Below are 57671 nucleotides of genomic sequence, written 5' to 3' on the forward strand. Positions count from 1 at the left end.
CCCCTCGCGGGTCCATGGCGACGCTGCGCGTCGCGGCTCGGGGGCGTCTCAGGACTTCTTGGTGGAGACCCCTTCGGCGAGCTCGCGTGCGGTGGCGGAGTCGGGGCCGGGCTGGGGCACGAAGACCGCCGCGCGGTAGTAACGCAGCTCGCGGATGCTCTCGACGATGTCGGCCAGCGCGCGGTGGCCCCCCTGCTTCTCCGGTGAGGCGAAGTAGACCCGGGGGTACCAGCGCCGGGCCAGCTCCTTGACCGAGGAGACGTCGATCATCCGGTAGTGCAGGAAGGCGTCCACGGCGGGCATGTCGCGCGCGATGAACGACCGGTCCGTGGCGATGGAGTTTCCGCACAGCGGCGCCTTCTTCGGCTCCGGCACGTGGCTCTTGATGTACTCCAGCACGAGGGACTCGGCCTCGGCCAGCGTGACGCCGCCACCCAGGACGGTCAGCAGGCCCGAGGCGGTGTGCATCTCCCGCACAACCTCCGACATCTGCTCCAACGCCTCGGGCGGGGGCTTGATGACCACGTCCACCCCCTCGTCCAGCTGGTTGAGCTCGCCGTCGGTGACCACGCAGGCCACCTCGACGAGGGCGTCACGGCCGAGGTCGAGCCCGGTCATCTCACAGTCGATCCAGACCAGCAGGTCGCTCATAGCCTTCAGGGTAGTGCCCCCGCTCACGAGATCTTGAGAGACTTCAGCACGCGGTTGGTCACCGAGAAGTCGAGGTTGTCCGGGACGGACATGTACAGCAGCGCCGGGCGCTTGCCCGCTCCCCGGTCCACGAGCACGAAGGTGACCCGCTCCTTCTTCCACTTCCAGCCGTAGGCCTCCGACGACCGGGTGAAGTCCAGGTCGAGCGTGAGCTGCCGGGCGGGCTTGCCGTCGATCGTGATGGCCTTGTCCTCGACGACCTTCCGGAGGTGCTGCGGCTCGTAGAAGACCGGCTCGATCGCGTGGAGCAGGGTCGCCAGCGTCCCCTTCATGCTCTCGGGGCCGGAGTAGTCGAAACTGGCCGGCAACTCCGCGGTGTAGATGTTGCCGAGCCAGTTGTTGCCCTTGCCGTCGTAGTTCTCGTGGGACATCGTCACGACGCCGCTGGTCCAGGCGATCCCCAGCGGGTTGGGGGCGTTGATCTGCGGAACCTGCCACCTGTCGTCGGGGGAGTCGTAGGACAGGCCGGTCACCGGGTCGGTGACGCGCTTGCCGTCCGGCTGGGGGAGCTTGCCGGGAAGCGGTGCTTGGGACGGCGTGGGGGTGGGCGTAGGGGTGGGGGTGGGCTGCGTCACGGACGGCGAGGGAGTGGGATTGCCCGCCGCCGGGGTCTTCTCCGGGTTGAGCAGGAAGAAGGCCGCAGCCACGATCGCGGCGATCAGGACGACGGCCCCGGTGCCGCCCAGGATCCACGGCAGCCGGCTCCTGCCGCCTCCCGCCGGTCCGGCGGGAGAGCCGGCCGGCCCGCCGTACCCCGGAACCGGCAACTGCGCGGTGCCGCCGGGCGCACCGCTCCACTGGGGCTGCTGGATCTGGGCCGTCGTGCCGCCCGGAGGCGGCACGGACGGGTTCGGCGGCGCCACGTTCCGGGGGGCCGTCCCCTGCGGCTCCGTTCCGGCCGGACCCTGCGCTCCCGTGCCGGCGGGGGAGGGGAACGGGCCGGTCGGCGCCGTCGGCGCCGCGGGCTGCCCGCCCGGCGTGTCCGTCGAGTGGGTGGCGTCGGTCCACTGGTTGCCGTCCCACCACCGCAACTGCGGAGAACCGTAGGGATCGGGGTACCAACCTGCGGGGGTTTGCGTGGTCATGGCCGCCAGAGTAGTAAGAACCGGAATGTGCTGCATTCCGGACTTGCCATGACAATCATGAACATCTATAGGTGAAGCTTGCCTTGTCCTCCAGTTTCGCGCCTTCGGGCACCGGGGACAGCAGCCGCAGGGTGGCCGTTCCCTTGAAGCTGCCCTCGCCCTTGACGGTCCATTCGAGGCTCACCTCGTGTGAGGTCTCCCCGGCGGCCACCGTGTCGGTCTGCTCGATCGGCGCCTTGCGGTCGCTCCGCTTCCACTGGTAGCGGATCTCGCCGGCCTCCCCGTTGGTCGTGAGCACTCCGCGGATCTTGACGGTCGTGTCGCAGCCCTGCGTCTTCTTCGGCGTGATCACGTCGATCTTCGCCACGGTCAGCGGCGACGCGGGCCCCCGCAGCAACCAGACGATCAGGGCCACCAGGATCAGCAGCGCCAGGATCACGGTGGAGAGCACCGTACGGCGCCGACCGGCCCTCGCCCGGGGCGCCCGGAAGTCCCGAGGCCGCCCGGGCCGGTCACCGGGGAGCTCCGTCTCCTGCTGGTCCCGGCCGGCGCGCCAGATCTGCTCCGCGGTCGTCTCCGCCGGAACCCCCGGGCCGAACCGCATGACGACGTCGTCGGTACGGCCCGCCCCGGTCGTGGGAGCGTGCAGCAGGGTGACGATGTCCCCCTCGTCCTTCCTCCCGGCCGAGGCGGCCGAGGCGGGAGCCGGGCGCGCGGCCCGGGTGGGCACGTCGTGGGCGGCCCACCAGTGCAGCGTCTCCACCAGCCTGTCACGGGTGGGGAACCCCTGCGGCAGCAGGTCGCGTCCGGCGAGCAGGGTGTCCCTGGCCGGGGCGAGACCGTGGGTGGAGGCTGTCGCCGCAGCCCGTTCGAACAGCTCGGCGGGGCGGGGAGCGCCCGCAGACCAGGTCGCGGCCAGCCCTCGGGCGAGCGCCGCCCAGGCCGCCACATCCCGCTCCGGTGCCGCCGGCCGCCCGTGCAGGGCGTCGGCCAGGCCGCGTTCGGCGAGCAGCGCCGTACCGTCGGCGGCGATCACCACGGTGCCGGGGTGGAGGGCTCCGTGGGCGAGCCCCGCGGCGTGCACGGTCAGCAGGGTCTGCGCGGTCTCCACCAGGATGGTGGCCGCGCTGCCCGCGTCGGGCCGCGGCGCGCCGGGCGCCTCGGCCAGCAGGTCGGTCACGGTCGGGCTGACCGGGTCCGCGGTGAGCAGCCAGAGTTCGTCGTGCGCCGAGACCAGGTCGGCGACCGGGACCAGCCCGGTCAGCCCGCCCTGGGCCAGTCTGCGGTCGGCGACCACGGCCGCGACCAGCCGGTCGCGCGCCGCCGGATCGGCGACCAGGCGCGGGTCGAACCTGAGCACGCCCGCGGGCCTGCCGTCGGCCGAGAGCGCCGAGGACCATGTGCCGAGCTCGCCGATCCACGTCCGTCCGGTCAGCCGGAACCCGCTGACCTCCCCCCGATGAGTGTTCACGATCGCGCTCGTCCCACCATCTACCGCCGCCTCCGATGCCGTCCCGCCATGCCGCGCTTCACCGCCAGTGTGAACGGAACCGCGCCGCTCGTCACCAGCCCGAGGGCCAGGAGCGCCGAGGGGGCGGCCGTGGCGGGCGGGGACGTCTCCCGCCTCGGCTCACCGGACCCCGGCGACTCCCCGTCGTTCGGGGTCCCCCCGTCCCCCGTGGACGTGGGCGTGGGCGAGTCGGTGCTCCGGGACGGCGTGGGATCGATCGTGCTCTGGGCCGGTGTCGGCGTGGGGACGGGCGTCGGGGTGGACGTCCTCGTCGGCCGCGTGTCCGGGATGCCGATATCGGCACCGTCCTCCTCGGAGGGGGCGGGCGTCGGTGTCCCGGCCGGTGTCCCGGCCGGTGTCCTGGTCGGTTTCCTCGTCGGCTTCCTGGTGGGCGTCGTCGACGGCGTGGGCGACGGGCTGGCCCCGGCGGTGGGTGCCGCCGGCGGGGGGCTGGAGGTCTGGGTCGGGGACGTCGCCGGGGTCGGCTCGGCGGTGTCCTCCACCGGCGGCTCCACCGGATCCTCGGTCTCCTCGGCCGGGACGGCCGGTTCCGAGGGCCCGGAGGACGCCGCGGTCGGGGTGGTGACCGCGCTCTGCGGCCGGATCGCGGTGTCACCTCCGGAGCTGACCAGTACGGCGATCACGCCGCCGATCACCGCGACGGCCCCGGCACCGATCAGGATCTTGGTACTCAGCCTGCCGAGCAGCGACGCGCGGTCGCCGTCGCCGAGGTCGGTCTCCGCGAGGGAGGTGTCGGCTTCCGGCGACTTGCCGTCCAGGGGGAACAGCGCCGCCAGCAGCCCGGCGAGGCCTGCAAGGCGGCGGCGGCCGCGCTCCTGCCAGTCCGGTCCGTAGGCGTCGACGGCGACCGCCTCCAGCTCGGTGAGGAAGGCGGCGGCGGTCGGCGGTCGGTCGGCCGGATGCTTGGCCAGCCCGCGTTCCACCAGTCCCTGCAGCGCGGGCGGGACCTCCTCGACGGGCGGAGGCATGGCCTGGTGCTGCCGGGCCAGCGCGGGGACGCTCGGCGCGCGGAAGGGCCGGGCGCCCGTCAGGCACTCGAAGAACACGACGGTGGCGGCGTAGACGTCGGTGGCCGGACCGGCGGGGGCGCCCGTCCACTGCTCGGGGGCCATGTACGGCGGTGTGCCCGCGGGGTTGTCCCCGTCGCCGGAGCGGATCGCGATGCCGAAGTCGACGAGCCTGCTCGTCCCGTCCGCCTCGACCATCACGTTCTCCGGCTTGAAGTCGCGGTGCACGACTCCCGCCCGGTGCGCGGCGGCCAGCCCCAGGAGCGAGCCCTTGAGCACGAGGAGCGCGGCCTCGGGGCCGGTCGGACCCTCCGAGCGGAGGATGGCGCGCAGGGCGACGCCGTCGACCAGCTCCATGACGATGGCCGCGCCCTCGCCGGTCTCGACGTAGTCGTACAGCCGTACGGTGTGCCGGTCGTTCAGGCTGTGCAGCACCCGGGCCTCGTGCCGGAAGCGGGCCACGAAGCTGACGTCCGAGCGGAGCTCGTCGGAGAGATACTTGATCGCTACCAGGACGTCCTCGGCGTCGTGCCGTGCCATCACCACGCGCCCGGCGGCACCGGCGCCCAGTTCGCGGATCTCCGTATAGCCGGGGACCCGCCAGGCCGATGGCATGCCGTACATAACGGTCTCCTCAGTTGCCTGGGCCCCCACCCGTAACAGACGGACCGTAGTTTAGCCATAAGATCACGGATTCCGCTGATAAATAGCGAATCGGCACCGCAAGGGTGGTGAGCGGTGATTATCCGTTCTGACTGGATCCTGGGATCTTCCCCGGGAGCTTGGTGACCTTCGGCGTCGGCTTGACGGTGACCTTCGGCGTGGCCTTGACCGTGACCTTCGGTGTCGGTCTGGCGGTGGACTCGCCGGGCGGCGGCGGAGGAGGCGTACGGGTGGCCGTGGGCTTGGGATCGCTCGTCTGCGTGGGTTCGGGACACGCGACGGTCGGGCCCGTCACCCGGTCGGAGCGGCCCGAGGGCAGGCCGGTCGCCACCACGCTCCAGCGGGAACCGCAGGGCGCCTTCGGGAACGTGAACCTGACCGTCTCGGTGTAGCTCGTCGTCCCGGCCATCGGCACGATGGTCTGCCGGCTCACCCGGCCCACCTGGAAGACGACCCGCAGGCGCACCGGCCGGGCGTTCGCGGCCTTCACGGTGACCGTCGCGGTGGCCAGGCCTCGGGGGCCGAGACCGGCACGCAGCACGTCCACCCCCCGCACCCGCGGCTTCGGGACCGGAGTGGCGCTCGGCGTGGGTGTGGCCGTGGCGGTCGGCGTGGCGGTCGGCGTGGCGATCGGCGTGGGGGTGGGGGTGGGGGACGGTTTCGGGGACGTCGGAGGAGACGCAGGCGGGGACGGGCTCCCGGCGGGGGTGGCCGTGGCGGCGGGCGCGCCCGAGGGGGAGCCGGACGGCCCTGTGACGGACGGCTCGGGGAGGCCGGCCCCTCCGGCCGGGTCCGTGGCCGGCCCCGGCGGCTGCGCCGAGGGCGGTCCCGAGCCGCCCGGCGGGGACGGGGAGAGGGCCTCCGGGCTCGGGACCCCCGGGATCGGGGACGAGGCCGGCGGCGCGGCGGCGGCGACGTCGATGCGCTGCGGCTGCGCGGGCCGGCCCGCGGCCAGCACGTAGACGCTGACACCGCCGGCGACCAGAACCAGGCCGGCCCCGGTCGCGACCCCCGCCGCCTTCCTGCGCAGCCCGCCCAGGACGGTGCGGAAGAGGGTGGTCCCGGCTCCGGCGCGCGGCGGGCCGAGCCGGAACAGCAGCGGGAGCAGCAGCGCCAGCGCGGCCAGCCGCCGGCGCCCGCGTTCCTCCCAGTCCTCGCCGTACCCCGCCACGGCCGCGGCCTCCAGCTCGGCCACGAAGCGGGCGGCGGTGGCCGGCCGGTCCGCCGGGTCCTTCGCCAGTCCCCGGGCGACCAGGTCCCGGACGGGTTCGGGTACGTCGTCCACGGGGATCGGGGCGCTGCGGTGCTGGTGCATCAGCACGGCCCGCTCGGTCGAGCGGTACGGCCGCTGCCCGGTCAGGCACTCGTAGAAGACCGTCGTGGCGGCGTACACGTCCGTGGCGGGAGAGGCCGGGCCGCCCGTCCACTGCTCGGGAGCCATGTAGGGCGGCGTGCCGGCGGGCCGGTCCGCCTGGCCGGTCCGCACGGCGATGCCGAAGTCCACCAGCTTGCTGGCGCCGTCCGCCTGGACGAGCACGTTCTCCGGCTTGTAGTCGCGGTGCACCACGCCGAGCCCGTGCGCCGCGCCCAGACCGGTGAGCGAGCCCTTGAGCACGACGAGAGCGGCCTCCGGGCCGGTCGAGCCGTGCTCGCGGAGCAGCTCGCGCAGGGAGACGGCGTCGACGGCCTCCATCACGATCGCGGCGTTCCCCGAGTCCTCGATGTACTCGTAGAGCCGTGCCACGTTGGGGTCGGCGAGCTCCACCAGGAGCCGGGCCTCCTCGCGGAAGCGCGGCAGGAACTCCGGATCGCCCCTGAGGTCGTCGGCGAGGTATTTGACCGCGACCCGGACGCCCGAGGCGTCGTGCCGGGCGAGCACCACCCGGCCGCCACCGCCCGCGCCGAGTTCGCGCAGCTCGGTGTATCCGGGCGGGCTCCATCCGCTGGCCGTCATCACGCCCCCCTCTGGGTGCGGGTCCTCCTGTGAGACGCGCGGTCCGGCCGTCTGGTTGGCCGGTGGGCCTTACCCGATGGTTATGGTTCGGGACGCGATGTGCCGGGGAACCTCCAGCTCCGCGGTCATCGCGGGATCGGGCTCGGGAACGCCCCAGGTCGTGCGGAGCGGCAGGACCCCCGCCCAGATCGGCAGCGCGTAGTCCTCCTCGTCGTCCACCGGCGGGCCCTGCCGCACCTTCACCGAGGCCTCGGCGAGGGAGAGGGCGAGCACGGCCGTGGCGGCGAGCTCCTTGCGGGTCGGCGGGCGGACGGCGTCCCACTGGCCGGGGGCGAGCTGCTCGGTGATCGCGCGGAGCCCGGCCAGATGCTCCTCGGGGTCCTCGACCAGGCGGGGCAGGCCGTAGATCATGGCGGAACGGTAGTTGACCGAGTGGTGGAAGGCGGAGCGGGCCAGCACGATGCCGTCCAGGTGGGTGACGGTGACGCAGACCTCGCCGGAGCCGCCGGCGCGCAGCGAGGCGGCTCCGGTGGAGCCGTGCAGGTACAGGGTGTCGCCGATGCGGCCGTAGCCGGTGGGGACGACCATCGGGACGCCGCCGGCCACGACGCCCAGATGACAGATCAGCCCGGCGTCCAGCACCGCGTAGAGGTCGTCGCGGTCCGTGCGGGCCCGCTGCTTGCCGCGGCCGAGGGTGGTGCGGGGAGTCGTGGAGAGCATGCCCCTAACCTAGGAAAAAGTGGACATCAGGAACACGTCCACTCCTCGCCGCTTCCAGGAGACCACTTTGCCCCGCCCGCCCACCGACCCCCCTGCCCCTGCAGCCCGTGTTCCTGGGGCCCGCGCCTCTGGGGCCCGCGCTTCTGGGACCCGCGGCGTGCCCCGTTCCGCCCGGCTCGTCGATCTGCCCGTCTCGGTGGACCGCGACCTCCCGGTTCCCCTCTCGGTCCAGCTCGCCGGCCGCCTCCGCCTCGCGATGCGTGACGGCACCCTCAAATCCGGCGAGCGCCTGTCCTCCACCCGCGACCTGTCCCGCCAGCTCGGCGTCAGCCGTACCGTCGTCACCGAGGCCTACCAGCAGCTCTACGCCGAGGGCTGGCTCGAAGGCCGCCACGGTTCCGGCACCTACGTGGCGGACCTGGAGGTCCCCCCGCCGCACGGCCCCGCCGCCTCCGGCCCCGGGCATCTCACCGCTCCCGCCGGCGGCCGGCACCGCGGACACCGGGAGACGGCGCCGCACGGCGGGGAGGTGATCGACCTGCGGCCGGGACGGCCGTGGGTGAAGGACTACGACGAGGCCGCCTGGCGCAGGGCCTGGCGGCGGGCGGCCGAGCTGCCGCCGGGGGACGACCCGGACCCGTACGGGCTGCCCCGGCTGCGGGAGGCGCTGGCGGTGCACCTGCGCAGAACCAGGGGGATCGCGGTCGGCCCGGAGAACATCATGGTCACGCGGGGCACGGGGAACGGGCTCGACCTGGTCGCGGCCACCTTCCTGCGTCCCGGCGACCGGGCGGGCGTCGAGGATCCCGGCTACCGCAAGGCCCGCAACATCTTCGCGGCCCGGGGCGCCGAGGTCGTCCCCTGCCCGGTGGACGACGACGGAGTCGTGGTGGACGACATCCCCGGCGGTCTCCGCGTCCTCTACACCACCCCCGCCCACCAGTACCCTCTCGGCGGGCGCCTGCCCATCCCGCGCCGCGAACGCCTGCTGGCCTGGGCCCGGCGCGGTGGCGCGCTCGTGGTGGAGGACGACTACGACGCCGAGTTCCGCTACGACGTGGCCCCGCTGCCCGCCCTGTACGGTCTCGACCCGGGCCGGGTGATCCTGCTGGGCACCCTCTCCAAGAGCCTCTCGCCGGACATCGGCGTCGGCTGGCTGGTCGCCGTCCCCGAGCTGCTCGACGCGGTCGCCCGGACCCGCGAGGCCCTGGCCGACCGGACCGGGGGCCCGGCCCAGCAGGCGGTGGCCGTCCTCCTCGAAAGGGGGGACCTCGACCGGCACCTGCGCCGCATGCGGCTGGAGTACGCCCGGCGGCGGGCCGCGATCGTGGCGGGGCTCGGCTCCCGGGTCAGGGGCGGCACCGCCGGGCTGCACGTCATGGTCGAGATCCCCGGGCACGCGCTCCCGGCCCTGGTGGAGGCCGCGGGGGAGCGCGGCGTGCTGCTCGACAGCACGCTCCGCCACCACCACGGCCCGTCGCACAGGCATGGCCTCGTGCTCGGGTACGGCTCCGCCTCGCTGTCCCAGGTCAAGCGGGGGGTCGCGGTGCTCGCGGAGCTGATGGGGCCGCCGCCCGCCGGATGACGCACCCCGGCGGGCGGCGGCCCTACGGGGCGACGGGCGGGGCCGGGCCGAGGGTGCGGACGACGGGCAGCGCGCGCAGGGCGTACAGCGGGTCGACCGGGAGCACGTGCCGCCCCCACCAGCGTGCGACCTCGGGCGCCGGTGAGGCCTCGATGAACTCCGGCAGGTAGTCGTCGTAGGGCGGGTCGTAGAGATAACCGGTCGCGACGCCGTGCCGTTCCAGCTCGGCGATCGCCGCGTCCCGGTCGGAGACCAGCAGCGGCACCCGGAAGAGCGGCTGGTCCAGGTGGTCGCGTACGGCCGCCGCCGCCGTCGGGAGCCCGGCCAGCAGACGCACCCCGGCGATCCGCCGCTCCCGCTGCCCGGGCAGGGCGCGCAGCCGCCGGGACTGGTACCACCGCGACAACCGGCCCCGCCGGGTGCGGTAGTCGTGCAGGTCGGCCCGGACCCACGAGTCGAACGCCGCGAGGTCGGGCGCGTGCTTGGCCGCCAGCCGCACGTCGCCGGGGCGCGGGTCGATCCGGTAACCCTCCCGGGGCTCCTCCATCCGCAGGGCCCGCGCCAGCTTCAGCGCGGGTCTGACCAGGCCGAGGCGGAGGGCCGCGTTCCGGGCCGCCGAGGTCAGCACGGAGTAGACCTCGTTCGCGAACACCTCCGGCAGCAGCAGGCGGTCCCGCTCGCGTTCCAGCTCCCGCAGGTCGGACCGGCTCTCGGCCACGATCGCTCCGCCGGACCCGGCCCCCGGGTGCTTGGAGAAGCTGTAGACCCCGGCGACTCCGAACGTGCCGAGCGGCCGGCCGCCGACGGTGGTCTCGATGCCGTGGGCGACGTCCTCGATCAGGACCTTGCCCGCGAACGCCGACACCCGGTCGGGCAGGCCGTACAGGTTGGTGGTCAGGACCGCGTCCACCGTGGCGAGGTCGGCCGCGGCCGGGTCGATGTTGCCGTCGGCCGGCGACACCGGCGCGATCACCGGGTGCAGGCCCGCGGCCAGCACCAGGAAGAGGATCTCGTCGGCGGAGATCGGCGACATCAGCACCCGCTGGCCGGGCGAGCACCAGTGCCGCAGCGCGAGGTACAGGCCCAGCCGGTTGGAGGGCAGGGCGAGGCAGTGGCGGCCGGTCCTGCCGGCCACCAGGTCTTCGGGGCTCATCCGAGCGAGCCTGGGACGTCCACGGGGCCGCCTACGACTGCACGGAGGTGCGGATGCGGCCGAAGGCCTTCAGCGCCCGGTCGGCGGTGCTCCGCAGCGCCGGGTTGGCCAGGACCGTGCCGCGCGCCTTGCGGACCGGCACCCGGAGCATCCAGTGCACTCCGGCGCCGGCGGACGGCCGGGCGATCCTGCCCTCGGCCACCTCGTACTCGCCGTTCTTGAGCTTCTCCTTGTACTCCTTCTCGCCGCGGCCCATGTCGATCACCTGGATCCCGCGCTCGGCGGCCTTCTCGGCCATGGCCAGGTGCTGGATCAGGCCGGGGGAGTACTTGGCGAAAGACGTGTCGTAGGCGGGGAACCAGCCGGCGAGGGTCGTCGCGGTGCGCAGCCCGAAGTGGCCGGCGACCGGGCGGCCGTCGACGTAGAGCATGTCCAGAACCCCGGCGAAGTGCTCGGTGTCGGTGGCGAGCAGGCGCTCGACCAGTTCCACGATCCACGGCCGGGAGAACCGGTCGGTGCGGCCGGTCCGCCGGTACTGCTCGGTTTTCCAGCCGAGCAGCGTGCGCAGCGCGGCCGGGTCGGTGGTGGCGTGGTCGTAGCGGCTCTCACCGACGTCCCGCTGCAGCTTGCGGTGCTTGTAAGCCGTCGTGCGGTAGGTCTTGCCGGAGGTCAGCTTGATCGTCTCGATGTAGGCGGCGTGGCCGCTCCGCATGTCGATGATCGGTGACGGGTGGAGGGTGTGCCGGGCGGCGAGCAGCGGCTGGGCCGGGACCAGGTGGTCGAACTCGAACACGGCCAGGCCGCAGTCCTTGATCAGGCGCTGCGGGTCGAACTCCACATCCTTGGCGTAGACCATCCCCTGCGCGTCGGTCAGCCCGGCGGCCACCGGCTTGCCGATGCCCAGCGGATGGCGTTCGAAGGGGAAGAATCCCACGGTGTCGGGTCCGTCGTGCATGATCGCGACCCGGACGTCGTCACGCAGGGCGCCGACCGTGGTCGTGAACTCAGGAGAGAGGAACGGGCTGTCGAAGGCCGGGGTGGCGGTCTGAAGCTCCCTCCAGTGGTCGATTTCTGCCGGACCTAGATCGCGAGGGTGAACGATAGAGACGCGCATGAGCTCCTACTGGGACTGGGGTGTGCGGTTTCCCCTACGCCCTCCAGCATGGACTTCCGGACGAACGTTTGCAGTGGAAGCGTGTCATGTCGGGCGTAATCTAACAGTAAAAGATCGCGATGCCTGACGGCTCGCCTGGTATGCAGCATTTTGGGCTCAACTTCGGGCGGTCGCGCGGACGGTCCCGGTCGGCCGGACTGGCGCCACCTACCAGAATAGGGTTCTAATTGGGGGTTATGAACGTCCCTGGCATCGACTGGACCCGCCTGACCGGATGGATGTCCGTCAACGTCCCGGAGGCGGGGGAGCCCGTCGCAGCCTCCCTGATCTCGGGCGGCAGGTCCAACCTGACCTACGTTGTCGAGACCCGGGAGCGCCGCCTGGTGCTGCGCCGCCCTCCGCTCGGCCACGTCCTGCCCACCGCCCACGACATGCGGCGCGAGTGGCGGGTGATCTCGGCCCTCGCGCCGACCCGGGTCCCGGTCCCCGGACCGGTCGCCTTCTGCGCCGACGAGGACGTCATCGGGGCGCCGTTCTACCTCATGGCCCACGTGGACGGCGCGGCCGTACGGAGCCGTGAGGACGCGGGGGCGCTCACTCCCGGGCAGACCCGCCGGCTCTCCGAACGGCTGGCCGAGGTGCTCGCAGAGGTCCACGCGGTCGACTACCGGCGGGTGGGACTGGGCGACTTCGGCCGTCCCGACGGGTACATGGCCCGCCAGCTGGAGCGCTGGGGCCAGCAGTGGGAGCGGTCGAAGACGGTGGACCTGCCCGGGCACGACCGGCTGGCGGCCCGGCTGCGCGAACGCCTGCCCGCCCACTCGGCCTCGGCCCTGGTCCACGGCGACTACCGGCTCGACAACACACTCGTACGGCTCTCGCCCGAGCCGGACATCCTCGCCGTCGTCGACTGGGAGATGTCCACCCTCGGCGACCCGCTCGCCGACCTCGGTCTCGCCCTGACCTACTGGCAGGATCCCGGCGACGACGAGCGCGCCTCCATCCCGGTGGCCGCCGGGGTGACCGTCGCCCCCGGGTTCCTCACCGCCCGCGAGTTCGCCGCGCACTACGCCAAGGTCTCCGGCGCCGACCTGTCCGACCTCGACTTCTACGTGGCGTTCGGCAACTACAAGCTCGCCGTCATCGTCGAGGGCATCCACGCCCGCTTCAAGCAGGGCAAGACGGTGGGGGAGGGCTTCGAGCACATCGGCGCGGCCGTCCCCACCCTCATCGAGCGCGCCCACCGGGTCCTGGACGGCTGAACACGGCGAGCCGGTACAAGATTCAAGTGCCCTGCAAGGGGCCCGGATACGGTAGTAATGCAGCTATAACACTTTTCTGTGAGCTGTGCTTGCGCACGGTCACCATGGTGACGGCTGTGGAACGCTGTAAACCGGCAAACGAGGATCGAGGGCGAACCGGTGATACCGAGCAGGGGAAGGCACCAGAGGAGGCGCCCGAGCTGGCCGGTCGCGCTGGGAGCGGGGGTCGTCACGCTGACGCTCATCACCGCGATCATCGTGTTCTCCTCGCGTGAGGACGTGCCGCGCGGGCAGCTCATGACCATCCCCCCCACACAGCCGGCGCCGACGCTGGCCGGGCCCCCGGCGACCGAGGAGTGGCCGCGCTGGGGCGTCACCCACACCGAGTACAGCGCCGACAACGACGGCTCACCCGACACCGCGGCCGCCGCCCACCTGCTCAGCCGGGTTCCGATGGTCCAGAACCAGCACATCATGGGCTGGGGCGCGGGCAACCCCGAGCCGGCCCCGGGCAAGTACGACTTCCGCGACCTCGACCGCCGCATCAAGCTCATGGCCGACTCCCAGGGCGTGCCGGTGATCACGCTCTGCTGCGCGCCCGACTGGATGAAGGGCGGCAGCGAGGGCCGGACCGACTGGAGCCGCTCCTCCCTGGAGACCGCGCCCCAGCGCAAGCACTTCGACGACTTCGCCAAGCTGGTCACGACCGTGGCCAAGCGCTACCCCACGGTCAAGCACTACATGGTCTGGAACGAGTTCAAGGGCTTCTGGAACAACGCCCAGAACCGCTGGGACGCCGAGTCCTACACCGAGATGTACAACAAGGTCTACGACGCGCTGAAGGCCGTGGACAAGGACATCAAGGTCGGCGGGCCGTACGTGCCGATCCTGAGCAACAAGAGCGGTGCCGGCTCGGAGCTGCAGGGGCCGTGGGGCATCGCCGACCAGCGCGACCTGGACGCCGTCAAGTACTGGATCGAGAACAAGAAGGGCGCCGACTTCATCGTGATCGACGCCGCCTCGGTGACCAAGGACGCCGGGATCCACCCCGACGAGTTCACCGCGCTCGGCAAGTTCGGCGCCATCACCACCTGGCTCCGGGAGAAGGGCGGCGACCTGCCCGTCTGGTGGGCCGAGTGGTACGTCGCGCCCGACGACGTCGACTGGACCGAGGAACGCCGCACCGCCGTGCACGTCGCGGCCATGATGGAGTTCGCCACCAGCGGCGCGACCACCGCGCTCTACTGGAATCCCCAGCGCAAGAGCGGCCAGGAGTGCCCCGCCTGCCTGTGGCGCCCGGGCAAAGGTGACGAGCTGCCGATGGCGGGCATCCTGAGCGGCTTCACCAAGTGGTTCCCGGCCGGGGTGCCGCTGGAGCCGGTCACCTCCTCCGACCCCAAGGTGCGGGTCATCGCCCAGCAGCGCATGATCGTGATGGTGAACACCACGAACGCGCGTGTCAGCACCACCGTGGACGGCAGACAGGTCGAGCTGAAGCCGTACGAGATCAGGTGGACCGAGCGCGGCGGTGCGTAGTGCCCGGAGGTCCCTCCGGCTCCGCCGGGCTCCTTCAGGGCCTGCGCAGGACGGTGAACCAGCGCAGCAGCCACTCCACCGGCCCGTAGCGGTGACGGTCCAGCCACGCGCGGCTGTACCCGGCCTGGACGAGGAAGATCGCGACGGCGATCGACACGACGGTGAGCGGGCTGAGCCGGTCCACCAGGCCGAGCCCGTAGCCGGTGAACACCAGCGAGCAGATCAGCGACTGGCCGAGGTAGTTCGTCAGCGCCATCCTCCCCGGCGGCACCAGCGCCCCGGTCAGCCGCGGAAGGCGGGGCAGCAGGCGCAGCAGGGTGGCCGCGTAGGCGGCGGCCAGCAGCGGCGCGGTGAGCAGGTCCACCGCCTGGCCGGCCATGTGATAGGCGCTGCCGCCGTCCGACCACGTCGAGTGGGCGTAGACCAGCGCTCCGGCGAGCCCGGCGGGAAAGCCCACCTGCTGCAGTCTCCGCAGCACGGAGGTGTGCCCGGAGACGTCGGCGAGCGCCCGATGCCTGCCGACGGCCAGGCCGGCCAGGCAGGCGGCGAGCACCGCGGGCCCCTGGAAGAGCACCCGGAACATGATGATCCTTCTCAGTTCGTGCAGGTGCTCACCGATGATCATCGCTGCCGAGCCGTTCAGGGCCTGGTCGGTCCGCGCGGCCTCGGCCGCGCTTCCCTCAACCGCCCCTGAGGGGTCGGTGCCGAGCAGGGCCAGCACGGCCATCAGGGTGAACCCCAGGGCCAGCAGCACGGTGAGCGCGACGGCGGCGGTCATCGCGGCACGCGCGGTGATCCTCCGGGCCGCCAGCAGGACCAGCCCGACGGCGGCGTAGGTGACCAGGATGTCACCGGGGAACAGCAGCACCGCATGGGCGACGCCGAGGAGGAACAGCCCGGCCAGCCGCCGCAGGAACCGGGGGACGAACGCCGCCCCCCGTCTCGCGGCCGAGTCGAGCTGGAGGGTGAAGCTGTAGCCGAACAGGAACGAGAAGAGCAGATAGAACTTGTTCTCGAAGAGCACCGTGACGGTCCAGCGCACATCCCAGTCCAGCGGTGCGGAGAACCCGGGCTCCGCCAGCCCGGCCATCCGGTAGCCGGAGGCCAGATAGGCGATGTTGACCAGCACGATGCCCAGCAGCGCGAACCCCCGCAGCGCGTCGACGGCGGCGATCCGCTGCTCGGCTCCGGTGCTCGCGGCCCCGGCTGGTCCGTGCCGTTCCTCTGCACGCACCGGCACTCCTCCCTTTCACCCGCGGAATCAATGGCTTTAATCCCGCGGGGGCCGGGCTTGTGAGGCTCGTCTCCTATGGTCCTGTACTGAGGCCGATCACGATGAAGCGCTCGGCGACCACGGCCACCGACAGCAGGAAGGCCGGGACGGCGGTCCACACCAGCAGGCGCCTGGCCCTGGAAGCCCGGCCGGGTTCGCGCAGGCGGATGAGCTGGTAGCCGAAGAGCGCCGCCCAGGCCACCACCAGGGCGCCGAGGCCGACCGGGGTCCACGGCGAGCTGCGGTCACCGGGACCGCGCAGGTTCACCGGCTCGGGGATCTCGGCGTTCTTGGGGTGGGACCGCAGCGCGTAGACCGCGGCGTCCTTGTTCCCGTAGACCTGCTTGAGTGCCGGTGCGGAGTCCAGGACCGTCCGGAAACGCTCCTGCCAGTCGACCGGATAGCCGTGGTTGAGCTGCAGGTAGGCGGCCTGCCCCTGGCTGACCACGAGATAGGTGTTGGGCGGCGAGAGCCTGAGCTTGTCGATCACGGAGGAGATCACCGTGGGATTTTTGTCCACGAGCACCTGCTCGTAGCGGATCTTGTCGAAGTCCTCCTCACCCCAGGGGATGGTGGGCGTGACCTCAGGACCGATCAGCGGGACCATGTAGAGCACGCGGGCGCTGGGCTCGTCGTGCTCGTAGACGTAGTGCATCGCTGCGACCTCGCCGCTGGAGACCCGCTCGAACTGCTCGTTGCCGTAGCGGGCGACCAGGAACGCCATGGAGAGCGCCAGCGCGCACGCGGCGGCCAGCAGCAGGGAGATGCGGCGGGTCAGCCGCGGGTTGAAGCGGATGTTGCGCCTGCGGATCGGCACCGTCTCGTCGGGGTTGTCGGCCGTGCCCGCGGGGAGGTTCGGGAAGAACGCGTAGGCGGCCAGGATGCAGGCGCCGGGCAGCGCGAACATGTAGATCCGCAGGCCGATCTCGCCGCCGTAGCTCTGCAGTCCCAGGGCGAGCACCGGGACGCACAACAGCAGCAGGGCGGCCCGGTCGCCGACGCCACGGCGCAGCCGGCGCAGCAGGCCGGCGGCGGCCAGCAGCAGGATGACGGCGCAGATGCCGAGCCGGGCCATCAGCACGAGCGCGTGCTCGGGGTCGCTGCCCTCGATCCGGTCGCCGGTGTTCCTCTGCAGATTCTCCAGGATCCGGCCCAGCCCGCCGAAGAGCTGTTCGAGGTGGCCGCTCCAGAAGGTGGTCGTCTGGTAGCTGATCCAGGCCAGCACGATCAGGCCGAAGAAGAACGGCGTGGCCCAGCTGAGCGAGGAGCGCCGCAGCAGGATCAGGCCGGCCAGCACGCCGAGCATCATGAAGGGGGTGATCTGGTGCGCGGCCGTGGCGGCCACGAACAGGCCGATCAGCAGGACGAGCATGATCGACCGGTCGTAGGCGCCGGTGCTGTGGCTGAGCTCGCCCGGAGTCAGCCCGTCCAGCCGGGTCAGCAGCCGTCGGAGCCGGCCGCCGATCTTCGGCGGCGTCTCGCGCGGCTCGACCCTGCCGAACCAGCGCAGCAGGATCGCCACGAAGGCCAGGTAGATCGCGTAGGTGAAGCCCTGGGCGGAGAAGTAGTCCTGGCCGATCCACTGCACGAGGACGAAGAGCAGGGCGGCGAACCAGCGCGCCCGGGTGGTGGCGACCACCTGGCGCAGGATCAGCACGAACGGCAGCAGGTAGAGCAGGTTGGACAGCAGCGGAGTCCACTGCATGATCGTCGTGAGGTCGGTGATCCCCGCGGCCCTGGTGATGAACGCGACCAGCGCGAAGAATCCCGGCCAGGCGAAGCGGGCGTCCAGGATCGGGGAGGACTCCCCGGTGCGGGCGATGAACTCCACGAAGCCCGCGTGGACGTAGGCGGTGTGGAACCGGGGCTCGTCGTGGATCAGCGCGGAGGCGCCGTGCAGGGCGAAGGTGATCGCCGAGATCTGGAAGAGCAGCAGGAACTTGCGGTCGGTGTTCTGCGCGATGGTGACGAAGAACGCCGTGATCATCAGCAGGATGGCGGCGAACGCGGCACCGGGCAGGGCCGAGATCAGCCCGAGCCCGTCGATGTCCTCCACCTCGACGCCGCGCAGCGGCCCGGGTGACACGCGCAGGGCCAGCACGTACATGACCAGGCCCTCGACGGTGAGCAGCGGAGGCAGCCACCTGGCGGCCGTCCGGAGCAGCGCGCCCCCCCGCGAGGCCTCCGCCGCAGGCACAGGCTCGGTGGAGTCGGATTTCTCGACCTCGGCAGTCTCCGCCGCCCCCGTTGTCACGTCATTACCTGCCGATTGACTCACGTCTAACATCATGAGGGCTGTGAAGGCCTCGATGCGACGACCGATTGCGAAGTTTTGCCATATTTGAGCATTTTGCGAAGCCCATTGAAGATCAGTGCGGCGACCGCGAGCTCACTCAGCAGCAGGGCGTAGCCCACCGCGTTCACTCCCAGATGGGGGAAGAGCAGCAACGTGCTGACCAGCACGAGAGCTGCCAGCCCCATCTGGACGAGCGCCAGCCTGCGTGCCTGGCCACGGGACCGCAGGCCGCTGAGGTAGATCTCGATGAGGACCCGGGGCAGCACCGCGAGAGCCATCAACTGAAGCAGCAACGTACCCCGGTCGGCGAAGCCTGACCCGAAGACACGCAGGATGAGCGGGCCGGTGAGGATCGTCACGGCCACGATGGGAACGATGATCATGAATGCCCGGCGGAGGGCCCGGCGCGCGTTGGCGGCCAGGGCGTCCCGGTCGAAGGCGCCCTCGACGGTGAGAGAGGTCGCCATGTTCATCGCCAGCAGCTCGATCAGGCAGCCCAGCGTGTGGGCCATCGAGAAGTAGCCGAACGTCACCTCGTCCACCTGGGCGGCGATCAGCACCGGGATCAGGTAGACGATCGCCAGGATCGAGAGCGTGCCCGGGTAGTCGCCGGCCAGGAAGCGGCCGATCTCCGGGAGCCGGGGCGGCGGCACCGTGGAGGCGGTCTCCCTGACGTGCCGGGGGACGACCTTCCCGAAGATGAAGATGTTGATCGGGATCAGCGCCATCGCGGCCGGGATGATCCAGGAGACGAAGATGCCGTCGTCGGGCAGCGCGTATGCCAGCCCGACCAGCATGGCCATCTTGACCAGTCCGTAGCCCAGGCTGTTGACCGGCACCCAGGTGGCCTTGCGGAGCCCGGCCAGCGTCACGTCCTGGAGGGTGAAGACCGACCAGACCAGCACCGCGGACAGGAAGAACAACCCCGGCCCGAACCCGCCCAGGACGGCGTAGGTCGGCCCCCACCACGGCAGCGTGACCAGGAACCCGAGCGCCGCCGTCACGCCGGTGGCCCCGGCGATCGCGTAGGCCCGGACGATGAGCTCCGGGGTACGGCTCCCCGCGACCGGGATGAACCTGGCCAGTGCCCCGACGAAGCCGAGCGCGGTCAGCGAGGCGAACAGCCGCATCGCGGTGATCACGGCCTGCCCCCGGCCGAAGTCGGCCGGGTCGTACATCTGCGCGGCGAGCCACCAGTAGCCCATGCCGAGCACGGCGGTGATGGCGGTGTTGGCCATGAGCGCGTAGCCGTTGCGGAACAGCGGGTTGCGCAGGTCGCGCAGGAGCTTGCCCCGCAGTCCCGTCGCCGCCCCCTCCCGGGCCGGTCCGGGAAGGACCTCCTCGGCGGGGCCGGGGTCCCCGGCATCCCCGCGAAGGACGCCGGGCCCGGTGTTTCCGGTGCTCCCGCCGAAGATCTCGGGGCCCGCGTCCGCGAACGCGCCGTCCCGGATCGTCCGTTCGTCGAGCTCGCTCATGTCCCTGTCTCCCCCCACGCCCGCAGACGTGTCACTCACGCCAGCCCACGGACCCTGCGCAAGCCGTATCGCGCACGCCTGACGACGGCGTAACCCTTCGTCAGCACGCGCTCCTTGATGTAGATCAGCGGGACCCGGTCGCCCTCGACCGCGCGGCGGAACATCGGCATCGTCGTGCTGTCGGTGACGGTCAGCCGCGGCATCGCGAGCACGTCGTGCCGGTCGGCGGCGATGGCGTTGTTCACCGCGCAGGCGGCCCAGTAGCCCGCCCGCCGCACCTCGCGGCGGACGCGCGCGCTGGAGTAGCCGTACGGGTAGGCCATGGTGGTGACCGGAGCACCGATCTTGTCTTCCAGCAGGGCCTTGTTGCGGCGCAGCTCCTGGCGGAGCTGGTCGTCGGGAAGCTGGTCGAGCTGCGGATGGCTGTGGCTGTGCCCGGCGATCTCGATGCCGCAGGAGGCGGCCTCGCGGGCCTGGTTCCAGGACAGCGTCTTGTCGAGCGGTCGGCCCGCCGCGTCCTTGCCCGCGTCGCTGACCCACCCGCTGGTCAGGAAGACCGTGGCCGGGAAGGAGTGCCGTTCGAGCACGGGCAGGGCCTCGGAGTGGAAGTCCTCGTAGCCGTCGTCGAAGGTCACCACGATCGGGCGCTCCGGAAGGGAGCGCCCGTTGTTGCGGTGGAGCGAGGCGACGAGGTCGGACACGGTCAGCGGCGTGAAGCCGCTCTCCTTGAGATAGGAGAGCTGATCGGCGAAGGCAGAGGGCCGTACGGCCAGCGGTTTCGTCTCTGCGGTGGGCCGGTCGGAGACCGAGTGGTACATCAGGATCGGCACGCGGATCATGACTGCCCCAGTTTCAGGCGGAGAGAGCCGACAACATAACCCCAGGTCGTCCAGGCGAGGCCGACCACGATCGCGGCGGCCCGGCCGAGGCCGGACACGTCACCGCGGAGCGCCTCCCCGACCCCCCGCAGCGCGCCGAGCGGCAGCGCCTTCAGTGCGTGCGCCCGCTCGCTCGCCAGGCCGTCGCCGGCGCCGACGCTCTGGGTGACCAGTGCCTTGGACAGGCCCTCGGCGTAGCACCGGGACCGGAAGTAGGAGAACCGGGCGCGCGCGGCCGAGACCTTGTGGCCGATCACCGCCTCCGGTTCGAACATCATCACCGCTCCCGGCATGCGCTGGGAGAGCCGGATGCAGAACTCGGTCTCCTCGCAGCCCAGGGGGCGCGGCTTGCGGCCCTGGACGCTCCGGCCGATACCGGTGTGGAAACCTCCGGTATCGGCCACGACCTCCCTGCGGAAGGCCGCGTTGCCGCCCATGACGTTGCGGATCGGCGCCCGGACCGTGGGCATTCCCTCATAGGTGCAGCCCACGGTCCAGTCGAACTCCCGCGGGAACCAGCGGGGGCGACGGCCCGTCGCCCACAGCGGTCTGGTCAGCCCGCCCACCCCCACGACGGCCGGGTCCTGGAAGCCCTCCTCCAAAGCCTCCAGCCAGCCGGGCTCCGCAACCGCGTCGTCATCGAGGTACGCCACGATGTCACCCGAGGCGGTCGCCGCACCGGTGTTCTTGCCGCCGGACAGCCCTTTCTCGTGCGTGTTCTCCACCACGATCGCGTTGGGGTACTCCCGCTTGAGCATCAGGTGCAGGTCGGGGTTGTAGTCGACGACCAGGATGAGCTCGTGCGGCTTGCGCCGCTGGCGCTCGACCGAGGCGACGGCCTCCCGGATGTCCTCCCAGCGCTCCTCGGTGTAGACGCAGATGACGACGCTGGTCTTCATGGCTAGGCGGCACCCTGGTCGGCTGCGGGCGTGGCGGTCTGCGGCTCGGGCAGCAGGGTGGTGGGCTTGGCACGCCATTCGCGGATGATGGTCTTCAGCACGCGGATGCCGTCGCGGACCGCGTGGAGGTTGCTCTCCCCGTGGATCCGGCAGCGCTCGTGGCTGGGCACCTCCTGGATCTTCAGGCCGGCCTTGGCGGCCCTGATGTTCATCAAGGTCTCGACCTCGAAGCCCGTGCAGTCGATGTTCAGGGCGTCGAGATGGCGGGCCCAGAAAGCGTTGTAGCCATAGCAGAGATCGCTGTACTGGGTGCCGTAGATCATGTTCACCAGGCCGGTCAGCACCTTGTTGCCGAACGTACGGGTGAAGGTCAGGTCGTCGCTGCCGCCGCCGGCCGCGTAGCGCGAGCCCTTGACGAAGTCGGCGCCGGTGACCAGCGCGCCCACGAACTGGATGATCTCCCGGCCGTCGGTGGACCCGTCGGCGTCGATCATCACGATGATGTCGCTGGTGCAGGCGGCGAACCCGGCGGCCAGCGCGTCACCCTTGCCCTTGCCGGTCTGGGTGACCACGCGGACGTTGGGCCGCAGCCGCTTGGCGACCGCGACCGTGTCGTCCACCGAGTTGCCGTCCACCAGGACGATCTCGTCGATCCACTGCGGCAGGGTGGCGAACACGTGCGGCAGGTTCTCCGCCTCGTTCATCGCCGGGACCACAACGCTGACGGTGGGTGAGATGGCCACGTGCGGGGTGAGCGGGGTGAAGCGCTCGATGGGGGGCATCGACCTGAGCGGAGGCTTGGCGGGCTGCTTGGTGATGTCGGGACTCATGGTGACGGATGTCCTTCCGTTCGGTCGGTCGTCGGAGACGACTGCCAGACGGACCCGGAGCCAGACGCGATCGGGACGATCGAGGGCAATGGCCAATGCGGTGAGGGATGCATGAAAGGGTCCTGGCGGCGGATGAGGTGTGATGCGGGACTACTTCGGGGGGCCTAACCGGCTCCCCATGGTTCCTTGACGACGGTGCTCGATTGGTTCTGCACGGAGGTGCGCATCCGGCCGAAACCTTTCAGCACACGATCGGCTAGTCGATACAGTTCAGGGCGGTCGGTCACGATCGTGCGTGCTTTGTTGACGGGTGTCCGACCCATCCAGTGAACGGCGGCCGCCGGCGACGGGCGAGAGACGCGCCCCTCGGCGACGAAAAGATCGCCGCTCTTTAGCCAGCCCTTGTATTCGCGTCCGCCCTTGCCCATGTCGACCTGACGCAGGCCGGCGCCGGCCGCGTGCTCCGCCATGAGGAGGTGGTGCACGATGCCGGGTGAGTAGCGGGCGAACTCGATGTCATATGCGGGAAACCAGCCGACCAGAGTGTCGGCCGTGCGAAGTCCGAAATGCCCCGCGACCGGCGTGTCACCGGCGTAGACCATGGTCAGCACGCCGGCGAAGCCGGCAGACCTCTCGGCGTGCATCTCGTCGAGCAACTGGACGATCCACGGCTGGGCGAAGCGGTCCACCCGGCCGGTGCGGCGGTACTGGTCGGACTTCCAGCGCATGAGCTGGCGCAGGGCCCCGGTGTCGGAGGAGTCCCACTCGAAGCGGAGTCCGCCCTGCTCCCGGCCGAACTTACGCTCCTTGTATCTGACCGTCTTGTAGTTTTTGGGGGAGTTGGTGCGGACCTGCTCGACATAGGCCTCGAAACCGGCGCTGAGGTCCATGACGGGCGCGGGCCGCACATCGGTCTGGTGGGCGGCGAAGGTCGGCTGGCCCGCCACCATGTGGTCGAAGTCGAAGACCGAGAGCCTGCACGCGCGGAGCAGCGCCCGGGCGTCCAGCTTCAGGTCGGGGACCGAGATCAGCCCGTGGCAGGTGGTGAGGAATCCGCCCAGCGGCTTGCCGATCCCGAAGCTGTGCCGCTCGTAGGGAAAGAACCCTATGATCTTGTCGGCATCCTCGATGACGGCCACCCGGACGTAGTCCCGCAGCCGCCCCATGGCGAGGGCGAACTCCACGGACAAGAAGGGGTTGTCAAGGGCGGGATCCGCCCCCTGCAACTCCCGCCAACGAGAGATCTCGGTCTCGCCGAGGTCCCCCGGGCGAACAACACTGATGTTCACCGTGACCTGGCCCCCTGTTCGGTCTGCAAGCTTCCGCTCCCCCGGTACAAAACACGCAGCACGTAGATGAAGCCGCCCAGCACTGCGACCGTCGCCACCCCGGCCCGCGGCGACCATGCGTCAAAAGAGAGCATGGCAGTGGCAAGGAGGACGTTTACAACGAGACTTGCCGCCGCCCCGACCGATAGTGCCGCAAGCGGGTCACGATCACGCAACAGTCCCATGACTGCGGCGCCGGGAACCACCAAAAGGAACATAGGGGTCAGAATCAGGCGTAACGGGGTCTCGATCTCCGCAAGTGCCAGCACGGCTCCGGAAAGGCATGCCAGAGCGAGTATCCACCTCAACGCTCTGCGGTTGGTTGACATCTCTGGCTCCCGGGATGGACGAAAGGACGGCTGATCGCCACCTCATGTGACCAACCGTCCCGACGGACGTCAATGCCGACGTCTGGCATCTGTCCATGGTTTACCCGATTGCAAAGAGAAGTGAGCACACCTTCCAAGGTGTGGTCAAAAGGTCAAGATATCTCCGGAGCTGGGCTGGAGGTCGCGGAGGGGCTCTCCGAGGGCGGCTCGGAAGGATCAGGCGCGGGCTCCGAGGCCGTTGGCGCAGGGACTTCCCACGAGATCGCGCAGGTTGGGCCCCCTCCGTTGGACCGGAACGAGACCCGGCCCGCGCCACTCTCGGCGAGTCCGGGAAAAGTGACCCAAATCACTCCATTCGCTCCTGCCCTCAGCCGCCCTCGGGCGGGCTGGACGGTCAATCCGCCCGACGTGGTCGCCGACCATTCGATGACGGCGTTGCGCGCCGTGAGCCGGATCTGCCCGGCGCCCTGGCTGATGTCGGAGGGGCACGAGACGGCCAGCCGGGCGGGGGAGGGGCGCGAGGCGGGCGGACGGGTGGTGCGGGGGCGCGGCGAGGAGGAGCGCCGGCTGCCGGGGGCGGGTGCCGCGACCGGTGTTCCCGGGCGTGTCTCCTGCGCGGTGGGCTCCGGCGGAGGGCTCGTGTCCGGTGGCGCCGTCTCCTCCGCGGGTGCGGCATCCGACGGAGCCGGCTCGGAGGGCGGCTCGAACGTGATCGTCGCGGGGTCCGAGCCGGGCGCGGCCTCGGCCACCCCCGCGGGACCCCGGCTGAGGTCCAGCCCGGTGACCGCGATCATGCCTCCGGTGGCCGCCAGCACGCACACGGCCGCGACGATCACCGGAATGCTCCGCTTCGGTCTCCGCCGTCGCGCCGGGCGCCGGGCTCCGGAGGCTCCCGCGGGACGCCGCCCGGCCGCGGCGGGGAAGCCGGTGCGGTCGAAGGGACCACCCGCCTCGACGATGGAGGCGCGGACCTCGTCCAGCTCGGGGTTGACGCAGGTCTCGACGACCCGCCGCCGCAGGGAGAGCGGCGGGAAGACCGCCGGCACCATGTCGAGCAGCCGCACGGCCGAGACGTGCCGGTCCCGGCGCTCGGTGCAGACCTCGCACCGGGCGATGTGGCCGGAGAGCCGCCTGCGCAGCATCGGGGTGAGCGGCCCCTCCCACGAGTCGACCATCGCCGACAGGTCGGGGCAGTGCGCCCGGCCGACCCGGGCGAGCACGACCGCGGCGGCGGCGTTCTCCAGGTGGTCGCGGGCACGGCCGAGCCGGGCGGCGACCTGCCGCGAGGTGAGCCCGAGCACGGCTCCGGCCTCGCCGGTGCCCAGGTCGTGCCGGAGCGAGAGTTCCAGCACCTCCCGCTCCTCGCTGCCCAGCTCGCCCAGAACCTCGTGGACCAGCGCGGCGAGCTCACGCTCCCGGGGGTCGTCGTGTCCGTCCACGACGGGCATCGGCGCCGTGCTGTGCCCGCCCCGGGACCGGGCCGCACACCGGGAGCGGACCAGCGCGTACAGCCAGGAACGCAGGCGCCCGGCCTCGTGGAGCAGGTCGGCGCGCCCGTGGGCGGTGACCAGGGCGTCGTGTACGGCCTCCGCCGCGCCGTCGCGGTCGGCCAGCAGGGAGCAGGCGTAGTCGTTGAGGCGTTCGGCGTAGGCGTCGAAGAGGCTCGCGGGCGCCTGGGTGTCGGCACGCCGGAGCGCCTCCACGAGTCGTTGTTCGTCGGCTCGGCCGACGGTCGGCCATCCGGGCACGGATTTTTCCTCCCGCGGTACGGGTTCGTTCACGGGCCACGCCCGAGACCCCACACGCGTAGGACGTCACCCGTTCGTGGGGGGTTGTCCTGGTATGCCGACCTGGCATGAGCTGGGGAAACTGAAACGGCTGGTGCCTCTGGGGCACCAGCCGTACAGCGGGAAGGAAGATCAGCAGTTGGGCGAGCAGAGGCGGCGCGCCATGCCGTCCAGGAAGAACTTGCGGATCTGCAGGACCTCCCTGGCGATGTAGGCGTCGCCGTTCGTCGCCTTGGCCAGGGCGTCCATCTGGCGCTTGCCCTTGGTCGCGTCGGGGCTGTAGGCGATGAGGATGATGCTGACCGGCTTCTCCGGGTCGAACTCCTTCTTCAGGAACTTCACGATCTCCTGGTCGCTCATCCCCGGGGGATCGTCGTTGCCGGCGCCGTCCGTCAGGATGAGGATCGTATTGATCTTGTCGCTCTTGTAGCTGTCCTTCATCATCTTGTAGGCGGCGGCGAGGGTGTCGTTGAGACCGGTGTCACCGGTCGCCTTGGCCTGGACCGTCGCCAGCTTCTGGTTGATCAGGTCTCTGCGGAGCGCGCCGTCCACGGTCTCGGTCAGCGGGCCGACGGAGACCGTCTCGCGGTAGTCCACGTCCTGGCCGTCGAGGTGGGTGGAGAACTCCCACAGCCCCATCTCGCTGTTGGCGGGGAAGAGCTTCATGCCCTCGGTGGCGATCCTGCTGATCGCCTGCATCCGGGTCAGGCCGGTGCCCGGAATCGGTTGGGCCATGGTGCCGGAGATGTCCAGCAGGGTGAGCAGCCGGGTGCCCAGGTTCATCCGCGACCACGACTGCGACATCCGCGCGACGGTCTTGGCGTCGGGCATCTCCAGCGCCTGCGGGGCCTTGGCCTGGAAGCCGCCCGACTCGGAGATGGCCGTGCCGCCCTTGCCGTCCGGGGTGCGGAAACCGTGGTCCTGGAGGGTCTTCCTGGCTGCGGCGGTGCCGAGCTCCTTGGCGAACTCCTCGGCCACCTCGCGCACCCCGTCGTCGGTGGTGGTGACCACGATCGGGTAGTCCAGGTTGAAGGTGCCCTCGGCCGGATAGAGGGGCACCGCCGGAACCTCGGGCTTCTTGGCGTTGTTGAAGGCCCAGACGCCCTGCTCCGAGGAGATGCCCAGCGGGACGCGGCGGCCCTTCACGCCCAGGCTGGCCAGGAGGGCCTGCTGGTCCTTGACGGTCGAGCCGGAGAGCGTCTTCATCGCGCCGACCAGCTGCTCCTGGCCGACACCCGCGGCCGTGGCGACCCCGGAGGCGGCCAGCAGCGCGCCGAGACCGGCGGCGTTGAGCGAGGGGTCCAGGGCGAGCACGCGCACCTTGCGGCCGGGACCGTCCACGTTGGCCGCGTTGGTGGCGTTGATCATGCCGCTCCAGCTCGCCTCGCCGAAGCTCTTCTTCAGGTTCGAGACCATCGAGCCGGAGGCCGCCATCACGACGGGCGACTGGGCGACGGACCCGGACGGCTTGGGCGCGGACGGGTTCTTCGCGCGGACGCCGCTCACCCACAGGGACGAGTCCGGGATCCACAGGTCCATCGCGCTGGCCTTGCCGCCCCCGCTCAGCCCCGCGGCCACCGTCGCCGAGGCCGCCTTGCTCACCTTGACGTTCGCGCACGCGCCGCCGATCTCGTGGCCGGCCTTGTTGAAGCGGTCCGCGATCTGCGCAAGGGCGGGCTGGATGTCGGGTGAGGCGTTGACGCGGAGCGTCACCTCGTCCCCTGAGCAGCCGCCCCGGTCCCGGTCGATGATCACGAAGGCGGCGACCCCGAGCAGGACGGCGAAGGCGACCGACCCCGCCAGCGGGACCAGCACCTTGCCGCCCCCGCCCCGACGGCGACGGGCCGGCTCGCGAGACGAGGAATAGCCGTCGTCGAGTTCATCTGTCCGGTGCCGTCCGCCCACGATGCCCTCTTCGGTCTCGGTGTCATGAAGCTAGCGGGTCACCCTATCGGGAGGTAAACCGCAATATTCACGGAACTGTACTGGGAACACTTACCGAGGCAAAACACCCCTTTTGGTGCGGAGATGACTGTACGTGACAGTAAGGAATGTCTGCGTCCCGCAGGGGTCACCGTGATCAGTGACAGCAGGGGTGACCGCGCCAGGCTTTCCGGCCCTCCCACACGGCCGTCGCGGCCAGGCAGACCGCCATCGCCGGGTCGGCCCACCACCAGCCGGCGCCGTTCAGCGTGAGCCCGGCCAGCACCCCTCCGGCGAGCGCCGCGCACATCAGGTTCTGGGTGCCCTCGCCCGCGGTGGCCGCCGAGTGCAGCCGCGCGCCCAGCCGCCGCTTGGCCGCACCCAGCAGCGGCATGCTCACCAGGCTGACCGCCGTCACCGCGATCCCGAGCGCGCTGGAGCCGGCCCGGTGGCCGGCCTCCAGGTCGTGCGCCACGTGGACCAGCAGATAGGGGGCGAGCAGCCAGAAACTGACCGCCACCGCCCTGCGCGCCTTCTCCTCGGCCTCCGCCGAGGACGTCCGCCAACCGGTGAACCGCCAGACCACGATGAGGCTGGCCAGCGCCTCCACCAGCGACCACACGCCCCATCCGATCAGGGCGACCGAGTGCGCCCGGAGCCCGGCGGCGATGCCGAGCGCGCTCTCCGCGCCCAGCCACCCCAAGGTGACCAGCGACAGGGTGCGCGCCCTGCGCGCGTCGCGCAGCCACGCCTCGCCCGGCACCACCTCCGCCGCGCCGTCGCTCCGGCCGGCCGAAGCCCACTCCGGGACGGTCCCGCCGGACGCCTGCCGGGTCCTGCTCTGGTCGGCCGTCCGCTCGGTCATGGCGCTCCTCCGGGTTTCCGTTATGTGACTATCAGTAACTGTCGCATCGCGTTACGTTACCCCGCCGCATCGTCCACAGGTGCTCGGCGGCGGTCCCCGCCACGTAAGCTCCCCCGGGGGACAAGTCAGCCGATCAGCGGGGGAAAGCCGTGCCGTTCACACCCAGTCACATCGCGGCGGTGCTGCCGCTCGTCTCCTCGGAGCGGGTCCGCCGGGTGGTCGACCCCTGGGCGCTGGCGCTGGGCGCGATGGTCCCCGACCTGCCGATCTTCCTGCCGTTCCTGCCCGACTACATGATCTGGCACTCCGTGAAGGGCGTCCTCACCCTGGCGCCCCTCGCCGTCCTGCTCCTCACGGTGATCTTCCACGGACTCCTCCGCGACCCCCTGACCGCGCTCCTGCCCCCTTCCCTGGCGGGTCGCGCCGCCGCCCTGGTCCCCGGCCGGTACGGCCTGCGCCACCTGCCCGGCGTGCTCGCCGGAGGGGCTCTCGGCGCGTTCACCCACATGGCGTGGGACTCCTTCACCCACTCCTACAGCTCGGCTCTGTGGGGGTGGTCCTGGCTGGACGCGCGGGTGGCCGGGCTGCTGCCGGTGTTCCGCGTGTTCCAGTACGTCTCCACGGTCGTCGGCCTGGCCGTCGTACTCTGGTGGGCCAGGCGCGGGCTGGCCCGGATGGAGTTCCGGGCGGTGCCGGACCGCCTGGCGCTCTCCCGCCGGGCGCGGTTCGGCGTCCTGGCGGCGACCGCCGTCTCGACCCTGGCGGGGACGGTGATCTGGCCGCTGGTGTTCCCGCCGGACAGCCGGGCCGCGATCGTGACCAGGATGGGCGCCGGGGTGGTGGCCGGCTGCTTCCTCGGGTTGCTCGCCTACGCGGTGACCTGGAGGCTCAGGCAGGTCATGGCAGTATTCGAAGGTGCCTAACGCCTCAGATCCCCGCCTGGCCGACTACGCGAACCTGCGCGACGTGGAGCTCCGCAAGAGCCTGGAGGCCGAGCACGGCCTCTTCATCGCCGAGGGGGAGAAGGTGATCCGCCGCGCCGTCGCCGCCGGTTACCCGGTCCGCTCGGTGCTGCTGACCCGCCGCTGGGTGGACTCCCTCGCCGACGTCCTGGCCGGCCTCGGCGACCGGGTCCACGTGGTGGACGACGACGTGATGGAGGAGATCGCCGGGTTCCCGGTGCACAGGGGCGCGCTCGCCTCGATGGAACGGCGGGAGCTGCCCGCCGTGGCAGAGGTCCTGAGCGGGACCTGCCACGCGAGCGGCGCCGGAGCAGCCGGAGGGGACGCCGCGCCGCCGCGCCGCGTCCTGGTCCTGGAGGACCTCGTCGATCACGGCAACGTCGGCGCGATCTTCCGCTGCGCCGCGGCCCTGGGCGTCGGGGCCGTGATCCTCTCACCCCGCTGCGCCGACCCCCTCTACCGAAGGTCGGTGAAGGTCTCCATGGGCGCGGTCTTCGTGATCCCGTACGCGCGGATGGACAACTGGTACGACGGCCTCGCGGAGCTCCGTACGGCGGGCTTCCAGACCCTGGCGCTCACCCCCGACCAGTCCGCCGCCCCCATGGACGAGGTCGCCATGGCCGAGCGGGTCGCCCTGCTCCTGGGCTCCGAGGGGGACGGGCTCTCCTCCCGCTGGCTGCACGAGGCCGACCAGCCGGTCTGCATCCCGATGAACCCGGCCGCGATGGGCCTGGGCGTCGATTCCCTGAACGTGGTGGCTGCCGCCGCCATCGCCTGCCACAGCCTGATGCGAAGGCCGGAGGCCATACCCCGCTAACCGGGACGGGAGGAAGCGGGGCGGCGTCTGTTCGGCGGCCGCTCGGATCCGGTGACCACCGAGCAGGGGCCTGTGTTCGGTCTCGCCTGATCATCGGGCCTTTTTCAGCCTGAAACCGCAGCTCGTGGAGCGGAGCGGTGGAGGACGGCGTATGGATCACTACCGACCAGGTCAATCGATGCCGTGGTTCGGTCCGAGGACCTCCGTACGGGTCGCCTCAGAATGTTCGGCGAACGAGGAGAAGAGGTCAGTGCGGTGACCGTGCAGGCCAGTTGTCCACCGGGTTGAGGTGGCGCCCCGGCGTCGCCGGGGTGCGCCGATCGCCTTGCGGTGCCGCCGGATGACCCCGGCCGCGTAGGCCGGCGTCGGACGCGACACATCGACCGCGGCGCGGTAGAGCAGCGCCTGAAGCTCCTGGCCGTGACGGACGTGATTGTGTTGGTCAACCCGTCTCCCAGGAGCTTCTCCACGTCATCAGGCGAACGCCGTACCCGCGATCATGCTGTGGGCGGCCACCCATCCACCGGGGGATGAAAAAGCCCCACCATGGCCAGGCGGATATGCCGTCCAGCGGCCTGGCGACTACGCTGCCGTGCCATTTTACGGTTGGCCGGCGGTGAAGCTGCGGGTGAAGGCGTATCCAGGTCGGATTTCATTCGGGAACTCTATGGACTCAATCCGGTCGATGTGGCTTCCTGTATTAACTCGATGACCGTTTATGTGACTGGAGTCGTGGATCTGCGCCCTGGTGTTGTTGACATGATCAGGCGGCGACAGGTGACGGCGTATCGGCTCCGCTCTGCCGCGACGCATCCGTTCGCGGGGGTGTTTCGGAAAAGCGGCCACTTGGTCTCGGATGGGGCTTCCCGTGAAATTGCTTGCCGTGGTACGGCCAATGGACCGGCTTTCACGGGCGCGGGCTCTGGTGATGAGTGCGCGGCCCTGGCCCGCATGCGAATGACCGGCCGATGCTCCGGGGCATCTGATGTCGCAGTCAACGGGGAGAGCGGTTGAAGACCGCGATCAAGTCCTGCGTGGCCACCGTCGCCGCCGCCTCGTGCGGGGCGATGCTCGTCGCGACCGTCCGGCCCGCGATGGCGGAGGACAAGGGCCGTGCCGCGCAGATCGCGCGCAAGAACGCTGCCGGTAAGAAATCGGATTACATCTCTTTCACGAATCGCTGCGCCACCCGTGACTTCATTCTGATCGACGGCGACGGCGAATACTACACTGTGGCCAACACCGCCAGGCGAAAGGTATCGGTTCGGCAGAATCAGCGCATTACCGCGACCATCGGCGTGTATGCCGCCCGGTTCGGCTGCCACGCGGTCCATCCCGATGTGATCGGTGTGGGCTGAGCCGAGACGCCGAGTCCTCGGGCCGGGATTCACTGCGAGATGGCGGTCTCGCTCCCTCTCGATTGGGGAATTCGGAGCCACGGATTTCGCGCTGACATGCGAGACGCCCGGCGGAGAGTCGTAGCGGCGGTCACCGGCCTCGCCGCCGCCCGGAGGGCCCTGCGCACCCCCGCGGTCGAGGCGGCCGGCGCCTGACCACCGGAGGGGCCGCCTCTCGGCGGACGGGGAAAACCGTTTGCCGGGAGGCGGCGCCGTACCGATCATTGATCTCATGTTCCGGCACGCCCTCACCGCCACGCCCGCCGCCGCGGGCGCGACGCCGCGTGCCACGGTGCCCTTCGGCGGCGCGGAGCGCTGACCCTTCCCCGGACGTCCTGGTGGCCCGGTGGGGGAGGGTCGGCCGAGCGTACGGGTCACCGCCTCAGGCGAGCACCGAAGGAACAGCAACATGGCCAAGCAGGCCTACACGCGGACCAAGCCGCACCTCAACATCGGCACGATGGGTCACGTCGACCACGGCAAGACCACCCTCACCGCGGCGATCACCAAGGTCCTCAGCGACCGGGGTGGTGCCACGTTCGTCCCGTTCGACCGGATCGACCGGGCCCCCGAGGAGGCCGCCCGGGGGATCACGATCAACATCTCCCACGTGGAGTACGAGACGGCGACCCGGCACTACGCCCACGTGGACATGCCGGGCCACGCCGACTACGTGAAGAACATGATCACTGGGGCGGCGCAACTGGACGGTGCGATCCTGGTGGTCTCCGCGCTGGACGGGATCATGCCGCAGACCCGCGAGCACGTGCTGCTCGCCCGGCGGGTCGGGGTCGAGCACATCGTGGTCGCCCTCAACAAGGCCGACGCCGCCGACCCGGAGCTGGCCGACCTGGTCGAGCTGGAGCTGCGGGACCTGCTCGCCGAGCACGGCTACCGCGACGTGCCCGTCGTGCGGGTCTCCGGTCTGGGCGCCCTCCGGGGCGAGCCGCGATGGACGGCCGCCGTCGAGGCGCTGCTTCGGACGGTCGACGACCACGTGCCCGTGCCGGTCCGCTACACCGACGCGCCGTTCCTGCTCCCCGTGGAGAACGTGCTCACCGTCACCGGCCGGGGCACCGTCGTCACCGGTGTGATCGAGCGCGGCACCGTCGGGATCGGCGACACCGTCCAGGCGGTGGGGTACGGAGACGGGTTCAGCGCGGTGGTCACCGGGGTGGAGACCTTCGGCAAGCCGATGGAGCGGGGCCAGGCCGGCGACAACGCCGCGCTGCTGCTACGCGGGATCCGCCGCGAGCAGGTGCGGCGTGGCCAGGTGCTGGCCGCGCCGGGCAGCCAGACGGCCCACCGGCGCTTCACCGCCCGGGTCTACCTGCTCACCGAGGCCGAGGGCGGGCGCCGTACGGCCGTCGCCACCGGCTACCGGCCGCAGTTCTACCTGCGCACGACCGACGTGCCGGGCCGGATGGACCTGGGCGGCGAGGGGCTTGCGCTGCCCGGCGAGACGGTCGAGGTGACCGTCGAGCTCGGCAGGCCGGTGGCCCTGGAGACCGGCCTCGGCTTCGCCCTCCGCGAGGGCGGCAGGACCGTGGGCGCCGGCACGGTCACCGCCCTGCTCGGCTGAGAACGGTGCGGGGTCCTCCGGCGGGGACCCCGCATCCCGGCCGGGGCGATCCCTCCGGCTCTGCCCTCGGCCGCTGGACGAGTAAGTCCGAAGTCCGGTCGGTGATCAGCTGCGGATCGTGGTCGAGCATGGCCGTAGCGCCGCCTGCTGCGCACTCATGCGTCGTATTCGTCGGGGAAGCGGAGCGCGGGTCCGCCGGCGTGGAGGCCGAGCGGGGTCGCGCGGCCTTCGGGTTCTTCCCATGCCTCTTGGCGGCCGAGCACGGTGAGATCGAGATAGGGGTTCGAGGCGTAGCTGAACTCGATGCCGCGGCCGAAGGTGGAGTAAGTGTGGTAGACGGCGTCGTCTACCCGGAGGAAGGCGCTGATGCCCGGGTAGTCACCGCGCATCGCCGCCGTCCAGGGAGTCCCCGCCGCCGCCAGCTCCGCCTCGGTGCGGTGGTTGAGCAGCACCGGAGCGACCCGCTCGTCCACGGTGGCGTGGAAGTCGTAGTTGAAGTCGCTGCCGGCCGAGGAGTACCAGGGAAACGTCCAGCCCATCCGTTCGCGGAACGCGGCGATCTTGTCGTACGGGCTGCGGGATACCGCGACGAGCGTGGTGTTCCGGATGTGCAGCTGGGTCGGTTTAGGGATGACGTCGGCGGTGGTGGAGCAGCTGGTGCAGCCGACGTCGCGGGGATGTTCGTTTCCGTCGGCGTCGATGTCGTAGCTCCACATGAAGTGATGCATCACCAGCTGCGGCCGGCCTTCGAACAGGTCGAGCAGGCTCACCTCTCCATCCGGGCCTTCGAAGGTGTATGGCTTGTCCACCCGCACCATCGGCAACCGGCGTCGGTCGGCGTTCACCCGGTCATGCGCCCGGGTGAGCTCCTTCTCCTTCGCCAGCAGCTCCTTGCGGGCGGCGAGCCACTCCTCAGGCGACACCACCTCGGGCAGGTTTCCCAGCGACATCTCCGTCTCCTCTGACTGTTCTCGTTTTGCAACCACTGAACGGTCACAACCCTAAGAGCAGGGGGCACGCCAGGTGCAGGCGCAGCCCCCAGAGGTAGCGCGAGTGGTTACGGCAGTAGCCGTAACCGGCCCACCACGGACGCGCCTCACGGGTGGGCTCACCAATCGATACGCGCTGCCGTACCTGCTCTCAGCCATGGGGCTTACTCGTCTAGACGTCGCCCGCGCTCGCACCGGCACCGGTGTCGTCACCGTAGGCAGCCTGCTCGGCGGCCCAGTCCAGCAGGCGCTCGGCGGTCCGGAAGCGCCGCTGGGACCTGGGCTCGCCGAGCAGGACGCCGATCAGCCGGTGGCCCGCGCGGTCGGCGGCGAAGGACAGGCAGTAACCGGCGGCGCGGGTGTAGCCGGTCTTGACCCCGAGCGCGTCCGGAACCTCCCCGATCAGCTCGTTGGTGTTGGCCCAGGTGTGGGCGCGGTGGGCGTGGGTCCTGCGCAGGACGTGCTTCCCGGTGGAGACGATGATCCGCATCACCGGGTCGCGGAGCGCGATCTCGGTCAGCTTCGCCTGGTCGGCGGCCGTCGAGTATCCGCCGCGCGGCCTGGGCAGCCCGTCGGCGTTGGTGTAGACGGTGTCGGCCAGGCCCAGGGAGCGGGCCGCGGCGTTCATCTTGGCCACGAACCTTCTCTGGCCGGGACCGTAGACGCGGGCCAGTGCGTGGGTGGCGTCGGCGCCGGAGGGCAGCATCGCCCCGTAGAGCAGGTCGCGGACGGTCAGCCGCTCCCCGGCGCGGAGCGAGGCGTCGGTGGCGTCGTTCCGCCTGGCGTGCCTGACGTCCCCGGAAGTGATCCTGACGACGTCGCCCAGCCGTGCCTCCCGGCGCACGACGTAGGCCGTCATGATCTTGGTGAGGCTGGCCACCGGCATCCTCGCGGTGGAGCGCTTGTCGAAGTGGACCGTTCCGGTGGTGACGTCGACGAGGAACCCGGCGCGGGCGTGTACGGCGGGCGCCTCGCGGTGGGTGGCCGGCGCGGTCCGCCCGGCGGGGGCGGGGGCGGGTGCGGTGCCGAGGCCGGCCGGTCCGGCGGGGAACGGCGCGGCGGCGGGAGCGGGCCGGGCGGCATGGGCGGCATGAGCGGATGGTGCGGGTTCGGCGTGGGCGGGTGCGGCGGACCCCGCGGCCAGGATGGTCGGGCCGGTCAGCGCGGCGCAGGCGATCAGGCGGATTCCCCCGGTATGCATGCGGATCATCGTGGCAGAGCCCGCCGCCGGAGCGCGGCTGCCGGTGCCCGTGTCGCGCGGGCGGTGCGGCGGGAGGCGTGACGGGAGGGACTGCGGGAGGTCACGTGTGCTCGCCGGGGGAGACGGTGCCCTGCACCGCCGGGCTCCCCGCCCCCGCCGCGCGGAGGGCCGCGCGGCGGCGCCGTACGAGGAGGACGACCACCGCGGCCACGGCGGCGGCGACCGTCCCCGCCGCGAGCGGCGACCGGCCGGCCAGGGCGAACCAGCCCCAGATCACCGAGTAGAGACCGAAGTACGTCACCGGGCACCAGGTCAGGCAGCCGAGCGCGCTGGCCGTCACGTACTTGGGATAGGAGATCTTCAGCACCCCGGCCACCCAGGGCAGGGAGTGCCGCACGCCGGGCACCCAGAAGCACGCGTAGACCGAGAGCGCACCCCAGCGGGAGACGAACCCCTCCGCCTTGGCGATCTTCTCGTCGCCGATCCTCCGGCCGATGCGGGAAGCGTAGATCTTCGGGCCGAGCTTGTGGCCGACCCAGTAGTAGACCTGGAAGGCGGCGAAGAGGCCGACCATGCCCAGCAGGAAGGGGACCCAGACCGCGGGGGACATGGGGTCGGGGACAGCCGTCGCAAGAAGTCGCATCACCGAGCACCACCGCCAGGGTCACTTTAACCGTTCCCCCGATATTAGGTCAGGCTTACCTCACCTTGGTCTCAGGGGTGCCGTCCGCCCTCCTGCAAGCCCTGCGAAGGCCGGTGCAGAGCGCTGCAAGCACGCCGCAAGCGGGGGGCAACCCGCCTGCCTTACACCTATGAGTGGGAAAGGAAGGTGCATGACCATGAGTCTGCGAAGCAGCGTCACGCCGGTGGTGGCGAGTGGGACCGCGAGTGCCGTGAAGCTGCTGGTCGCCGCGCTCGCTTTCACGGGGGCCTACGTGGGGGTGGAGGCGTCGCAGAACGCCTCCGGCCAGGCCCGGGCGAGCGCGGTCGCGGACAGCCAGGTGCAGACGGTGACCCTCTCCGCGGAGGCCATGCCGGTTACCACGGCGAAGACCCCGGAGAGCGGTGTGATCACCGTCAGCGCGGTCGCCTCCCCCCGCCCCTGCGAGAAGCCGTACCGGGCCCAGAGCGTGATCGACAACGCCGACCCCGACGGCACCGTCTCGTACGGCTGGCGCCTGGAGCGCTGGAGCCCGGCCGCCAAGAAGTGGCGGACCTACCTGACCTCGCACTCCGGGTTCACCGGTGGGGCCCAGAGCGTGGAGTGGCAGCCCCGGATCGTCAACAACCCCGGCTGGTACCGGGTGAAGCTCTCGGTCTCCGGCGGCGACGTGCTGAACAGCGAGAAGTTCCAGGTCAGCTGCTGACCCCGGACCCGGGCTCACCACACCCGGGCTCACCGCACCCGGGCCCGCCGCTCACATGCCCAGAGAGCGCTGCGCCGCCTCGACCCAGCGGGGCACGCCGACCCGCTGGGCGACCTCCAGGGCCTTGGCGTAGTGCGGCTCGACCGCCTCGGTGAAGCCCAGCCGGAGCGCCAGGTCGCCGAGGGTCAGCGCGACCGGCCAGAGCGCCACCACCCCGGTGCCCGCCCCCGCGATCCGGTCGGCGAACGGCTTGAGGGTGTCGTAGGCCTCGACCATCCGCTCGCGGTCGTCGAGCAGCATGCCCGCCAGCGCCCGCCAGATCATCGCCAGCTCGTACAGGAAGTCGGGGCGCACCGGGGTGCGCACCGCGATGAGCGCCCGCGCGTCGCGCATGTGCCCGGCCGAGGCCAGGGCCACCGCGTAGGCGTCCAGCGTCCACTTGGCGCCGCGCTGGTGCGCCTCGGCCAGCGGCTCCACCATCTCCGCGGCCCGGCCGTTGACCAGGTGCAGGCAGAACGTGGTGATCAGCGGCAGGTCCTGGCGGCCCTCGAGCATCCCGGCCCGGGCGGTCAGCCTGGCGGCCTCCCGGTAGGCCTGCTCCGCACCGGCGAAGTCACCGGCGATCATCAGGCGCTGCCCGGCGTACCAGGCGCCGACCGCGGCCGGCGCGGGCAGGCCGTACTGCCTGGCCAACTGCTCGGCGGCGGCGACGTGCGCGTCGGCCTCGGCGAACGCGCCCGAGGCGGCCGCGCACTCCATCAGCACCAGGTGGGCCAGCGCCTGGACCGCGACCTGGCCGCTGGCCTTGCCGACCTCCAGCAGCTCCCGGCCGATGACCTCCCGCTCGCCGACCGGCGTGATGCCGTACGACTGGCGCAGCCGCCCGCTCAGCGCGGTCGCCAGCAGCGCCGGGTCGCCGGTCCTGCGGGCCAGCTCCTCGGCCTCCAGCGAGGCCTGCTCGCCCCGGGGCGTGGCCGAGCCCTCCAGCTCCAGCGCGACCGTGGCCAGCAGACTCGCCCGCAGCGACTGCTCGGCGGCGGGCAGCTCGACCAGCGCCTGCTCGGCGACGTCCACGATCTCCCACGCGGTGCGGGTGAAGTCGCGGGCCATGCCCTTGTGCGGTACGGCCAGCGAGGCGGCCACCCGGGCGGTGAGCTCCAGGTTGCCCAGCGGCCTGGCCGCCTCCATCGCCTCGCGCCGCCGCCGCCGGGCCGCGGCCATGTCGCCGCAGAGGGCCAGCGCCTTGATCAGACGCAGGGTCAGCAGCAGCCGCTCGCGGGTGGTCTCCGGGGTGTGGGGCACACCGGAGCGGTCGAAGGCGGCGATGGCCTGCTCCCACAGGGTGGCCGCCTCCCGGTGGGCGAAGCGGCGCTCGGCCTGCTCGGCGGCCAGACCCGCGTAGTGCACCGCCTTGCCGGCGGTCTCGGTGGTCCCGGCGGAGTCGTAGTGGTGGGCGAGCGCGGCCACGTCGGAGGGGTTCCTGCGCTCGATCACCGAGGCCACCGCGGCGTGCAACCGGGAGCGGCGCAGCCGCGAGGCGTCGGAGTAGAGGGTGTCGCGGACCAGATCGTGGTCGAAGCGGAGCATGCCGGGACCCGGTTCGGTGACCAGGCCCGCCAGCAGCGCGGCCTCGACGGCGTCGACCACCGCGTCCTCGTCGCCCGCCACGTCGACCAGCACGTCCACGTCGACGTCACGGCCGATCACCGCGGCCTGCAGCAGGATCTGCTGGGCCGCCGCGGGCAGCCGGGAGATCCGCCGCCGGAGCACGTCGCGCACGCCGGACGGCACCCCGGAGATCACCTCGGCGGCGGTGGCGCGGTCGCTGACCGCCTCGGCGTCGAGCAGGCGCACGGTCTCGCGGACGAAGAAGGGGTTGCCGCGGGTGCGCTCGACGATGCTCTCGACGGCCTCCTCGTCCACCTCGCGCACGCAGGTCGCCCGGACCAGCTCGGCCACCGCCTTGGGGTCGAGGCCGGACAGCGCGACCCGGACCGGCCCGAGCCTGGCCAGCGCGGCCAGGACGTCGGCCTGCTGGTCGGTCAGCTCGCTGTCACGGCAGGTCACCGCCAGCAGCACCCGGCTGCCGGCCAGCAGGCTCGGCAGCGCGCGCAGCAGCGCGAGGGTCTGGTCGTCGGCCCAGTGCAGGTCCTCCAGCGTCAGCAGGATCGGGGTCTCCCTGGCCACCGAGGCGAGGTAGCCGCCGACCGCCCGGTGCAACCGGAAGCCGCCCGAGGCCTGGTCGTCGTCGGGGTCGGGGGCCGCGTCGTCCAGCAGCGGGGCGAGCAGCGGGGCGTACTCTCCCGCGCCGGTCGCCTGCACCAGGGTGCGCAGGATCTCCACCCACGCCCAGCCGGGCGGGGTGGCGCTGCTGTCGGGGCAGGCGCCCGAGGAGGTGCCCCAGCCGTCGGCGGACAACCGCTTGGTGAGCTGACGGACCAGCGTGGTCTTGCCCGCGCCCGCGTCACCACTGATCACCGCGACGGTGAAGCGGCCGGTCCTGGCCGCGGCGGCGACCAGCCGGTCGAGCTCGGCGTCGCGGCCGACGAACGGCTCCGGCTCCAGCGGCGGCAGCTCCACCGGGGCCATGGTGGGCCGGGGCGGCCAGGTGTCGGCGACCACCGCCGGACGCTGCTGCCGCTGCGGGGCGGGCAGCTGCAGGCCGGGATCCTGGGACAGGATGTCGGACTCCAGCTTGCGCAGCGCCGGGCCGGGGTCGATGCCCAGCTCGTCGGCGAGGATCGTGCGGGCCTTGCGCAGCGCGGCCAGCGCGTCGCCCTGGCGCCCGCCCCGGTACAGGCCCAGGGCGAGCAGGCGCCACCCCTCCTCGCGGAGGGGGTGCTCGGCGGTCAGGGCCTCCAGGTCGGGCACCACCTCGGCGGGCATGCCCAGGCGCAGGCCGGCGTCGGCCTGCCGCTCGCGGGCGACCAGGCGCAGCTCGGTCAGCCGGTTCACCTCGGCCTCGGCCCACGGCTGGTCGGCGAAGTCGGAGTACGGAGTGCCGCGCCACAGGCCCAGGGCCTTCTCCAGGCCGGCCCGGGCGGAGGCGGGGTCGTCGGCCTCCAGGTGCTCCCCGGCGGAGCGGACCAGCGACTCGAACCGGAGCGCGTCGACCTGGTCGGGCGCGATGCGCAGCGCGTAGCCGGAGGCGACGGTCACCAGCAGGCGGTTGGGGCCCCCGCGCGGGCGGCCGGGCTCCAGGACCCGGCGCAGGCGGGAGATGTAGACCTGCAGACCCGACTGCGCGCCCTTTGCCGCGTCGTCGTCCCACAGGTCGTAGAGGAGCGAGTCGACCGGCACGACCTGCCCCCGGGCGACGAGCAGCCGGGCGAGGACGGCACGCTGCCGCAACCCGCCCAGGTCGAGCCCGTCGTCACCGGAGTGCGCCTCGACCGGACCGAGAACCCGGAACGCCACCATGTCAGCCGCCACGCTATGCGGGCTTTCGAATCGCGCACAAGGTCTTTCCCAATCTGGCAGGTGTGAGCACTCCCCGGAGCGCCCGCGCACCTCCGCCGGAGCAGGGATCCGCGCGCACCCTTAACGGCTGACCGGCTCCTTTTCGGGCGCCGGAGCGGCACCCTCGCGCCTGCGCAGCAGTGCCCACGCGCCCAAGGCCAGACCACCGAAGGGGATTTCGACAGTGTAGGTCCAGAAGCCGAAGAGCAGTGCCGCGGCGGTCGCCGAATCCAGCGGGGCGCCGAAGAAGACCAGCGCGCCGACCGTCCCGGCCTCCATGATCCCGGCCCCGCTCGGGGTGACCACCGCGGTGGTCAGCACCCGTGACAGGGCGAAGGCCGCGATCGACTGGGCCAGGCCCGGATAGGCGCCGGTCGCGTGCAGGCAGCAGATGAGGATCAGCCACTGGAGGCCGAGGAAGGAGACCATGCCCAGGGTCAGGCCGGGCCAGCGGCCCCGGACGACCACGGAGGTGTCGGCGCGCAGCTTCTCCAGGGCCCCGGAGGCGGCGTGCTCGGAGGGGCGGAGCCTGCGGGGCGCGAGCCGTACGAGGGCGTCGAGGGCTCGGCCGAGCACGGCGGCGGCCCGGTCCCAGTACAGGGCGGAGGCCACCACCGCGACCAGGACGAGGATGGAGGCCGCCCCCGCCCAGCCCGCGCTGACGACGGCGGGGCTGAGCGCCTGACCGCTGGCGAGGAGCGCGACGATGCCCAGCGCGGGCAGGATGAACCTGAACAGGGTGTTCCAGATGCCGCTGGCCAGCGTGGAGACCACGACGGCCCGGGCGGGGAAGCCCCATCCCTTGGTCATCGCGAAGGTGAGCGCGACCCCGGCCGCGCCGCCGAAGGGGAGCAGGTTGCTCACCGCGCTGCCGGCGGCGTTCAGGGTCAGCGCCTGAGGATGGCTCAGGCCGGGCAGGGAGGCGGTCAGCACGAACGTGTAGGCCAGCAGGCTGGCCAGCCAGACGGCGGCCATCAGCGCGACCGTCTGCCAGCTCAGCGCGGCGAACCGGGCGCCGATCTCGGTCCAGGAGACGGTCTTGCCCGTCAGGACCCGCACGAGCTGCGGCAGGAAGACGACGAGCGTGGCGGCCAGTCCCAGGGAGACGGCCGACAGTGCGATCTGGACCCATCTGTTCTTCATGTGACCCCCCGCACCAAGTGTGCCGGTCGGGGACTCATCCTTTGGGAGGAACTTCGAAGGGATGCCTCAGCCGGGTGCCGGGCGGCAGGCCGCGCCGGACGTACCACTCGGTTCCGAAGACCAGCCGGTAGAGCAGGTGGGGGACCTTGAGCATCACGCCCAGGGTCCGGGTGTCGGCGCCGGTGGCCTGGGTGGCGTGGGCCGCCATGCTCGCCCGCTTCTGCCGGGCGAAACGGCGCACGTTCACCCGGTGGGTGATCTCCTCCCCGGGGGAGTAGGCCCGCTCGAATGCGCGCACGTCCAGCTGGGGGTAGAACCTGCGCAGCAGCCGCAGGCCCTTCAGGAGCGGATCGCGGTTGACCGTGGCCTCCAGCACGACCGGGGTGCCGGCGATCTCCGCGGCCCGGCCGCCGACCCGGTTCACCTGGACGTGGTCGGGATGGCCGTATCCCCCGGCCGGGTCGTAGATGGTCAGCAGGTCGGCGCCCTCCTCGGAGAGGATCCCGGCCAGCCGCCGGGCGGCCTCCTCGGTGTCGGCGTCGATGAACGCGTTCGCCGGCCGGTCCTCGGCGATCCCGCCGCCGGGCGCCAGCCCCGAGTCGCCGTAACCGAGGTTCACCACCCGGGTGCAGCCCAGCGCCGCCGCCGATTTGTACAGCTCCGCGATCCGGGCCTCGCCGAGCGCCTCGCCGGGGGCGAGATCGGCCTGCCCGCGCTCGCCCGAGGTCGCCACGACCAGCACCACGCGGTGCCCCTCGGCGGCGAGCATGGCCATGGTGCCCGCGGTCAGCAGGGCCTCGTCGTCGGGATGGGCGTGGAAGAAGACTGCGGTCCTGGGAGTCGCGGAAGTCACGGAAGCGGCCACGCAGTCATGATCTCATGCGGGGCTACGCTGGCAGCGTGAGGATCCTCCACGTCAGTGATTGCTACCTGCCGCGCCTGGGCGGGATCGAGGTGCAGGTCGCCGATTTGATCCGGATGCAGCGCGAGGCCGGGCACGAGGTCGAGGTGGCGACCGCGACACCGGGGGAGCCCCTGCCCGGAGTGCACCGGATCGTCGCCAGGCTCCCCTTCGACCTGCCGGTTCACCCGTTCGGGACGGGACATCTGCTCCGGCTGATGGCCGCGCGCCGCCCCGACGTGGTGCACGTCCACGCGGGCGCGGTCTCGCCGTTCGCCTGGATGGGCGCGCGCGCCGCGGTGCGCGCCGGGCTGCCCGCCGTGGTGACCGTGCACAGCATGTGGGACCCGGTCACCCGCGGGCTCTACCGGGGGCTCCGGCTGCTGTTCGAGTGGCAGCGGTGGGGGTTGGTGGGCACCGCGGTGAGCGAGGCCGCCGCCCGGCCGATCCGCGCCGTCGCCGGGCGCGGGGTGCCGGTGCACGTGGTCTCCAACGGGCTCGACGTCTCCGGCTGGCGGCCCGCGGAGCCGGTACGGCCGATGCCGGACGGCGGGGAGGCCGACGGCGGGGAGACGGAGGCCGTACCGACGGGCGGTGCGGGGGTGCACGTCGTCGCCGTGGGGCGGCTGGCCCCGCGCAAGCAGCCGGTCCGGCTGCTGCGGCTGCTGAAGGACGCCCGGGCCCAGGTGCCGCCCGAGGTGCCGCTGCGGGCCACCGTCGTCGGGGACGGCCCGGCGCGCGCGCAGATGGAGCGCTACCTGCGCAACAACGGGATGACGGGCTGGGTCTCGCTGCCCGGCCGCTACAGCCGCGACCAGATCAGGGAGCTGCTCGCCTCGGCGGACGTCTTCGTCGCTCCGGCGCCCCGCGAGTCGTTCGGGCTGGCGGCGCTGGAGGCGCGGGCGGCCGGGGTCCCGGTGGTGGCGCGGGCGCAGAGCGGCGTCGCCGACTTCGTGCACCCGGGCAAGGAAGGGCTGCTCGGCCGGAGCTTCGAGGACCTGGTGGCCTCGGTCGCCCGGTTGGCCCGCGACCGTGGGCTGCGCGAGTCGATCGCCGCGCACAACCGGCGGACGGAGCCGGTCGCCAGCTCCTGGCCCGCCGTGCTGGAGGGCTTCGACCGCTGTTACGAGCAGGCCCGCACGACCAAGCGGTGACTCTGAGGCTGGAGGGCGGAAGTTGCGATGCTTCGAGGGCGAGGCAAGCCTGAGCGATGATGTTGCTCAGCAGGTCAGATAGAGATGAGCCGCTGCCAGGCCGCCTCCGGGAGCTCGGCGACCAGGTGGTGCACCCGCACCTTGGTCAATTGCATCGACATCGCCATCGCGCTCTCGGGCACCGCGACCACATGAGCGATCCCGGCGCTATCCAGCCACAGCCGGAACTGGCTGGCTTGGCCATAGATCTCATCAGCGGTCGCCCAGCCGAACGGCACGTCCGCCGCCACGGCCCGTTCGATGCTCCTCGACGGACAATAAGCGATCTTGGCCGACCGCTGTCTTATCGAGGGCTTTGTTGCTCAGGCGACTAACGCACTATTTGTCACTGAACCGTGATAACTCGTGCCGGGTCAAACAGTGAGCCCTTTTCAACCTGACGGCGCTGGTCAGCGTGGGCGTAGGGGGGTGAGGTGAGGCCCCCGGTAAGACAGCAGTCGACCAAGATCCGATGCCCCAACCGGGAGCCTTTTTCATCCTGATTCTCCAGGTCAGCGCGGGTAGCTGGAGGCTGAAGACCGATGAGGGTGAAGTCCTAGAGGTTCTCGAGGCTCTCGATCCGACGGAGTTCAGACATGCTGACGTCCGGCTCGAAGCGGGTTCTCCTCACCGAGCGCCTTCACCAGCGGGGCGGGTAGCGCTATGGTGCCGTGTCCGAGGGTGGAGACCGTGGCGTAGACGATGCCGCCGGTGCAGACGGTCTCGCCATCCCGACGGAAGCCAAAGTCCAGCGTGAAGCTCTTTCCGCCGATCCGGGACGTGCTGACCAGGACTTCGGTTCGCTCATGGCGTCTGACGCCCGCGGCGAAGTCCAGGTCGACGTGCACGACATGCACGTCGAAACCCAGACCGTGCCATTGCGTGTACGGCAGGCCCCGGTCTTTGAAGAACACGTCGATGGCCTCGTCGACATAGCTCAGGTACCACATGTTGAACATGACGCCCTGGCCATCGATCTCGTGGAAGCGAGGGATGAACGAGTAAACGGGCACGACCGCCTTCTGCGTCGTCATGACTTCCTCCTCGGCATGAGTGTCACCATGCGAACTCGCGCTTTCCTGAGCATCATCAAGATGATCTCTCAGCTCGGGGATGCGGCGGAACCGGTGATCAATGGGCGCGAGGCTCCAGGCAAGACAGCAGCCGACCAAGATCCGATGCCCTGACTGGGAACCTCGCTGTGCTGTCCTACCCCGCCAAGATCCCGCTGTCCAGCCGGACCCTGAACCACCTCGCCGACCGGATCCGTGTCCGCCGCCGCCGGCGCCGCTCCCGCTGACGGCGGTTGGGCCCCGCTGACCAGGCGCCACTCGCCTTGGCGCACCTGCGAAACGGCGATACCTGCACCCGCCTCGCTGCCGGGTCCGGCATCGGTGTGGCCACCGCCCGGCGCTACGTCCGCGAAGCCGTCGACCTGCTCGCCGCCGCTGCGGACGACTTGGCCGCCGCCATGAACCGGATCCGCGAGCCGGCCTATGCGATCCTCGACGGCACGCTGACCTCGATAGACCGGGTTGCCGACCAGAAGCCCCACTACTCCGGGAAGCACAAACGCCACGGCGTGAACGTGCAGGTCATCGCAGACACCGCCGGCCGGCTGATCTGGGCCTCAGCGGCGCTGCCCGGCCGCACTCACGACCTGAACGCCGCCCGTCGACTCGGCATTGTCCAGGCGTTGACCAGCGCAGAAGTGATCACGTTCGCCGACAAGGGATGTCAAGGCGCCGGCGGCACCATCTCCGTGTTTTGTTCAAACGCCACCGATCCCGACCGAAACTCCAACGCCGGCAGGAGCGCTGCAAGGGGACAGGCCTTGGCTGAATCTTGAGTTGGCGTGCAAACCGAGCGGAAATGTGTTTGATGTGGATCCTCTACCCTTCGCGGTATAGCTCGTAATAGGTATTTGACCCTCTATAGCATGATGCATTAATGCCCTGGGCTCCATACGAGGCTGCGGCGGCCCAGCAGGCAGGGCCAGCATTAGGGCCCGAGTAGCTTCTTACGTAATACCATGCGAGAATCTGCGCATTATTGTTCGGATGGTGGATCGACGCCGAAACTGATTGGGGTGAAGTGCTTGATGAGGCCAGGGCGACAGATGAGGTGAATGTAAATGTACCGCTTGCTGCCAGTGTGATAAGCCCGACAATGATTGATCTGGGTTTCATTGTGCTCCTTATTGATGGGCTGTCGTGAAATCGAACCTATGGGGAGACTTTAATTTGATCAAGACTTGACTTGGTTGTGCGGATTTGTTATTGGGATTTCAACTTCATATCCCTTCGGTGCTCTTGTGGCTACGTTTGGTTGCAATGTGACTGGGGAGGGAGCATTTCCATCCTGGGTAGCGGTCCTCCTCAACGAGTTACAGGACGAGGGCGGCCTGTACGATCGCGGTGCTCATAGAGGGCGGCAGCGCAGCTAGCCCTTCAGTCGAAGGTCGTCGGTTCTGCGGCAGCTCACCGATCTCAAGGGCGGGTAGCGGGCGTGCATGCAGGCGCCGTTGCTGGACATCTCGCCGACTGTCATTGACCGGGAGCGCGCAGATGAGTAGGCCGATCAACTGGAAGACCTGCTGGAGGTAAGGCAGATCCCCCCGCTGATCTGCGACACCGGGCAACCGCAGGTGTGCGTGACCTGCTCGGGCCGTTGTCGCGCAAGAACGGCTGGCAACTGGCTGAGCACGCCGGTGATCCCGTTCTCCACGGTCAGTAACACTTGCTGGCCCGCGTTCGTTGGGGCACCGATGAGCTGCGCGTCTTCATGCGCCGCTACATGATCGAGGGCTTGGACGATGGGGGCGTTGGCCCAGGCCCGGCCGGGGTCGGGATGCTGGTGATCGATCAGACAGGGTCCGCCAAGAAGGGCCCCGTCCCGCCCCGGGGTGGCCCGCTAGTTCACCGGCACGCTCAGCAGGATCTTTCCGTGCCAGGTAGGCCTGGTGGTGGCCTGGGCCACCACCGCGGGACAGGCCCTCATCGACTGGGAGCTGTATCTGCTCAAGGAGTGGGGCGACGGTCGGTGCGCTGCCGTGCTGCGTATGTTCCCGAGTGCGTGGAGTTCGCCACCACGTCGCGGCAGGCCAAGCAGATGATCAACCGGATCCTGCCGGACTTGCCCGAGGGACGGGTGTGGCCGGCCGGTGCCGCCGACAGTGCCGTCGCACCCGTGCTCTTGCACGAACCGTCGCACGGCCACCGCCCGGCTCATATCGCTAACCGCGATAGAGCCGCCGATCTCCAGCTGAAGAGTCAGGCGAGTGATCGTGGATTTTGGAAACGACGAAGCCGGCACGGGAGAGGGGCCCTCACCGTGCCGGCCGGTCTTCCACCGGTCATGCCGGCTTCCGCGATCTCTCTGATCTCGCCGGTCGCGCCGTGGCGGAATCGGTGCGGCGAGCGGGGTCGGTGCGCCGGACGGGCCGCCGCGCCGCACTGCCCCCCGCAGGCGGAGCGGCGGTCCGTCCGGCTGTGCCCTCTCCCCTGGAGGACACAGGACTGGTCAGGGAGGGGTGCCGGGTCCCCGCCAAGGCACGGACCCGGCCGCTTCCCTAGGAGCAGGCGGCGACAAGCTGGGTCTGGAGCTCCTGGGTCTTCTTGCCCAGGTCCTGGACCGCGGCAGTGGCGGAGGCCGGGTCGCTGGCGTCGATCTTCAGGTTGCCGATCGAGGTGGCGAAGTTGTTGAGCGCCGTGGCCAGCTCACCCTCGGCCTGGCCCGCCAGGTTCTTCAGATCCGCGGCGAACTTCTGGTTCGCCTCGTTGAACTTGTTGAGGTCGCCGGCGGAGGCGGCCGCAGCGGTGGAGTACTCCTGGGTGATCTTCGTCCAGGGGGCTTCGCTGCAGAGAGCGGAGTTGGCGCCACCGCTGCAGGCGGCGGTCAGGGAGACGAGTGCGGTCCCCGCGACGGCGACGGCGATACGGCGGGGGGAGAGGACGCGGAACATTGCTTGCCTTTCATTGCAAACTGTGACGATCTGAACCGTAGGGGCCCGCCCTTGCGGATCGCTTACACGGCGCTTACAACTGGGACTCATTTACGCGAGCCCAGGTCGTCGGGGATGAGCCCGGCGCGCCGCGCGCGACCGCCCGCACGGGCCGGAACCGGTGTGATCCGCTGGTTCGTGACTGTCTGTTCCGTCGGAGGCGATTGTCCGTTCCCTGTCAGAAGGGCAGGGGGCGGCCCGAGGGGGTGCGCAGGTCGAGCGGGACGGGCTGGCGGGGCGGCCGGGGCCTCTGGAGGATTTGAACCCTTTTCATGTCCTACTCCCTTTTGTTGGAGTTTGGGAGAGACTATGCGACCCGACCGACATTTTCGTCCGGTTCGTGAGATTTTCTGTCTCGGCAGTACGGGTTCAGCGGCGCAGCACGAAGCCGGCCTCGGCGTCCCCCCAGCCGACCGAGCCGACCACCCAGACCGTGCCGGTGCCGGGGACCCGGGCGATGCCGATGTGGTTGACGTCGTCCGACACCTCGTACTGCTGGTCCTCCTCGTGGGCCCGCAGCAGCGGGCCGTACCGGGCGCTCCACCGCGTGCCGTCGAAGTGGAGCAGGAGCGCCTGCCCCGAGTGGTCGGCGTCCACGCCGCCGACCCACACGTCGTCGGCGCCGAACGCCGTCAGACCGTGCAGCGAACCCCGGGCGACCGGCACCTGCGACCGCTGCCAGCTCGACCCGTCCCAGTGCAGGACCAGCGGCTCCGCCCGGCGGTCGCCGTACACGTCCTCGGGGCCGGTGGAGATCTCGCCCACCGCCCAGACGTCGGACGGGGAGACCTGCCAGACCCGGTTCAGCCTGCCGCCGGGGATCTCCGGGGTCTCCATGGCCTCCCACATGCCGTCGGCGGTCCCGTGCCAGGCCAGCGGCCCGGTCTCGTCGTGGCCGACCGCCCAGACGTGCATGCCCCCGGCGGTGATCGCCTTGAGCGTCCCCGCGGTCTGGAAGACGTTGCGGAACCCGCCGCCGTGCCACTCCAGGAGCACCGTCCCCGACGGCCCGGTCGCGGTGAACCAGGCCCGCCCGCCGGTCGCGGCGACGTCCGTGAGCCGGTAGTCCTGCGCCACCCCGAAGGGCCGCTCCCACGTCCACCGCCGCCCGTCCCACCGCGCGGCGACCGGCGTCTCGCCGTTGCCGGCGATCCACACGTCGTCCGGCGCGCTCGCGCTGACGCCTTCCACATGGTGCAGGCCGTGCCCCTCCGCCGGGATCTCCCGCCACCGGGTCCCGTCCCACCGCACGACGGCCGGCGACCCCTCCCGGTCCTCGGCGCTCGCCTGGTAGCCCACCGCCCACACGTCTCGGGGACCGGCGACCGCCACGTCCACGAGCGCGGCGCTCCCCTCGAGCTCCGGGGCGGGCACGGATTCCCACTCCGGAGCCGCCGCCACCGCCCCGGTGGCCCGAGGGCTCGCCGCCGCGCTCTGGGACGCCGTACGGCCCGGCGAGGAACCGGAGACCGCCGTGCGGTCCGGCGCGGGCGACGGGCCCGGCGCCGCCGTACGGCCCGCGGTGCACGCCGCCGCCAGACACACCGTGAGGACCGCACCCGCCGACCGCATCTTCGCCGAATACCGCATCCATCCAGGATGCCCGCCCGGCGCCCCTTGGAACGGCCGGTCACCACGATGTGCGTCACCGCCGCGGACATCTTCACGCCGCGGCCTTCCTGACGGCCGATCCGGCTCCTGGCTCGGAACGGGGACGGCGTCCTCCCCCGACCGGGGGGGCCGGGGGAGGAGGCCGTCGAGAAGATCAGCGTCTGCGGGCGACCGTGACGCCGTCGCGCACGGGCAGCATCACCGACTCGACGCGGTCGTCACCGACCACGATCTCGTTCATGCGCCGCATGGCGACGGAGTCGTCGTCCTGGAAGGCGGGGTCGAAGACCCGGCCCCCGAGGAAGACGTTGTCCAGGACGATGAGACCGCCGGGGCGCAGCCGGGGGACCAGTTCCTCGTAGTAGGCGGGATAACCGGTCTTGTCGGCGTCGACGAAGGCGAAGTCGAGGTGCGGCTCGGCCGGGAGCGCCCGCAGCGTCTCGATCGCCGGGGCGATCCTCAGCTCGATGCGCCCGGCCAGGCCCGCGCGCTCCCAGTAGCGCCGGGCGACGGAGGTCCACTCGGCGCTGACGTCGCAGGCGAGGAGGTGGCCTTCCTCGCCCAGGCCGCGGGCGATGCAGATCGAGGAGTAGCCGGTGAACACCCCCACCTCGACGGCCCGGCGGGCGCCGGACATCCGGACCAGCATGGTCAGGAAGGCGCCCTCGTCGTGGGAGATCTGCATCCTGGCCGCGTCGCCGGTGGCCCGGTGGGTCTCCGCGGCGAGCTCGCGGAGCAGCTCGTCGGCCGGCGTGCAGTGCGCGAGCAGGTAGTCGCCGACGGCGGGATCGAGGACGGGTCCGGGAGCGGACGGGGCGGAGGCCCAGTCGACCTTGAGCTCCTCCTGGGCGGCGAAGCGCAGGAGATGGCGGGTGACGACGTCCTGGACCGCGGCGAGCGCCTCGGCGTCCTCGGCCGTGGCGGTCATGGTGAGGCGGCCGGCGGCCGGGGCGAGCACGCACGTGCCGTGCTGGAAGGTGACAGTCCCGCGGCCGTCGTCCGCGAGCTCCGCGGTGGCCTTGTGGCCCAGGTGGGAGATCAGCTGCTTGACGTATCGCTCGGGGCGAGGGGTGTCGACGTGCGCCGTCGAAGAGGGCATCGAGATCCTTTCGTGGATGGCACCGGCCCGCGGGCGGGCGCGGAGGCGCCGGCCGGTCGGGCGTGCTCAACCTCTACCAGTCCCGGCCCTTTGGCAAGGGGTTGTCGGGCGAGGCTCCGCGATCCGCGTCTTCCGCTCTGATCCGCCGCCGTCCGGCGGAAGCCTCCGGATTGTGCACTGCGGAAAAGAAGCGCGGAGGCCTGTCCTTCCGATCATCCAGATAGTAAAGAAGCTTTTCAATTAGGTGCCTCCACCCCCCATCGAAAGGCTCCGCCATGCGGCTCCACGCCCTGAGTTTGATCACGGCTCTGACGGCTCTGGTGGCCTCGGGTGGCCCCGCCCACGCGGACGGGCCCACCGGTGAGATCGTCCACCGCACCCAGAACGCCGGTCAGGTGGTCGCCCTGACCTTCGACGACGGGCCCTCGCCCACCTGGACCCCCGAGTTCCTGGAACTGCTCCGCCGGGAGCAGGTCCGCGCCACCTTCTGCCTGCTGGGCAGCCAGGCCCGAGCGCACCCCGAGCTGGTGCGCCGAATCGTCGCCGACGGGCACGCGGTGTGCAACCACACCTTGAAGCACGACTACATCGCCGGCTGGACGCCGCAGGAGATCCACACCGAGCTGACCGCCACCAACGAGGCGATCCGCACGGCGGCCGGCGATCCGGGCCTGCCCATCAGGTACTTCCGGGCGCCGTACGCGGGATGGGGCGCCTCCCCGCAGGTCGCCGCCTCGCTCGGCATGACGGCCCTGGCCTGGACGACGGACCCGCAGGACTGGGACGGCTCGCCGGCGGACGTGCTCGCCCAGCGCCTGGACGCGCGGCGCCGTCCCACGGCCGTGGTGCTCTCCCACGACGGCGGCGGCGACCGCTCGGCCACCCTGGCCGCCTACCGGCAGGTCCTTCCCCGGTGGCGGCAGGACGGCTGGGGCTTCGACCGGCCGGCGGTGACCGGCGGGCCGTACCCGGTGGTGTGCACGGCGCCGGCCTGGCGAGTCCACGACGTCTACGGCGGAGGCGACCGGGTCTCACGGGACGGGCGGGTGTACCAGGCCCGCTGGTGGACGAAGCTGGAGGACCCGCTCGCCGCGCCGTGGGTCTGGGCGGACCTGGGCGCCTGCTGACGCGGCGGGGCCGGCGGAACAGGACGGGCGCGCGCCGGGTTGGCACGGCCATGGAGCCGATCACACGCGGGCGCGTCCGGATCGAGCCGTCGGCCAAGAGGGTGCGGGCCTTCCTGGGCGGCAGGGTGGTGGCCGACACCGTCCGGCCGCTGCTGGTCTGGGAGATCCCCTACTACCCGGCCTACTACATCCCCCGCGAGGACCTCGCCGCCGAGCTCAGACCCAGCGGCAGGACCCAGAGGTCGCCCAGCCGCGGCGACGGGGTCCTCTACGACATCGAAGGCGTGGCCGACGCCGCGCTGGCCTACCCCGACTCCCCGATCGAGGAACTGCGCGACCACGTGCGCCTGGAGTGGGAGGCCATGGACGCCTGGTTCGAGGAGGACGAGGAGGTCTACGTCCACCCCCGCGACCCGTACAGCCGGGTGGACATCCTGCCCTCCTCCCGCCACATCAGGGTCGAGGTCGACGGGGTGACCGTCGCCGACTCGCGCGGCGCCCGGATCCTGTTCGAGACCGGCCTGCCGCCGCGCTACTACCTGCCCAAGACCGACGTCCGCCTGGACCTGCTGACCCCCACCGAAACGGTGAGCCGCTGCCCGTACAAGGGACAGGCGGAGTACTGGTCGGTCAACGGGCGCGCGGACCTGGCCTGGTCCTACCGGACGCCGCTGGAGGAGAGCCAGCGGATCGCCGGGCTGATCTCCTTCTACAACGAGAAGGTCGACATCTACGTGGACGGCGTCCTCCAGGACCGTCCGAGGACGCCGTTCTCCTGACCGGCGGGAAGGGCCGGGCGCGGGGGAGGGTCAGCCCGCCGGGGTCCGGCGGGACTCGGCCTCGATGAGGGCGGCCAGCTCGTCCGGGGACATGGACCCGGGGGAGAGGCGCTCACGGGCGAGGCGGCCGGTCTCACGGCGCAGGACCTCGTTGGCCGGGGTCGGGACGCCGAGCTCGCGGCCGAGCAGGACGATCTCGCCGTTGAGGTAGTCGGTCTCGATCGAGCCCCTGGACCTGGCCAGGCTCTGCCAGGACGAGCCGCCGCCCCGCTCGACCCCGTCGACCGGCAGGGCCTCGACCTCCTCGCCGCGCCGGGCCCGCTCCTCCTCGGGGGAGGCGTAGGCGATCCCGGCCGCGTCCAGTACGGCCCGGCCCTCGGCGCGGACCCGCTCCATGACGGGCTCGTGGCCGGGCCCCCGCCCGCAGAGCGCCTCGTAGGCGTTGCCCAGGTTGCCGAGCAGCTTGGCGTACTTCCAGCGCATCACGTCAGGCACGGCGACGCCGACGAACGAGCTCGCCGACAGGTCGCCGGCGATCCGCTCCGACAGCTCGTCGGCGCCGTGCGGGTAGCGGCCGAGCTGGAGCAGCCCCGACTTGGGGGCTCCGTAGGCCACCACGACACCGGCCTCCAGGTGCAGCGCGGGCAGCCAGACGCACATGCCGTAGACCCGCTCGAACCGCCGCAGCGCCATCCGCTCGTTGGCCACGCCGTTCTGCGCGCACACCACCGGGACGTGGCTCGGCCAGGGGTCCAGCGCGGCGACCGTGTCCTGCGACTTGACGGCCAGGACCAGCACGTCGCCGTCGCGGAGCGGCACCGGGTCGCGGGTCACGGGGATGCCGAGAGCCTGGGTGGAGTGAGGGGTGGTCAGGCGCAGGCCGTCGCGCCTGATCGCGTCGTGGTGCGGGCCGCGGGCGACGAGCAGCACGTCGTGCCCGGCCTGGAAGAGCCGTCCTCCGATGGTCCCGCCGACGGCCCCGGCCCCGACCACGATGTATCGCATGATCAGGATTCTGCCGCATCGCGCGGCCGGAGATCGTTCCGGGATCCCGCCAGGCCGTGCAGCAGGAGGTCGGTGAGGGTGTCGACGGCCTCCGCGCCGCTGACCCCCGGCCCCTTCTCCCCGGCGGTCAGCACCGCGTAGGCGAACATCGAGAGCATCGAGCCCATCGCCGCGCCGACCAGGGTGGGATCGCCGGGGAGGGGGTGGCCGCGCTCCCGCAGGTATTCGAGGTGGTCGCGCAGGACGGCCGTGTCTTCGGCGAGGCTCTCCCAGGCGCGGCCGGAGGCCGGGGGCTCGGCCATCGTCGACTGGAGGAGGGCGACCATCACCGGGAGGTGGTCGCGGAAGACGTTCCAGGCGACGGCGACGTGGTCGCGGAGCTGGGCGCGGTCGGTCAGGTCGTGGTCGCGGGGATGGGCGTGCCCCTGGCGGCGGTCGTGGTCGCCGATCTCCGCGTCGGCCTGGGCCTGCATGTCGCGCAGGAGCGTCTGGAGCAGCTCCTCCTTGCTCGCGAAGTGGTCGTAGAAGGAGCCGGTGGCCCGGCCGGCGGCGGCCGTGATGTCGGTGATCTTGGTGTTCAGATAGCCGCGCTCCGCGAAGAGGCGGCGGGCCGCCTCCTTCAGTGCGGCCTCGGTCTCCGCGGCCTTCGCCTTGCGCACGCCCATCGATCTTCCTTCCGCATCGCTTGACCCCGACGGTAGCAATCCTCAATACTGAATATCAGTTCGGTGAATCCATATTCATCAAGGGAGGCGCGATGCACGCCATGGTGGTCGGCGGAGGAGTGGCCGGAGCGGCGAGCGCGATCGCGCTGCGCAAGGCCGGGGTCGAGGTCACCGTCGTCGAGGCGTATGAGGAGCCGGGGGGAGAGGTCGGCTCGTTCCTGAGCCTGGCGGGCAACGGGCTGCGTGCGCTCGGCGCGCTGGGATGCGCGGAGGCGGTGGCCGGGCGGGGATTCGAGGTGCCGCGCCAGCGGATGTGGGGCAGCTCCGGCAAGCTGCTCGGCGACGTCCCCCGCGGGCGCCTGTCGGGCGACCCGCTGAACAGCGTGACGCTCATGCGCGGCCACCTGGTCGAGGAGCTGCGGGCCGCGGCGGTCCGCGCGGGCGCCGAGATCGTCACCGGCAGGCGCTTCGAGCCGGGGCCGGCCGGGGCGGACGTCGGCGGCGCCGACCTGGTGGTGGGGGCGGACGGGATCTGGTCGGTCACCAGGAGGACGCTGGACCGCGCGGCCCCCGAGCCGCGCTACGCCGGGATCTACACCGTCTCCGGTGTCTCGGAGCGGGTCCCCGGAGGCGTCGCGGCAGAGCCCGGCGTGTTCAACATGGTCTTCGCGCGCAACGGGGCCTTCATCTTCATCGCCGGTCCGGGCCGGGAGGTCTGGTGGTCGGCCCAGGTCTCCAGCCCGGATGAGCCCGCGGACACGAGCCTGGAGAGCCTGAAGGAGCTCTACCGTTCGGAGGGGTCGGCGTCGGCGGTCCTGGCGTCGGCGGTCCGGCTGCACCGCCCGACCCTCCACCACGTGCTGGCGGAGGTGCCGGTCTGGCAGGACGGCCGGACCGTGCTGGTCGGTGACGCCGCCCATCCGGTGGGCGCCGGTCAGGGCGCGTCCATGGCGGTCGAGGACGCCGTCGTCCTGGCGCGGGCGATACGTGAGGAGGGGGCCGTGGACGCGGCGCTGGCCCGTTACGAGCGCGAGCGCCGTGCCCGGGTGGCGCGGCTGGCCAGAGCGGCGAGCGCCAACCGCGACGCCAAGACGGCCGGTCCGGTCGGGCGCCGGATCAACGACCTGGTCATGCCGGTGTTCTTCCGGCACTTCTACGAGAAGGCCACCGGCTGGCTTTATTCTGACGATCTCTCCGGGGCGCTGGGGCCGCGGTGAGGGTCAGAAGGGGAGGATCCGGCCCGAGGGGGTCCGGAGGTCGAGCGACACCGGCTTACGTGGCGGTCGCGGACGTTGGACGATCTGGACTCTCTTCACAGTGCCGCTCCTTTCTGCTCTTGATCACCTGTGTTACCCATGCGGCGCTCAAGAAACACCTATCGACGTATCACGTGTAGGACGCTGACCACCCGCTCCGCCACCGTGGCGACGTCGTCGGCGTGCCCGAGGCGCCCGGCCCAGGAGAGCCAGAACCACCATTCACCGTTCTCCTCGTGGGCGGCGAGGACGTCCTCGGTCCTCGCCGGAGCCATGGGGTTGATCACGTGGAGGTGCGGGAACGGCTCCGCCGGCGTCTCCAGGCGCACCCGGAAGGAGTGCGCCTCGAGCTGGGCCGCGAGGCGCCGCAGATGGTCGACTGCCTCATGGCGGTCAGCGGTCATCCGGATCACTCCTGACGGGCGCCGGCGAATCTCTTCATGGAACGTGATATCCCGTGACGGGCCGGACAATCGATCTTGAATTCGCGAAGGCGCCGAAATACGCGGAACAACGAAGAAACTCACCGGTATTCCGTGCGGAAACCGCGAACAAAGGGAATGTCATGCACAGGCATGCTTACGCTGCGGTGTGTCCTGGTTAATCTTGCGTTAACACAACGGGAGGGCTCCGTGGCCCGAGGCGAGCATTCACCCGCCTGCGCCAGGCGCTGGCGGGAGCAGGCGGAGGCGCAGCGGTGGACTCTCTGGCAGACCGCGCAGGCCGTGCACGGCTGCTGCGGGGTGAGCCTGCTCAAGGCGCACCGGCTGGCCAGGGGGTGGTCGGCCCGGCAGGTGGTCCAGGAGCTGGAGGACCTCTGCGAGCGTGAGGGCCTCGGCGAGGCGCGGATCGGCATCGACCTGCTCAACGCCTGGGAGAACCACCGGGCCCGGCCCCGGCCGCAGACCATCGAGTTGCTGGCGCGGCTCTACCGGGCCAACGCCGTACGGCTCGGCCTGGCCGGCGACTACTGCGAGGACGGCGACAGGACCGAGGTCGTGGTCGTCTCCGGCGGCGAGGGCCGCGCACCGTACCGGGTGCGGGAACCGGCGCCGCAGCGGCCGGCGGACGACGTCGAGCGGCGCGCGCTCTTCCACCACGCGCTGCTCGGCTCGCGCGTCCCGATGAGCGGGCGGCTGCTGGCCGAGGTCGAGCGGACCCGCCAGGACCTGGACCGCACGCTCGCCGCCGGCGGCGTGACCGAGGAGCAGCTCGACCTCCTCGACGAGCAGGTGCTGCGCTACCGGCGCGAATACATCACCAGCGCGCCGCTGCCGATGCTCTACCGGCTGATGCTGGAGCTGTCGGAGGTGCGCACGCTGGCCGCCGCCCGGCAGCCCGCGATGGTCCAGCGCCGACTGCTCAACGCCACCGTGATGCTCGCGCTGCTCTCGGCCGACGCGCTGATGAAACTCGGCGACACCCGCCAGGCACACGCCTGGTACGGCACCGCGCGCACCGCCTCCGACGACATGGGCGACCTGCGGCTGCGCGCCCTGGTCCGGGCGCAGCAGGCCATGCTGCCCTACTACTACGGAGATCTCGCCGAGACCGTACGGCTGGCGCGCGAGGCCAGGATGCTGGCCGGCAACGCCCCCAGCTCCCCGGCGGCGCTCGGCGCGGCGGCGGAGGCGCGGGCGCTGGCCCGGATGGGCGAGCACAAGGCCGCCCGCGTCGCGCTGGCCGAGGCCGAGCAGATCTTCGCCAGGATGCCCCCGGAGGGCCGTGACCACCTGGCGTTCCGCTTCTCCGAGCGGCGGCTGCAGTTCTACCGGATCGGCACGCTGATCGAGCTGGGCGAGGAGGTCGACTGGACGCCCGCCCCCTCCGGTCCCTACACCATCGACCCGGTCCTCATCCGGCTCGACCAGGCCGTCCACCTGGTCCGCGACGGCAAGGCGGAGGAGGGCTGCCGGCTGGCGGAGAAGGCGCTGCTCCAGGCACCGCCGGAGCACCGCACCTCGATCGTGGTCGACCGGGCCCGGGCACTGCTGGCGGAGGTCCCGGAAGGGCTCCGCCAGACGCCTGCCGCGCGCCACCTGGCGAGCCTGCTGGCCGGCGCCGTCCCGGTCGGGTCATGAGCCCACTCGCCGGGCAGGCGTTCGCCGCCCTCCGGGAGGTCTGCGAAGAGCTGGGGATCGACCACCGGGACGCGGAGCTGCTACGCGTGCGGAGCAACGCGGTCTTCAAGCTGCGCAGCGAGATCGTGGTCAGGATCGCCACCGCGCCCAGCGCGCCGGCCCGGTTGCCGGCGGTGCTGGCGGTGGCCCGCTGGCTGGCCGAGCAGGGATTTCCCGCCGTGCGCCCGGCCGACGAGATCTCCGACCAGCCGGTGGTGCACGACGGGCGGGTCGTCACGTTCTGGCACTACGTCCCGGCCAGCGGCCGGCCCACCACGACCGAGCTGGGCGAGATCCTGCGCAGCCTGCACCGCCTGCCGGTACCGCCGGTCGCGCTGAAGAGGTTCGCCGACCCGCTGGCCGAGGTACGCCGGGCGGCGGACCGCTCGGCGGTGCTCACCCCCTGCCAGCGCGCCTGGCTGGGCGACCGCATCGCCGAGCTGACCGAGCGCTGGGCGGGCCTGGAGGTGGACGGCTCGGAGGTGCTGCTGCACGGCGACGCCTGGATCGACAACCTGCTGCGCCGTACCGACGGGCACGTGGTGCTCTGCGACTGGGACGGGGTGGCCGTCGGCCCCCGCGAGTGGGACCTGGTCCACACCTACCATGGGGAGCGACGCTTCGGCCTGACCCCCGCCGACGTGGACGCCTTCGCCGACGCCTACGGCAGTGACCTGCGCTCCTGGGAGGGCTACTCCACGCTGATGGAGGTGCGCGACATGTACGCCGTGGGCATCCACATCCGCAACGCCGCCGACGACCCCTTCTCCCGCCGGGAGCTGCCCCGCCGC

At 71.4% G+C, this 57671-nt stretch carries 49 protein-coding genes and 1 pseudogene (1 of these 50 running past the window's edge); 17 read left to right on the forward strand and 33 right to left on the reverse strand.

The features are described 5' to 3' along the window. Positions 1-48: 48 nt before the first annotated feature. From orn to HS041_RS32960, 6 genes are all read right to left on the reverse strand, one after another. Positions 49-651, reverse strand: a complete 603-nt coding sequence (gene orn, locus HS041_RS32935) for an oligoribonuclease (protein ID WP_196444755.1) — start codon at positions 649-651, stop codon at positions 49-51. A gap of 23 nt (positions 652-674) precedes the next feature. After that, positions 675-1796 carry a DUF2510 domain-containing protein gene (locus HS041_RS32940; protein ID WP_196444756.1) on the reverse strand — a complete coding sequence of 374 codons (1122 nt, stop codon included), beginning with the start codon at positions 1794-1796 and terminating at the stop codon, positions 675-677. Positions 1797-1851: 55 nt separating this feature from the next. Continuing rightward, positions 1852-3267, reverse strand: a complete 1416-nt coding sequence (locus HS041_RS32945; RefSeq protein WP_196444757.1) for a protein kinase family protein — start codon at positions 3265-3267, stop codon at positions 1852-1854. 20 nt (positions 3268-3287) lie between these two features. Then, entirely contained in the window at positions 3288-4958 is a 1671-nt protein-coding gene (locus HS041_RS32950) for a serine/threonine-protein kinase (RefSeq protein WP_196444758.1), read from the reverse strand. A 118-nt stretch (positions 4959-5076) separates the two neighbouring features. Continuing rightward, a complete protein-coding gene (locus HS041_RS32955; RefSeq protein WP_196444759.1) occupies positions 5077-6951 on the reverse strand; it encodes a serine/threonine-protein kinase in 1875 nt (624 codons plus the stop codon). A gap of 69 nt (positions 6952-7020) precedes the next feature. After that, positions 7021-7671: a pyridoxamine 5'-phosphate oxidase family protein gene (locus tag HS041_RS32960; RefSeq protein WP_196444760.1), complete on the reverse strand. Its 651-nt coding sequence runs from the start codon at positions 7669-7671 to the stop codon at positions 7021-7023. Positions 7672-7828: 157 nt separating this feature from the next. On the opposite strand from HS041_RS32960, the gene pdxR reads away from it, so the two are divergent. Next, entirely contained in the window at positions 7829-9256 is a 1428-nt protein-coding gene (gene pdxR / locus HS041_RS32965) for a MocR-like pyridoxine biosynthesis transcription factor PdxR (RefSeq protein ID WP_196444761.1), read from the forward strand. Between the two features lie 22 nt (positions 9257-9278). Here pdxR and HS041_RS32970 read toward each other — a convergent pair whose 3' ends face one another. Next, positions 9279-10409, reverse strand: coding sequence for a DegT/DnrJ/EryC1/StrS family aminotransferase (locus HS041_RS32970; protein WP_196444762.1), 1131 nt, complete (start codon positions 10407-10409; stop codon positions 9279-9281). 31 nt (positions 10410-10440) lie between these two features. Further along, positions 10441-11523, reverse strand: coding sequence for a GNAT family N-acetyltransferase (locus HS041_RS32975; RefSeq protein ID WP_230880066.1), 1083 nt, complete (start codon positions 11521-11523; stop codon positions 10441-10443). 236 nt (positions 11524-11759) lie between these two features. On the opposite strand from HS041_RS32975, the gene HS041_RS32980 reads away from it, so the two are divergent. Continuing rightward, a complete protein-coding gene (locus HS041_RS32980) occupies positions 11760-12785 on the forward strand; it encodes a phosphotransferase family protein (protein WP_196444763.1) in 1026 nt (341 codons plus the stop codon). 159 nt (positions 12786-12944) lie between these two features. Beyond that, the gene (locus tag HS041_RS32985; RefSeq protein ID WP_307845557.1) at positions 12945-14321 is read left to right on the forward strand and encodes a GH39 family glycosyl hydrolase; all 1377 of its coding nucleotides are present in this window, start codon (positions 12945-12947) and stop codon (positions 14319-14321) included. Positions 14322-14355: 34 nt separating this feature from the next. Here the strand turns inward: HS041_RS32985 and HS041_RS32990 are convergent, their stop codons facing one another. From HS041_RS32990 to HS041_RS33040, 11 genes are all read right to left on the reverse strand, one after another. Beyond that, positions 14356-15555, reverse strand: coding sequence for a DUF418 domain-containing protein (locus tag HS041_RS32990; RefSeq protein ID WP_307845558.1), 1200 nt, complete (start codon positions 15553-15555; stop codon positions 14356-14358). Between the two features lie 73 nt (positions 15556-15628). Continuing rightward, positions 15629-17848: a hypothetical protein gene (locus tag HS041_RS32995; protein ID WP_196444764.1), complete on the reverse strand. Its 2220-nt coding sequence runs from the start codon at positions 17846-17848 to the stop codon at positions 15629-15631. Between the two features lie 32 nt (positions 17849-17880). Beyond that, positions 17881-19365 (reverse strand): lipopolysaccharide biosynthesis protein, encoded by a 1485-nt coding sequence (locus tag HS041_RS33000; RefSeq protein WP_196444765.1) that lies wholly within the window; start codon positions 19363-19365, stop codon positions 17881-17883. A gap of 35 nt (positions 19366-19400) precedes the next feature. After that, positions 19401-20204, reverse strand: coding sequence for a polysaccharide deacetylase family protein (locus tag HS041_RS33005; RefSeq protein WP_196444766.1), 804 nt, complete (start codon positions 20202-20204; stop codon positions 19401-19403). Beyond that, positions 20201-21142: a glycosyltransferase family 2 protein gene (locus HS041_RS33010; protein ID WP_196444767.1), complete on the reverse strand. Its 942-nt coding sequence runs from the start codon at positions 21140-21142 to the stop codon at positions 20201-20203. The genes HS041_RS33005 and HS041_RS33010 overlap by 4 nt, the downstream gene beginning before the upstream one ends. A 2-nt stretch (positions 21143-21144) precedes the next feature. Then, positions 21145-21972 (reverse strand): glycosyltransferase family 2 protein, encoded by an 828-nt coding sequence (locus HS041_RS33015; RefSeq protein ID WP_196444768.1) that lies wholly within the window; start codon positions 21970-21972, stop codon positions 21145-21147. A gap of 164 nt (positions 21973-22136) precedes the next feature. Further along, a complete protein-coding gene (locus tag HS041_RS33020; protein WP_307845559.1) occupies positions 22137-23111 on the reverse strand; it encodes a GNAT family N-acetyltransferase in 975 nt (324 codons plus the stop codon). 146 nt (positions 23112-23257) lie between these two features. Then, the gene (locus HS041_RS33025) at positions 23258-23569 is read right to left on the reverse strand and encodes a hypothetical protein (RefSeq protein ID WP_307845560.1); all 312 of its coding nucleotides are present in this window, start codon (positions 23567-23569) and stop codon (positions 23258-23260) included. A 212-nt stretch (positions 23570-23781) separates the two neighbouring features. After that, positions 23782-25377 (reverse strand): RNA polymerase sigma factor, encoded by a 1596-nt coding sequence (locus HS041_RS33030; protein ID WP_196444771.1) that lies wholly within the window; start codon positions 25375-25377, stop codon positions 23782-23784. A gap of 171 nt (positions 25378-25548) precedes the next feature. After that, positions 25549-27231: a substrate-binding and VWA domain-containing protein gene (locus tag HS041_RS33035; RefSeq protein WP_196444772.1), complete on the reverse strand. Its 1683-nt coding sequence runs from the start codon at positions 27229-27231 to the stop codon at positions 25549-25551. A 265-nt stretch (positions 27232-27496) separates the two neighbouring features. Further along, positions 27497-28204, reverse strand: a complete 708-nt coding sequence (locus tag HS041_RS33040) for a cation diffusion facilitator family transporter (RefSeq protein ID WP_230880067.1) — start codon at positions 28202-28204, stop codon at positions 27497-27499. A 149-nt stretch (positions 28205-28353) separates the two neighbouring features. On the opposite strand from HS041_RS33040, the gene HS041_RS33045 reads away from it, so the two are divergent. The 5 genes from HS041_RS33045 (at position 28354) to tuf (ending at position 32962) form a co-directional block, all read left to right on the forward strand. Beyond that, complete coding sequence (locus HS041_RS33045) at positions 28354-29127, forward strand: DUF4184 family protein (RefSeq protein WP_196444773.1); 774 nt, start codon at positions 28354-28356, stop codon at positions 29125-29127. Then, positions 29120-29983 carry a TrmH family RNA methyltransferase gene (locus tag HS041_RS33050; RefSeq protein WP_196444774.1) on the forward strand — a complete coding sequence of 288 codons (864 nt, stop codon included), beginning with the start codon at positions 29120-29122 and terminating at the stop codon, positions 29981-29983. Before HS041_RS33045 ends, HS041_RS33050 begins: the two co-directional genes overlap by 8 nt. A 1010-nt stretch (positions 29984-30993) precedes the next feature. Further along, positions 30994-31341, forward strand: coding sequence for a hypothetical protein (locus HS041_RS33055; protein ID WP_196444775.1), 348 nt, complete (start codon positions 30994-30996; stop codon positions 31339-31341). A 235-nt stretch (positions 31342-31576) separates the two neighbouring features. After that, complete coding sequence (locus HS041_RS39595; RefSeq protein WP_255530175.1) at positions 31577-31699, forward strand: hypothetical protein; 123 nt, start codon at positions 31577-31579, stop codon at positions 31697-31699. A gap of 90 nt (positions 31700-31789) precedes the next feature. After that, on the forward strand, positions 31790-32962 hold the full coding sequence (gene tuf, locus HS041_RS33060) for an elongation factor Tu (protein ID WP_196444776.1): 1173 nt from the start codon (positions 31790-31792) through the stop codon (positions 32960-32962). Between the two features lie 155 nt (positions 32963-33117). On the opposite strand, the gene HS041_RS33065 is transcribed toward tuf, so the two are convergent. The 3 genes from HS041_RS33065 to HS041_RS33075 form a co-directional block, all read right to left on the reverse strand. Beyond that, the gene (locus tag HS041_RS33065; protein ID WP_196444777.1) at positions 33118-33912 is read right to left on the reverse strand and encodes a DUF899 domain-containing protein; all 795 of its coding nucleotides are present in this window, start codon (positions 33910-33912) and stop codon (positions 33118-33120) included. 211 nt (positions 33913-34123) lie between these two features. Then, positions 34124-35152 carry a D-alanyl-D-alanine carboxypeptidase family protein gene (locus tag HS041_RS33070; RefSeq protein ID WP_230880068.1) on the reverse strand — a complete coding sequence of 343 codons (1029 nt, stop codon included), beginning with the start codon at positions 35150-35152 and terminating at the stop codon, positions 34124-34126. Positions 35153-35252: 100 nt separating this feature from the next. Beyond that, positions 35253-35795, reverse strand: coding sequence for a DedA family protein (locus HS041_RS33075; protein ID WP_196444779.1), 543 nt, complete (start codon positions 35793-35795; stop codon positions 35253-35255). Between the two features lie 196 nt (positions 35796-35991). Here HS041_RS33075 and HS041_RS33080 point away from each other — a divergent pair, with 196 nt between their 5' ends. Beyond that, positions 35992-36519 (forward strand): hypothetical protein, encoded by a 528-nt coding sequence (locus HS041_RS33080; RefSeq protein WP_196444780.1) that lies wholly within the window; start codon positions 35992-35994, stop codon positions 36517-36519. Positions 36520-36570: 51 nt separating this feature from the next. Here HS041_RS33080 and HS041_RS33085 read toward each other — a convergent pair whose 3' ends face one another. The 3 genes from HS041_RS33085 to HS041_RS33095 form a co-directional block, all read right to left on the reverse strand. Continuing rightward, positions 36571-39951 carry an ATP-binding protein gene (locus HS041_RS33085; RefSeq protein ID WP_307845561.1) on the reverse strand — a complete coding sequence of 1127 codons (3381 nt, stop codon included), beginning with the start codon at positions 39949-39951 and terminating at the stop codon, positions 36571-36573. 108 nt (positions 39952-40059) lie between these two features. Continuing rightward, a complete protein-coding gene (locus HS041_RS33090) occupies positions 40060-41121 on the reverse strand; it encodes a lysylphosphatidylglycerol synthase transmembrane domain-containing protein (protein WP_196444781.1) in 1062 nt (353 codons plus the stop codon). Positions 41122-41155: 34 nt separating this feature from the next. Next, positions 41156-41986 carry a PIG-L deacetylase family protein gene (locus HS041_RS33095; RefSeq protein WP_307845562.1) on the reverse strand — a complete coding sequence of 277 codons (831 nt, stop codon included), beginning with the start codon at positions 41984-41986 and terminating at the stop codon, positions 41156-41158. 35 nt (positions 41987-42021) lie between these two features. Between HS041_RS33095 and HS041_RS33100 the strand changes: the two genes are divergently transcribed. Further along, positions 42022-43176 carry a glycosyltransferase family 4 protein gene (locus HS041_RS33100; RefSeq protein WP_196444782.1) on the forward strand — a complete coding sequence of 385 codons (1155 nt, stop codon included), beginning with the start codon at positions 42022-42024 and terminating at the stop codon, positions 43174-43176. Between the two features lie 74 nt (positions 43177-43250). Here HS041_RS33100 and HS041_RS33105 read toward each other — a convergent pair whose 3' ends face one another. After that, entirely contained in the window at positions 43251-43466 is a 216-nt protein-coding gene (locus HS041_RS33105; RefSeq protein ID WP_196444783.1) for a hypothetical protein, read from the reverse strand. Between the two features lie 339 nt (positions 43467-43805). Beyond that, a complete protein-coding gene (locus HS041_RS33110; RefSeq protein WP_196444784.1) occupies positions 43806-44249 on the reverse strand; it encodes an acyl-CoA thioesterase in 444 nt (147 codons plus the stop codon). A 15-nt stretch (positions 44250-44264) separates the two neighbouring features. Here HS041_RS33110 and HS041_RS33115 point away from each other — a divergent pair, with 15 nt between their 5' ends. Together HS041_RS33115 and HS041_RS33120 are read left to right on the forward strand one after the other, a co-directional pair. Then, a complete protein-coding gene (locus HS041_RS33115; RefSeq protein ID WP_196444785.1) occupies positions 44265-44402 on the forward strand; it encodes a hypothetical protein in 138 nt (45 codons plus the stop codon). A gap of 14 nt (positions 44403-44416) precedes the next feature. After that, a pseudogene (locus tag HS041_RS33120) lies at positions 44417-45030 on the forward strand (transposase family protein); the annotation flags it as partial. A 1756-nt stretch (positions 45031-46786) separates the two neighbouring features. On the opposite strand, the gene HS041_RS33125 reads toward HS041_RS33120, so the two are convergent. From HS041_RS33125 to HS041_RS33135, 3 genes are all read right to left on the reverse strand, one after another. After that, the gene (locus HS041_RS33125; protein WP_196444786.1) at positions 46787-47179 is read right to left on the reverse strand and encodes a DUF8711 family protein; all 393 of its coding nucleotides are present in this window, start codon (positions 47177-47179) and stop codon (positions 46787-46789) included. A 408-nt stretch (positions 47180-47587) separates the two neighbouring features. Next, on the reverse strand, positions 47588-48808 hold the full coding sequence (locus HS041_RS33130) for a hypothetical protein (RefSeq protein WP_196444787.1): 1221 nt from the start codon (positions 48806-48808) through the stop codon (positions 47588-47590). 175 nt (positions 48809-48983) lie between these two features. Beyond that, positions 48984-49928 carry a DUF2218 domain-containing protein gene (locus HS041_RS33135; RefSeq protein ID WP_307845563.1) on the reverse strand — a complete coding sequence of 315 codons (945 nt, stop codon included), beginning with the start codon at positions 49926-49928 and terminating at the stop codon, positions 48984-48986. 275 nt (positions 49929-50203) lie between these two features. Here HS041_RS33135 and HS041_RS33140 point away from each other — a divergent pair, with 275 nt between their 5' ends. Both HS041_RS33140 and HS041_RS33145 read left to right on the forward strand, forming a co-directional pair. Further along, positions 50204-51055, forward strand: coding sequence for a polysaccharide deacetylase family protein (locus HS041_RS33140; protein WP_196444788.1), 852 nt, complete (start codon positions 50204-50206; stop codon positions 51053-51055). A 50-nt stretch (positions 51056-51105) separates the two neighbouring features. Beyond that, positions 51106-51834, forward strand: coding sequence for a DUF427 domain-containing protein (locus HS041_RS33145; protein ID WP_196444789.1), 729 nt, complete (start codon positions 51106-51108; stop codon positions 51832-51834). A 30-nt stretch (positions 51835-51864) separates the two neighbouring features. Here the strand turns inward: HS041_RS33145 and HS041_RS33150 are convergent, their stop codons facing one another. Together HS041_RS33150 and HS041_RS33155 are read right to left on the reverse strand one after the other, a co-directional pair. After that, positions 51865-52839 carry a ketopantoate reductase family protein gene (locus tag HS041_RS33150; protein ID WP_196444790.1) on the reverse strand — a complete coding sequence of 325 codons (975 nt, stop codon included), beginning with the start codon at positions 52837-52839 and terminating at the stop codon, positions 51865-51867. Positions 52840-52841: 2 nt separating this feature from the next. After that, on the reverse strand, positions 52842-53504 hold the full coding sequence (locus tag HS041_RS33155) for a TetR/AcrR family transcriptional regulator (RefSeq protein ID WP_196444791.1): 663 nt from the start codon (positions 53502-53504) through the stop codon (positions 52842-52844). A gap of 92 nt (positions 53505-53596) precedes the next feature. Here HS041_RS33155 and HS041_RS33160 point away from each other — a divergent pair, with 92 nt between their 5' ends. Then, positions 53597-54721, forward strand: coding sequence for an FAD-dependent monooxygenase (locus tag HS041_RS33160; protein ID WP_196444792.1), 1125 nt, complete (start codon positions 53597-53599; stop codon positions 54719-54721). A 158-nt stretch (positions 54722-54879) separates the two neighbouring features. Here HS041_RS33160 and HS041_RS33165 read toward each other — a convergent pair whose 3' ends face one another. Beyond that, positions 54880-55164 carry a hypothetical protein gene (locus HS041_RS33165; protein WP_196444793.1) on the reverse strand — a complete coding sequence of 95 codons (285 nt, stop codon included), beginning with the start codon at positions 55162-55164 and terminating at the stop codon, positions 54880-54882. 228 nt (positions 55165-55392) lie between these two features. On the opposite strand from HS041_RS33165, the gene HS041_RS33170 reads away from it, so the two are divergent. Together HS041_RS33170 and HS041_RS33175 are read left to right on the forward strand one after the other, a co-directional pair. Next, on the forward strand, positions 55393-56841 hold the full coding sequence (locus tag HS041_RS33170) for a helix-turn-helix domain-containing protein (RefSeq protein WP_196444794.1): 1449 nt from the start codon (positions 55393-55395) through the stop codon (positions 56839-56841). Further along, positions 56838-57671 carry the 5' portion of a phosphotransferase enzyme family protein gene (locus HS041_RS33175; RefSeq protein ID WP_196444795.1) on the forward strand. The gene runs 72 nt beyond the window's last position, so the window shows 834 of its 906 coding nt (coding positions 1-834); the start codon lies at positions 56838-56840; its stop codon lies beyond the right edge, outside the window. Before HS041_RS33170 ends, HS041_RS33175 begins: the two co-directional genes overlap by 4 nt.

The sequence above is a fragment of the Planomonospora sp. ID67723 genome, assembly GCF_015711605.1.
In the GTDB taxonomy this organism is placed as follows: domain Bacteria; phylum Actinomycetota; class Actinomycetes; order Streptosporangiales; family Streptosporangiaceae; genus Planomonospora_A.

What these genes read in the sequence shown, in the direction of transcription:
- orn (WP_196444755.1), bottom strand. Translation starts at nt 651, where the DNA reads ATGAGCGACCTGCTGGTCTGGATCGACTGTGAGATGACCGGGCTCGAC.
- HS041_RS32940 (WP_196444756.1), bottom strand. Translation starts at nt 1,796, where the DNA reads ATGACCACGCAAACCCCCGCAGGTTGGTACCCCGATCCCTACGGTTCT.
- HS041_RS32950 (WP_196444758.1), bottom strand. Translation starts at nt 4,958, where the DNA reads ATGTACGGCATGCCATCGGCCTGGCGGGTCCCCGGCTATACGGAGATC.
- HS041_RS32955 (WP_196444759.1), bottom strand. Translation starts at nt 6,951, where the DNA reads ATGACGGCCAGCGGATGGAGCCCGCCCGGATACACCGAGCTGCGCGAA.
- HS041_RS32960 (WP_196444760.1), bottom strand. Translation starts at nt 7,671, where the DNA reads ATGCTCTCCACGACTCCCCGCACCACCCTCGGCCGCGGCAAGCAGCGG.
- HS041_RS32970 (WP_196444762.1), bottom strand. Translation starts at nt 10,409, where the DNA reads ATGAGCCCCGAAGACCTGGTGGCCGGCAGGACCGGCCGCCACTGCCTC.
- HS041_RS32975 (WP_230880066.1), bottom strand. Translation starts at nt 11,523, where the DNA reads ATGCGCGTCTCTATCGTTCACCCTCGCGATCTAGGTCCGGCAGAAATC.
- HS041_RS32980 (WP_196444763.1), top strand. Translation starts at nt 11,760, where the DNA reads ATGAACGTCCCTGGCATCGACTGGACCCGCCTGACCGGATGGATGTCC.
- HS041_RS33000 (WP_196444765.1), bottom strand. Translation starts at nt 19,365, where the DNA reads ATGAGCGAGCTCGACGAACGGACGATCCGGGACGGCGCGTTCGCGGAC.
- HS041_RS33005 (WP_196444766.1), bottom strand. Translation starts at nt 20,204, where the DNA reads ATGATCCGCGTGCCGATCCTGATGTACCACTCGGTCTCCGACCGGCCC.
- HS041_RS33010 (WP_196444767.1), bottom strand. Translation starts at nt 21,142, where the DNA reads ATGAAGACCAGCGTCGTCATCTGCGTCTACACCGAGGAGCGCTGGGAG.
- HS041_RS33015 (WP_196444768.1), bottom strand. Translation starts at nt 21,972, where the DNA reads ATGAGTCCCGACATCACCAAGCAGCCCGCCAAGCCTCCGCTCAGGTCG.
- HS041_RS33040 (WP_230880067.1), bottom strand. Translation starts at nt 28,204, where the DNA reads ATGACCGAGCGGACGGCCGACCAGAGCAGGACCCGGCAGGCGTCCGGC.
- tuf (WP_196444776.1), top strand. Translation starts at nt 31,790, where the DNA reads ATGGCCAAGCAGGCCTACACGCGGACCAAGCCGCACCTCAACATCGGC.
- HS041_RS33065 (WP_196444777.1), bottom strand. Translation starts at nt 33,912, where the DNA reads ATGTCGCTGGGAAACCTGCCCGAGGTGGTGTCGCCTGAGGAGTGGCTC.
- HS041_RS33070 (WP_230880068.1), bottom strand. Translation starts at nt 35,152, where the DNA reads ATGCATACCGGGGGAATCCGCCTGATCGCCTGCGCCGCGCTGACCGGC.
- HS041_RS33075 (WP_196444779.1), bottom strand. Translation starts at nt 35,795, where the DNA reads ATGCGACTTCTTGCGACGGCTGTCCCCGACCCCATGTCCCCCGCGGTC.
- HS041_RS33080 (WP_196444780.1), top strand. Translation starts at nt 35,992, where the DNA reads ATGAGTCTGCGAAGCAGCGTCACGCCGGTGGTGGCGAGTGGGACCGCG.
- HS041_RS33090 (WP_196444781.1), bottom strand. Translation starts at nt 41,121, where the DNA reads ATGAAGAACAGATGGGTCCAGATCGCACTGTCGGCCGTCTCCCTGGGA.
- HS041_RS33110 (WP_196444784.1), bottom strand. Translation starts at nt 44,249, where the DNA reads ATGACGACGCAGAAGGCGGTCGTGCCCGTTTACTCGTTCATCCCTCGC.
- HS041_RS33115 (WP_196444785.1), top strand. Translation starts at nt 44,265, where the DNA reads ATGAGTGTCACCATGCGAACTCGCGCTTTCCTGAGCATCATCAAGATG.
- HS041_RS33125 (WP_196444786.1), bottom strand. Translation starts at nt 47,179, where the DNA reads ATGTTCCGCGTCCTCTCCCCCCGCCGTATCGCCGTCGCCGTCGCGGGG.
- HS041_RS33130 (WP_196444787.1), bottom strand. Translation starts at nt 48,808, where the DNA reads ATGCGGTATTCGGCGAAGATGCGGTCGGCGGGTGCGGTCCTCACGGTG.
- HS041_RS33135 (WP_307845563.1), bottom strand. Translation starts at nt 49,928, where the DNA reads ATGCCCTCTTCGACGGCGCACGTCGACACCCCTCGCCCCGAGCGATAC.
- HS041_RS33140 (WP_196444788.1), top strand. Translation starts at nt 50,204, where the DNA reads ATGCGGCTCCACGCCCTGAGTTTGATCACGGCTCTGACGGCTCTGGTG.
- HS041_RS33145 (WP_196444789.1), top strand. Translation starts at nt 51,106, where the DNA reads ATGGAGCCGATCACACGCGGGCGCGTCCGGATCGAGCCGTCGGCCAAG.
- HS041_RS33150 (WP_196444790.1), bottom strand. Translation starts at nt 52,839, where the DNA reads ATGCGATACATCGTGGTCGGGGCCGGGGCCGTCGGCGGGACCATCGGA.
- HS041_RS33155 (WP_196444791.1), bottom strand. Translation starts at nt 53,504, where the DNA reads ATGGGCGTGCGCAAGGCGAAGGCCGCGGAGACCGAGGCCGCACTGAAG.
- HS041_RS33160 (WP_196444792.1), top strand. Translation starts at nt 53,597, where the DNA reads ATGCACGCCATGGTGGTCGGCGGAGGAGTGGCCGGAGCGGCGAGCGCG.
- HS041_RS33165 (WP_196444793.1), bottom strand. Translation starts at nt 55,164, where the DNA reads ATGACCGCTGACCGCCATGAGGCAGTCGACCATCTGCGGCGCCTCGCG.